Raw genomic sequence first — 43,265 nt, forward strand, 5'->3', positions numbered from 1 at the left:
CTGGCCGAGGGCGGCCAGGGCGCGGATGTGGCAGGCGTAGGCGCCGATGATCCCGGCGCGGCGGGGCGCGGCCCAGGCGTCCATGTCGCGGGCGGTACTGGCCGCCTTCCGGACGTCGCCGCGTGCCGCGGCCAGCAGGGCGCCGGTGAGGCGGCCCGGCCAGGTCAGCAGGTCGTAGCCGTGGGCCTCGCACAACCGCAGGCCCTCGTCGACCAGCCGCTGGGCCTCGTCCCACCGGCCGGTGTGGAAGGCGTCCTGGCCGAGCAGGAACAGCGCCTCGATCGCCGAACTGACCGCGCCGCCTTCACGGCCGTGCTGGATGACGCGCTGCAGGACGTCGTGACACGGGGAGAGTCGGTCGAGATAGGCCACCGCGATGCTGGTGCGGATGATGCGGGCCGAGCTGACCTCGTCGCTGACGCTCGCGACGGCCGCGTCGGCGCGGGCCAGCATGTCCGGGGTCAGGCGGGCCGGGTCCCCGAACGCGTGGGACAAGATCACCAGGAGTCCGGGTGGGCGCGGTCTGAGGCGGTCGATGGCCTCATGCAGCGGCGGCCACAGGTCGGCCCGGCCGCCGAAGAAGCACACCATGAGCAGCGTGTACAGCACTTCGATGACGACGATGTCGCTCGCGTCGCGCGCAGCGTCTTGGTCCTGGATAGCGGTGATCAGCAGCCGGTGGGCGGTGTCGATGTCGCCGTCACCGTGTAGGAGGTGGAAGGCGCGGGCGCCCGCAACCGACAGCAGGTCGCTGGGGCCGGGGTCGGCGAGGCGGGCCTGCTCCAGCAGGCGGGGCGCGTCGCGCAGGTCGCCGGTGACCAGGGAGCCCAGGTAGGCGGCTTCGGCCAGCCGTCCGCTGCGGCCCTTGCCAGGCGGGCTGAGCTGGGCGGCGCGCAGCAGTTGGGCGACGGCGCCGACGGAGTCGCCGCGGCGCAGGTTGGTGATGGCGACCTCCTTCAGCAGGGCGGCGACCTTCTCGTCGGGTTCCTCAGTGGCTTCGGCCAGGTGCCAGGCGTGCCGTTCGGGGCGGTCGGCGAGGCGGGCGGCGAGTTCGGCGTGGGCGCGGCGGCGTTGCTCGCTGGTCGACAGGTCCACGATCGCCGACTGGATGAGCGGGTGGCGGAAGGTCAGCCGTTCACCGGACTCGTCCGCGCGTACCAGGCCGGACCGCTCGGCCGCGTGCAGTGCCCCGCCGCCGCGGTCGGTGTCGATCGCCCGGACGAGCCGCAGGTCTCCCGTACCGTCCAACGCGGCGAGCAGTAGCAGTTCGACGAACGGCGCGGGCAGCGCGCGGACCCGGGAGGCGAAGACGCTCTGCAGCCGGTGCGTGAGCGGCAGCGCCGCGGGCAGCGCCCCGGCGACCGTGGTGCCCAGGTCGCCGAGGGAGACGGGCAGCTCCAGCAGGGCGAGCGGGTTGCCCCGGGCCGTGTCCAGCAGCCGCCGCCGCACGCGCGGGGTCATCACGGGATAGCGGCCGGTCAGCAGCTCGGTCGCTGCTTCCTCCGACAGGGGGTCCACGTACACGACTGCCAGGCTGCCCAGGTCGAAGAAGCTGGGTTCGCCGCTGCGGCAGGCCACGACCATGCCCACCGGCAGGCCGTTCAGGCGGCGGGCCACCATGCCGAGCACGAGCGCGCTGGCACGGTCCAGCCACGGCAGGTCGTCGACCACGAGCAGCAGCGGCTGCTTCTCGGCCGTCGCCTGCAGCAGCGCCAGGACCGCACTGGCGACCAGGAGCTGCGCGGGCGGCTGCCCCTCGCCCAGGCCCAGCGCCACGTTCAGCGCCCCGGCCAGCAGAGGGCTCAGCCGGGGCACCTCGCCAAGGCACGGGTGGAGGAGTTGGTGGAGCGCGGCGTAGGAGATGTCCGCCTCGAACTGCGAGCCGGTCGCCCGCAGCACCCGCATCCCCGAACCGGTCGCGAGAGCGGCGGCATGGTCCAGCAGGGACGTCTTTCCGACGCCCGGGTCACCCGCCAGCAGCAACGCCTCCCCCGCGCCCCCGGCGATCCGGCTGACGAACAGGTGCAGTCGATGGATCTCCGGTTCGCGGCCGACCAGGTTCGCCACCTGATCGTGGCGTGCGTCGAACCAGTCCATCCCCCGACCTTCCTTCGCCTTGCCGTATCTGTCCAGCCTGTCCGGCGCGGACGTCTACTGGCCGGAAGTGGCGGCCTGGGCGATGACGGCGGCCACGGCGGCGGGGTTGGACACGTAGACGGCGTGGCTTCCCGGGGTCTCGGTGACCGTCGAGCCGGTCCGCTCCGACATGGCGCGCTGCGCGGGCGGGGGGATCATGCGGTCGTCGGTGGCGACCAGGTACCACGACGGCTTGGTCCGCCAGGCCGGTTCGGACACCGCGCCGCCGAGCGCGTCGACGCCCCACGGTACCTGCGAGTCGGCCATGAACGCGGCCTGCGCCGCGGGCAGGTCGGCGGCGAATGACGCGGCGAACTTGCCGCGGTCCAGGAACAGGAACCCGTCTTTGGGCGGCAGGATCGGTGGGACCGGCGCGCCGGGCGGCGGGTCGGCGATCAACGAGCTGACCGACTCGCCCTTGTCGGGGGCGAACGCCGCGATGTAGGCGAGCGCGACGACGTTGGGGTGGTTGCCGGCCTCGGTGATGACGACGCCGCCGTAGGAGTGCCCGACCAGGACGGCCGGGCCGTCCAGGCCGTCGAGGACCTGGTGGGTCGCGGCCACGTCCCCGGCCAGCGACAGCGTCGGGTTCTGCACCACGGCGACCCGGTAGCCGTCGGCGGTCAGGTGGTCGTAGACCCCCTGCCAGCCGGAGCCGTCGACGAACCCTCCGTGCACCAGCACGATGTTCTTCACGTCCGAACCTGCGTTCACTGCACTGCCTCCTTCGCCCGAGAATCCAGGCTCGGGCTCGATTGGGAAGATGTCCGGAACGGTAGACGAGCACGAAGGGGGCTCGATTGCGTCAAATGACGTAGATCCGGCGGCTGCCGCAGCTACGTCAGATTACGGCCTGTCGTTAAGGAGCAGTCACCAGGTACACGCGAGCCCTGTACGAACAGGTCAGAGACGCCATCAAGAGCGTTGGAGGTGACAGGGAACGGGCGCTTCCCTGTCACAGTCGACCAGGGTCTGCTCTGTGCCGACTTCGGCCGGCCGATGACCGGGCGTGCGTGCTGGTCGTATGCCCCAGTTGCGTTCTGCCATCCACCACCGGCATGTCCTCCACCACATTTCAGGTCGTTGCGGTGGAGGGTTTCCCGGCCGGCGGCTGCGGGAGGTCGGGCACGTCAGGGAGTCTGGTCGGGGCGGCGTTGTGTACCTGCTGGAAGATCACTGAGGTGCGGAAGCCCGCGATCTCCCGGCGCTTGCTGAGCCGGTCGAGCAGGAAGGCGTGCAGGTGGTCGAGATCCTGGACTGCGACGTGGAGGAGGAAGTCATCGCCGCCGCCCAGCACGAAGACGCTGAGCACTTCGGGCATGGCGCTCGCGGAGCTTTTGAAGGTATCGATGATGGTGCGGCTGAGGGGGCGCACCTGTACCGAGACCATGGCCTGGACGCCGCGATTGAGCGCGGCCGGGTTGATCTCGGCGTGGTAACCGCGGATTACGCCACGACGGGTGAGCGCCCTGACGCGTTCCAGACAGGTCGAGGGCGCGACGCCGAGTCTGCGTGCCAGTTCGCGGTTGGACTGCCGCGCATCTGTCTGCAGAAGGCTGATGATCTCCGAATCAAGTTCGTCCATGTACGGGATTCTGCCGGTGATTCCGATCATTCGTACGGTCAAACCTTCATTATGCGGCTGGATGTCCGATGCTTGCGGGGCAGCATCGCTCATATGACACGGAGGTTCGATATGTCCATCCTCGACCACGAACAGGTCCTGATCCGCACGGGACCGCGCTCGGGCCTGCCGGTCATCGTCGCCGTGCATTCGTCCACGCTCGGCCAGGCGGTCGGCGGATGCCGGCTCTGGCGCTACGCCGACTGGCAGGACGGCCTCGCCGACGCGTTGCGCCTGTCGGCCGGCATGACCGCCAAATGCGCCGTGGCCGGGCTCGCGAACGGCGGCGGCAAGACCGTCGTCGCCGTGCCCCGGGGCGCCGAGCTGGACGCGGCCATGCGTCGCGCGGTGCTGGACGACGTGGCCGACGCCATCGCGTCACTGGACGGGGTGTATGCGACCGGTCCGGACGTCGGAACGACTCCACAGGACATGGCGGTCATCGGTGAGCGCACCCCTCATGTCTTCTGCAAGCCGGCACAGCATGGCGGCAGTGGCGACTCCTCGCCGGCTACCGCGCTCGGCACGCTGGCGGCACTGCGCGCGATAAGCCGACGCCTCCACGGCACGCGCACGCTCACAGGCGTGCGCGTGTCGCTGGTAGGGCTGGGCAGCGTCGGTATGCGGCTGGCGCGCCTGCTCGCCAATGACGGAGCCGACCTCCTGGTCAGCGACATCGACCCCGCGAAACGGGCGGGAAGCGAGGAACTCGGCGCCACCTGGGCTTCGCCCGAGCAAGCCCTCACCGCGGACGCCGACATCCTCGTCCCGGCCGCGCTCGGCGGCATCCTCACCGGGGACATCGTGCCGCGGCTGCGCTGCTCCGCCATCGTGGGGCCGGCCAACAACCAACTGGCCACCGCGGCCGTCGCCGACCTCCTGCACCGACGCGGCATCGTCTGGGTACCCGACTACGTCGTCAGCGCGGGCGGAATCATCAACGCGCTCACCATGGAACTGCACCACGAAACCCCCGACGAGGCACGCGAACGCGTCGAGGCCATCGAGCACACCGTCGCCGACCTCCTCGATACGGCGGAACACCGACAGATGACACCCGCCCAGGCCGCGACGGAACTGGCCCGGCTCCGCCTCGACACCCCTGCCTCCACCCCGCGTCCCGCATCCACGTGAGCGAGAACGGAAGATCCACCATGCCCTTGGCCACGAAGATCGCCAGGATGGCCGGCTCTTCGTACTTCAGGTGGGGTCGAGACCTCCGACGATGAAGAGAATGCGGAGCGGTGGTTGTCGTAGTTGTGAGGCGGCGGGCGAGTTCGATGAAGCCTTGGATGACCTTCCGGTGGTGAAGTAGGCCAGGAACGCGTCGCGCCACTTCCGCGGGGTCCGTCCGAGGCGGACGTACTCCGGGGTCGGACGGTGTACGACTCGTGGGACTCAGTGCGTCACTTTCCACTGGAAGCCGTCCGGGTCGGTGAAGTAGCCGGAATATCCGCACCCGGTTGTTTCTGCAGCGGTGACTGTGATCCGGCCGCCGGCTGCGGCCGCAGCCGTCAGGAGGGCATCGACTTCTTCACGGGACTCGGCTGTGTGGGTGAAGACCATCGATTGGAAGCCGTCGCCGTCCTTGGCAGTGCCCGCATCCCTCGCGAGGACCCCGCGTTCCATCAGGCAGAGCCTGGCCGCTGCGTTGGTCGGGTGGAAGTCGATGTACTTGTTGCCGTAGTCCCGGTCGACCGTCATGCCCAGGGCTTCGTAGAAAGCCTTGGATGCCTTCGGCGCGGAAACGCCGAGGATGACTGTGGTCTCGGTCGGCCGCGGGGTTTCCGCCGCGGGGCCGGTGTCCTTATTGGTGGCCGCCGCCAGCTTCCAGATGGCGCCGTCCGGTGCCCGGAACACTCCAGAGAACGAACCGAAGAGGGCCTTCTTCGCGGGCTTGAGAACCTCTGCTCCGCTGTGGACGGCGGCATCCATCAGGGTCTTGACCTCGGTGGGCTGGTTGACGGTGTAGGTCAGCATGTAGCCGCGGAATCCCGATGTCGCCGGTCTCGTGCCTGCGTCCGCGGCGAGCCTTTCGGTCGCGGACAGTTCGAGTTGCCCGGTCCCGTGCATGTCGAGGTTCACCGAGTCACCGTCGTCGGTGATGGTGGGTGAGAGCGCGGTGGCGTAAAACCTGCGCGCGGCGTGCACCTCGGGCGCTCCGAGGGTGATGACGTCGGGCTTGAGGACCATGTTTGACTCCGTGGGCATAGAGCATCCGGTGATGCTGCGCGTGCGGTCGATCTCGTGTGGGGATCGGGACGGCCGGAGGCTCAGCGCAGTTCCTGGATGCGGATCATGTTGCCGGCGGGGTCGCGGAAGGCGCAGTCGCGAACTCCGTAGGCCTGCTTGATCGGCTCCTGGATGACCTCGGCGCCGCTGGCCTCTACTCGCTGAAACGTGCTGTCGAGATCGGCAGTGGCCAGCAGAAGACCGGCGTAGGTGCCCTTGGCCATCATCTCCTCGATGGTGATGCGCTCGTCGTCGGTGATTCCGGGATCCGCGGCCGGCGGCTCCAGGACGATGGACGTACCGGGCTGGTTGGCGGGGCCGACCGTGATCCAGCGCATCCCGTCGTACCCGACGTCGTTGCGGACCTCGAAGCCGAGGGTGTCGCGGTAGAAAGCGAGGGACGCGTCCGGGTCGGTGTGCGGGAGAAAGGCGGAGTGAATCGTGATTTCCATGTCGGTCAGGCTAATTGCGGCTCTGACTGCCACGCTTCTCGATTCCTGATCGGTTTTGCCACCTGCTTCGCCACGCACGCAGGAGTCCCCTCAAGTGCGCCGGTCGCCGTACGTCGGTACGCACCCGGTGGCACGCCACGCCCAGGGCGTGCGCAGCCCGGGAAGAAATCGCCTACGGCGGCATCCTCGGCTAGACGCCGAGCCCAGGGCGGGCATCTGCACGCTGTTGTTGAGGGTGATGAGTGGACCGGATCCGGTCATGGTCGATCTTTCCAGGGGTCAGCGTTCGATCATTTGCATCTGCTCTTCGTTGTGGTGCTCTCCGGCGGCGGGGGGAAGGTTGTTCAGCTTGTCGATCTGGTCGGCGGTCAGCTCGATGCCGTCGGCGGCGATGTTCTCCTCCACTCGGGCGACCCGCTTGGTGCCGGGGATCGGGGCGATGTGCTCGCCCTTGGCCAGCAGCCAGGCCAGGGCCACCTGCGCCGGGCTGGCGCCCGCCTCGGCGGCGATGGCCTGGACCTCGTCGGCGAGGGTCAGGTTGCGCTGGAAGTTCTCGCCGGTGAAGCGCGGGTTGGTCGTGCGCCAGTCGGTGTCGTCGAACTGTTCGGGAGAGCGGATCTGGCCGGTGAGGAAGCCGTGGCCGAGCGGCGAGTAGGGCACGAAACCGATGCCCAGCTCGCGCAGCACCGGCAGTACCCGCTCCTCCACGTCCCGGGTCCACAGGGAGTACTCCGACTGCACGGCGGTGACCGGGTGCACGGCGTGGGCGCGGCGGATCGTCTCCGGGCCGGCCTCGGACAGGCCGATGTGGCGGATCTTGCCCTGCTCCACCAGTTCGGCCAGGGCGCCGACGGTGTCCTCGATCGGAGTGTTCGGGTCGACGCGGTGCTGGTAGTACAGGTCGATGCGGTCGGTGCCAAGGCGCTTGAGCGAGCCTTCGACGGCGGTGCGGGTGTTGGCCGGGCTGCTGTCGAGGTGTCCCGGGCCGCCGCCGGCGTGTGAGATCATGCCGAACTTGGTCGCCACTACGACCTGGTCGCGGCGGCCCTTCAGGGCCCGTCCGAGGAGTTCCTCGTTGGCGTACGGGCCGTAGATCTCGGCGGTGTCGAGGAAGGTGACGCCCAGCTCCAGCGCCCGGTGGATGGTGCGGACGGACTCGGCGTCGTCGGTGCCCGCGCCGGTGTAGCCGAAGGACATGCCCATCGTGCCCAGGCCGATGCGGGAGATGTCCAGATCTCTCAAGGTGGTGTGCCTCATGATTACCTTTCGGGGACGAGTTGGGATGCGGAGCCAGGATGTCGGTGACGCGGGTCAGGTCTGGTCTGGGGTCGCCTGCTGCGCCTCGGCGAGGTCCTGGGTGGCTGCCCAGCTGGCGAGCATCCTGAGTCCGTCGGCGGTGGGGCTGTTGGGAGCGGCGGTGTAGACGTTGAGGGTCAGGCCGGGCTCGGAGGGCAGCTCCATCGATTCGAAGTCCAGGTCGAGCTGGCCGACAACCGGGTGGCGTAGCCGTTTCTGACCACTGCGGTGGAACTGCACGTCGTGGGAGGCCCAGCGCTGCCGGAAGACCTCGCTCTGCGTCGAGAGCTCACCGACCAGCTCGATCAGCGCCCGGTCGTGCGGGTTTCGGCCCGCTTCGAGCCGGAGCATGGCGGCGGCGTCGTTGGCGATCCGGTCCCAGTCGACGAAGAACTCGCGCGCGGCCGGGTCGAGGTAGAGGAACCGGGTGGTGTTGGCCGGGCGGCGCGGGTTGGCCAGGACGGGGGCGTAGAGGGCGCGGGCCAGGCGGTTCATGGCGACGATGTCGTGGCGGCCGTTGCGCACCCAGGCCGGTGCGTCGGTGATGGCGTCGAGCACCTGCTGGATCGCGGGCCGCACGCTGGTCGGCGGCGTGCGGCGGTGGCGAGGGCCCGAGCCGGCGGCCCGGGCCAGGGAAAACAGGTGCTCACGCTCGGCCTCGTCCAACCGCAGGGCCCGGGCCAGGGCGTCCAGCACGCTGTCGGAGGCACCGGAGAGGTTCCCCCGCTCCATGCGGACGTAGTAGTCGATGGAGACGCCGGCGAGCATCGCGACCTCCTCCCGTCGCAATCCCTTGACGCGGCGGTTGCCGCCGTAGGCGGATAGTCCTGCCTGCTCGGGGGTGATGCGCGCGCGCCGCGAGCTGAGGAACTCGCGGACCTCGGCGCGGTGGTCGATCTGGCCCATAACCCCAGGGTAGGCAAGGCGGCGGGAGTGAGGGAGGTAACGCCACTACCCCGAACGAGGGTGACTCGGGGTAGGAGCTGCAGTGGAACGAAAACCCTCGTTTAGCCCTTCCGTGCGAGGTCGGCGGGGGTGTTCTGTTGGTAGGAGGGTGTTTCTGATCCTCTGTGATGATCTTTCCCAACGCCCCAATTGGGTCCACGCCCCGGGCCCGGCGTGGCAGTCTGGAGGAGTGCTTACAAGCCGCTCAGCTCGTCAAGGGCCGTCCGGGCATACGCCCACCGGCCACGACAACGACGTCCCGGTGGTCAAGGCGCCCGCCGGTGCCTTGGGTCGACGGGTGTTACTTCTCGGCCGTGCCGGGTTCCCCGCTGATGGACTCCTGATAGATGTCCGCGTAGGTGCGTGAGTCCTTGACCAGGTCGTCGCAGAAGGCAGCGACGTCGTTGCCGATGAGTTCCAGGACTCCCTTGCCGGCCGCGACGCCCTCCTCGAAGAAATCGATGATCCCTGAGAGCAGGGGCCCGTCAAGCAAGTCGATCGGTCCAACCTTGAAGATGTACCTCTGAATCTCCTTGTAGACGATCTGGTAGTCCGGCGGGAGCGCCTTGACCCGCGCCATGTGCGCCCGCCACTGCTTCTTGCCCTCGATGATGTCTTGGATGCCCACGTCAGCCTCCTAGCTGGCCCAATTTCCTTGCGACGTTCCTGTTCAACTGCTCGCGCCACCGGTCGCGATAGCTCCGAGCCCCTTCTCCGCCGGCCAGCGCCGCGCAGAAGCCCTCGATGTCGTCACCCAGCACCTCGTGAATGCTCCGCCCATCGGCCGCTGTCTCTTCGAGCAGCCCCAGAGCACCGTCGAGAATCGGCATCAGGTTTCGACCTGTGAAGTCCGAGTAGGGAGAAAGATGACCCTTGATCTCTTCCCACGCCGCCCGGTAGTCGGCCGGCAATGCCTCGGCCCGGGCTTCGAACGCCTTCCATTCCCTGGTGAGATCGCTGCCTGTCATGGTCTCCCAGAAGTTCATCTCCCGCCCTCCTTGAGCTTGTCGATCCGTGATGTGATGTACTCCCATTTCGCCCAGAACGTCGCGAGTTCTTCGCGTCCCGCGTCGTTGAGCGCATAGAACTTGCGCGGCGGGCCCAGCCCGGACGGTCGTTTCGTCGCCTGGACGAGCCCGTTCTTCTCCAGTCGCAGCAGGATGGTGTAAACCGTCCCCTCGACGACGTCGGCGAAGCCGAGTTCGTTCAGCCGGCGCGTGATGGCGTACCCGTAGGTCTCCTCGCTGCCGATGATTTCAAGCACGCAGCCCTCAAGCGTGCCCTTCAGCATCTCCGTCAGGTCGTCCATCGTGGGTCCTCTTCCGTCTCCCCTTGGTACTCTGTGCTACCGAGTACCACTACACGGTACCACGGAGTAGTGGACCACGGCACTGGCAGTACGCCAGAACCACCGCGTGGTGTAGGCGCCTCACTGAGAGGGTCGCTTCCAGCAATCCTGGAAATCCAACGAACCCGCCTCTGACCTACGGTTACGTTGGTTTGGGATACAGAGCGCTGCGGGCACCATCCCGATTCAGGGACTTGTCTTGAGGGTTCAGATCTTGCGGCGCCCCATCGTTTCTGGGGTTGTTGACCTCTTATTGCCGGCCAGGGCGAGGTCACGTCCGTGGACGTGACCCCAAGCGAACTAGCTGGTCAACCGTTTGCAGCCCGTTAACGGCGCGACCTCGCTCTGGCGTCAGGAGGTCTGCTGCACGGCCCGGTAGATGGTGCCACGGCCAACCCCCAGGGCCTTGGCGATCTCGGCCACGGTGCCCTCCTGTGCCGCGTAGCGCGACCGGGCCAGCGCGATCTGCTCGGCCGGCAGTTTGGCGGGCCTGCCGCCGAGGCGGCCTCGGGTACGCGCGGCCGCCCGGCCCACCGCCGCCCGTTCGGCGATCAGCTCCCGCTCGAACTCCGCGAGCGCCGCGAAGATATGGAAGACCAGGCGGCCGGTGCTGGTGCTGGTGCTGGTGTCGATCCCCTCGTGCAGGCCGGCGAAGGCCACCCCGCGCTCGGCCAGCGCGTTGACGGTCTCCACCAGATGCCGCAACGAGGACCCAGCCGGTCCAACCGTCATACCACCAGCGTGTCCCCGGCCCGCAGATACTCCAGGCACCGCGTCGGCTCGGGCCGCTCAGTCAGCTTCCCCGACGCGGTGTCGGCGAGGAGCTTCTCGCAGCCCGCCGCATTCAGTGCGATGGCCTGGTAGGTCTGAGGGGGCGTCTCACCTGGGGGTCGGCCGGGCGCCGGTGCTCTCGCGGACGACGAGTTCGGGTTCGATCATGCGGTGCGGGGTGGCGGTGCGGCCGTCGATACGTTCCAGCAGCAGCCGGAAGGCCAGGCGGCCGACCTCGGTGAAGTTCTGTCGCACGGTGCTCAGTGGCGGCCACAGGTAGGGGGCCTCGGGGACGTCGTCGAAGCCGACCACGCTGACGTCCTCGGGCACTCGGCGGCCGGCTTCGCGCAGTGCTCGCAGCACGCCGGTGGCCATATGGTCGTTGGCGGCGAAGATGGCCGTGACCTCGGGGTCGCGGGCCAGTTGCCTGCCCGCCTCGAAGCCGGAGCGTGCGCTCCAGTCGCCGCGCAGGGGGTCGGGGATCTGGCGGCCTTCGGCGGTCAGGACCGAGCGCCAGCCCTCGACGCGGGCGCTGGCGTCGATCCAGTCCTCGGGGCCTGACAGGTGCCAGACGGTGTTGTGGCCGAGGCTGAGCAGGTGTCTGGTCGCTCGCACGGCTCCGGCCGCCTGGTCGACGGCGGCGACGGGGACGGGGAGGCTCTCACGGGCGCCGACCACGACGGCGGGCAGGTCCGGTGGCAGGTGGTGCAGGCCGTCGGCGGCCGATTCGTGGGGGGCGACGATGACGACGCCGTCGACGGACTGGAAGCGCAGCCGGTTGACGGCCTCGGCGATGGAGCGGCGGTTGAGGGTGGTGACGTTGACGATGGTGACGAGGTAGTCGTGGGTGCGGGCGGCCTGTTCGATGCCGTGCAGGGTGGAGGCCGGGCCGTACAGGGTGGTGTCGAAGCTGACGACCCCCAGGGCGCCCGAGCGGCCGGTGACCAGCGAGCGGGCGGCGAAGTTGGGGCGGTAGCCGAGTTCGCGTACTGCGTCCAAGACGCGGGCGCGGGTGTCGGGGCGCACCTTCTCCGGGGTGTTGAGAACGCGGGAGACGGTCATGGCCGAGACGCCCGCGCGCGCGGCGACGTCTTCCATGACGGCGGCTCTGGGCCGCTCGGAGAACGTCTGTCCGGATACCTGCTGGGTCACCCTGTCCGCCTCGTCGAAGTTACTCCAAGCGTATCCGAGTGTTTGCGCTAACAGTTCGGGGGGTGGTCCGTGCGGGAGGCGTTTTCCGTGGGAGCGCTCCCTTTTGGTGCCGGTCGGGCCCGTATGGTGAGCTCCAGGCGGGCCACCGATCTGCCGACGCACGTGGCCCGGGCACGTGCCGACCGGGCGGGGACCTCGCCCAAGCGCGACGAAGCCGCCGCCCCCGCCGGCTGGATGGAGTGCCGACCTCGCCGCCTCGGCGGCGTACCTGTCGCGCGCTCGTCGTCTTGGCTGCGAACACGCCGCCGATGGCTGAGATCGGCACCACCTCACGACATCCGCAACGCGCTCAGGCAGCTCACATGCGCCTGCCCAGGACATCGGCCAGCAGGTTGAGCGCCTCGATCACGCGTTCGCGATCCGCGCCCAATCCCTCCAGCAACTCGGCCTCCCGGGCCAATTGCCGGGGGAAGATCGCATCGACGGCCGCTTCGCCCGCGGGCGTCAGCCGCACCAGCGCGGCACGCCGATCGGTCGGGCTGGGTTCTCTCACGACCAGACCGCGACTCTCCAGCCGGGTCAGCGTCTTGCTGATCGCTGCACGCGAGTGGCGCATCCGATCGGCCAGATGGCGCGCGATGGTCGGACTGGGGTCATGCCGCAGCCGCAGGCACACATCGAGTTCCGCGCCGGTGAGCGCGGCGTCGACATAGAGCGGGTCCAGCGCCTCGCCCAGCAGGGCGATGACGCGTTTAAGCGGGCCGACCACCTCCATCGGGGAGGTGTCGAGGTCGGGACGGGCCGCGGCCCACAGCTCACGGACGCGATCGGTACTCCGGCTCATGCCATCCTCATCCCGACGATTGTTAACTGGTTGATTACCAGGTTACCTTTGATGTCATGATAGACACCACGGCGCTTCGGCGTCCTGTCCTGCTGGCTATCTTGAGCCTGCTCACCGCAGTGGCGCCCCTGGCCATCGACATGTACGTGCCCGGCTTTCCCGACCTCGGCCGGGAGCTGGTCGCGGGCGAGTCGTCGGTGCAACTGTCGATGAGCGCCTTCCTGATCGGACTGGTCGCCGGCCAGTTGGTGATCGGGCCACTCAGCGACGGGCTGGGCCGGCGCCGGCTGCTGGTGGCGGGCACCGCCGCCTTCGCGCTGCTGTCGGCCTGTTGCGCGCTGATGCCGACAGCGCCGCTGCTGGTGGCCGGCCGTTTCCTACAGGGCTGCGCGGGGGCGGCCGGGCTGGTGCTGGCCCGCGCCGTGCTGACCGACCGCTTCGCCGGGCCGCGGCTGCCGTTCTACTTCTCCATCCTGGCAATGATCCTGGGAGCGGCGCCGGTCCTCGGTCCGTTGCTGGGCGGCATGATCGTGACCGCCTCTGGCTGGCGCGCGGTGTTCTGGGCGCTGACCGCCTTCGGGCTGGTGATGCTGGCGGCAACCTGGCTGGGTGTGCCGGAGTCCCTGCCGCCCGCCCGGCGATCACCCGGCGGCCTCGGGCCGGCATTCACCTCCATGGCGGCGCTGTTGCGCCAGCGCGCCTTCACCGGATACACCCTGACCCTCGGCTTGGCCGCCGGAGCGATGTTCGTCTACATCGGTGCCTCCAGCTACGTCTTCCAGAACGGCTTCGGGCTGAGCGCCGTCCAGTACGGGCTGGTGTTCGCTGTCAACGCCGCTGCCATGCTCGCCGCCAGCGCGAGTTTCGGCCTGACCGCCCGGCGGGTGGCGCTGCCCGCACTGCTGTCGGGCTACCTCGCCATCGGCACACTCGGCGCGCTCGCGCTGGCGATCCAGGCCACGCTGGCGCCCACCCTGGCCGGCACCTGGCTGTGCCTGGCCGTCATGCTGTTCGGCATCGGCGGTGTCTTTCCCGCCGTCACCACCATCACCCAGACCATCGGCCACGCCCGCGCCGGCGCCGCATCCGCGCTGTCCGGCGGCGCCGCCTACCTGTTCGGCGCCCTGGCCGCCCCGCTGAGCGGCACCACGCTGCGCGCGATGGCGTTGATCATGCCGGCCGCACTGGTGCTGGCCGTCTTGTCCCTACTGGCAGCGCGCCCCTGGCGGCCTCTGCCCGAAAGGAGTTTCGCATGAACACCATGCGCCTGATCATGGCGCTGGCCGCACTGAGCGGCCGCCCGATCCGCCTGTCCAGCGTGGCCGCCCCAGATGACGACCCCGACAGCATCCGGCTGCGCGTGAGGCCGGCCGACCAGATCAAGCCCGGCCGCGGCGCCCGCGCGTATCGAGGGATCGTGTACGCCGCTTCGGCACGCAAGCTGCGCATGGACATCCTGGTCCCGCAGGCGCCCGGCCCGCACCCGCTGGTCCTGTATCTGCCCGGAGGTGGTTTCGTCACCGCCCGGCGCGCGATGGCCGCCCGCCAGCGCCGCTACGTCGCCCAGGCAGGGTTCGTGGTGGCCAGTATCGACTACCGCACCGTCAGTGACGGCGCCACCTACCGCGATGGACTGGCCGACGTCGCCGCGGCGCTGAGCTTCCTGCGCCTCCACGCCGGCCGGTACGGGATCGCCCCCGCCCGGACCGCGCTGTGGGGCGAATCTGCGGGCGGCTACCTGGCCGCCATAGCCGCAACCGACCCCGGCAGTGGCGTCGCGGCGGTGACCGGCGCGGGAGTCGACGCGGTGGTCGACGTGTTCGGTGCCTCCCACCTGGCCACCGTGGCCGATGGCTTCGACCCTGCCACGGTGACCGCCCACACCATGTCGGGCGCAGCGCTGCCCGCCTACCTGCTCGGCCCGGGCCGGGCCCTGGCCGACCATCCCGCCGAAGTGATCAACGCCGACCCGGCCGGCCACATCACATCCGATACTCCGCCGTTTCTGCTGTTGCACGGCGACGACGACCGCATCGTGGCTCCTGCGCAAACCGCCCGCCTGCACCAGGCCCTGCGCCGCGCCGGCGTGGACAGCACCCGGTATGTGCTGCAGGGCGCCGGTCACGGCGCGCTGTCGGCCGCTGCCCGAATCTGGACCAGCACGCAGGTCATGGCGATCATCGTGAACTTCCTCCGCTCCCGGCTGGGGGCCACTCCAGAATCCGGCGACGAGATCAGGGGGTGATCGTCCAGCCCTGGCGCCCCTTCAACGCTCTTCCTTCGAAAAGTGATTCGCTATGACGCCTCGCGAAGCCCGGCCCGCCGGCCGGCGGAACCCGAGGCGGCAAAACCTGACCGAAGCGCCGCCGGCAGAAGCCACGAACGCGGTGTGCTCCCCTGAGCCGGCCGTCGGCCCCGGGCAGCGCACCGCGTTCGCCTGAGGCGCCGGCCGGAGGTCGAATCGGCTGAAGTGCCGGCGCGGGTTGTCGATCAGCGTGATGGTCAACCGCGCCTCGGCGGCGCCCGCGTGACGCAGGGCCGGGATCACCGCCGAGCAGTTCGACATCGACCGGACGTGCGCTCCGGAGTACCTGCCCCGGCCGCCCTGCGCACGATCTTCGCGGCCCTTGGGCTCAGCGGCCTTGGCCCGTAAGCTCAAAGCCGCCTCCAGCAGGTCACGAGAAGGAGCGACCCATTCCCACCCCACCCAGCTTCGCGGAGTTACTGCGCCGGCATCGGCGTGCGGCACGTCTCACTTTGGAACAGCTCGCCGAAGCATCGGGGGTCAGTGCCCGGACCCTGTCGGACATGGAGCGCGGGCGCAGCACCGGACCCCAGCATCGGACGGTCGCCGCTCTGGCGCAGGCGCTCTCGCTTGGGGAGGGCGAGCGTAAGCAGTTCATCGAGCTGGCGCGAGAGGGCCGGTTGCGGGATCACTGGGCGCGTCCGACCGGACTGTGTGAACTGCCTCGATCCGTTGACGATTTCACCGGTCGTGCCGCCGAGCTGGCCTGGGCGGACGACTTTTTGCACGCCGGCGATTCGCCGGGTGCCGCCGGCGTTGCACTCATCACCGGCGCGGCCGGTCTGGGCAAGACCACGTTCGCCGTCCGCGCCGCCCATATCCTGCGGCCGAGCTTTCCAGACGGAGTGTTCTTCGTCGACCTGTTCGGCATGTCCCCCCAGCCCCTCACCGCCGACGACGCCCTGACGCAACTACTGCGCGCGCTCGGCAGCGCCGAGCGGCACATGCCCCACGACCCCCTGGAGCGCGCCTCGTTATACCGGTCGCTGTTACGAGAGCGGCGCGTTCTGGTCGTGCTCGACAACGCCGGGTCGGAGGAGCAGATCCGCCCGATCCTCCCCGGTGGCGGCCCCAGCAGAGCGCTCGCGACGAGCCGGCGGCTGCTGGCCGGTCTGGAGGGCGTGCACCGGCTGAGCCTCGGCCCGTTGCCACCGGTGGAAGCGGCCGAGCTGCTGACCGGGATTTTGGCCAAGCGTGGTTCCTTGGACGGCGGAGCGGCGATCAGCGAGCTCGCTCAGTTCTGCGGCGGCCTGCCCTTGGCCTTGCGGATCGTTGGGAACCGGCTGGTCAGCCGGCCCAGCTGGCCGGCCGCCGAGTTCGCGGACCGGCTGGCGGACGAGGAGCGACGGCTCGACCAGCTCAAAGCCGGCGACCTCAAGATCGCGACCGCGTTCGGGATGTCCTACGACCAGCTCGCGGCACCCGCGCGGCGGATCTTTCGCCGACTGTCCCTCGTACCCGGCCGGGACTTCGACGCCGCCCTCGCCGCAGTGCTCGGCGGTATCTCGCCCTGGGACGCCTGGGACGCCCTCGACGAGCTCGTCGATCTCGGCCTGCTGCAGGACGGCACGTCGGGACGTTACCGCTTCCACGACCTGGTGCGGCTGTTCGCCCGCGAGCGTCTTCACGAGGAGGAAGCCGCGGCCGACCGTGACGCGCTCGCCGCGACGATGACGTCGTGGCTGCTGCGGATGGCCACCATGGCAGGGCAGCGGTTCGGCCCCCAGCCCGACCGTTTCGACCGGCCGAAGGCCGATCTGAAGGATTTCGCCACCGCCGAGGAGGCCGACCACTGGCTGCGCGTGAACTCCGGCAACTGGCTGGGCGCGCTACGGTCCGCGTCGGGCGGGGCCCGGCACGTGGAGGTGCTGGACTGCGCCGAGTCGATGCACTGGTTCTCCGACCGATGGATTCACTGGCCGCACTGGGGAGAGGTCTTCACGCTCGGCGCCGAGGCCGCCGCCGCCCTCGGTGACACGGCTCAGCACGCCACGCAACTCAACTACCTGGCCTGGGTGCATCTGGTGCCGCCCGAGGACCCGGAAGCCACGATGTGGTACGCGACCCAGGCGCTGGACCTCGCCACCCGCAGCGGCGCCACAGCACAGATCGCCTGGGCCCACCAGTACACCGCAGAGGCGCTACGACGGCTCGGCCGGCTGAGCGAGGCCTTCGACTCACTGGCCAAGGCGGCGGAGATGTTCAATGCCGCCGCCGACATCGACGCCTACTGCCAGAGTCTGAGCCTTCTCGGCGACTGCCTTCTCGGCGACGGACGCCACGAGGCGGCGCTGGAGCAGTACCTCGAGGTGCGTGCCCTGCTGGACGACGAAGGCTCGGGCATGACAGCGGACATCGTGTCGTTCACCCGGCCGCAGACGCTGGCCCGTATCGGCCACTGCCTGAGGCTGCTCGGCCACCGGGCCGAAGCGATCATCACACTGACCGAGGCAATCGCTCTCATGGAGCAGTTCCAGACGATCAGCTCACAGGCCCGCGCCCTGGAGACACTGGCGGTCGTCCTTGCCGAGGAAGGCCGGACCGAGGAGAGCCGCCGAGCCTACGCGCGTGCGGCCGAGCTGTTCGAGGCGAGCGGCGACGCCGAGGCCGGCGGCCGCTGCCACGACCTGGCGACGACTGCCCGCTGAGACGCCGAAGGCCGGTTTCCGCGGAACTTCTGCGTGCTGTTCTGCGTGGTCCGTGATCTTCCTCGCGACTTGAATGGGGCGTGTCGGACAGGCATCGGGCCTGTTCAGCAGCGCAGGAGTGACCATGACCACCATCAGGAACATCGTGCTCGTGCACGGCGGCTTCGTGGACGGGTCCGGCTGGCAGGGCGTCTATGACGAGCTCGCCAGGGACGGCTTCCAGGTCCGGATCGTGCAGAACCCGACGCTGTCGCTCGAGGGTGACGTCGCCGCGACCCGCCAGGTGCTGGATGTGCTCGACGGCCCTGCCGTCCTGGTCGGCCATTCCTACGGCGGGGTCGTCATCAGTGAGGCCGGTACCCACCCCAACGTGGCGGCGCTGGCGTACATCGCGGCGTTCGCCCCCGACAAGGGCGAATCGGTCGCCGCGCTCATCGCCGACCCGCCGCCCGGCGCGCCGGTTCCGCCCATCTTGCCCCCGCGCGACGGCTTCCTCTATCTCGACCGTGACAGGTTCCACGGCGCGTTCGCCGCCGACCTGCCCGCGCAGATGGCCGCGTTCATGGCCGACGCGCAGGTCCCCTGGGGGGTGGACGCCCTCGGCGGGGTGGTCACCGAGCCGGCCTGGCGGCACAAGCGCAGCTGGTACCTGGTGGCCACCGAGGACCGCATGATCCCGCCGCCGGCCCAGCGCACCATGGCCGAGCGTGCCGGAGCGTCCGTCGTCGAGGCCATCGGCAGCCACGCCGTCTACGTCTCCCAGCCCGCCGCGGTCGCCGACCTCATCCGCCAGGCCGCGGCCTGAGGACTGCGCGCATCACGTCGGTCCGGCCTGGCCGTGGCCAAGAACCAGTCGCCTCCCGGTCCTGGCCGCCCCACGATGGCGCTTGACCTCGGGGGCGGCGCCGCACTGAAGCGTGCTTGAGCGTCGCCCCCGGATCCGCCCGCGATCTCTCAACTAGAGCTCCATTGGAGACAGCCATGAACCGTCCCACCGCACTGCCGCGCCGTGTCATGCTCGCCGTCGCCGCCGGCGGCCTGGCCGCCGCGCTGCTCACTGTGCCGTCCGCGGCCGCGGCCTCCGCGCACGCTGACACCTCCTCCACGGCCAAGCCCACGATCGTCTTGGTGCACGGCGGCTTCGCCGACGCCTCCAACTGGAACGGCGTGATCCCCAGGCTCCAGGAGAAGGGCTATCCGGTCTTGGCGCCGGCCAACCCGCTGCGCGGCCTGCCCACCGACGCGCCGTACATCGCCAGCGTCCTGAAGTCGATCGAGGGGCCGATCGTGCTGGTCGCCCACTCCTACGGCGGAGCCGTGATCACCAACGCCGCCGTCGGCATCCCCAACGTCAAGGCGCTGGTCTACATCGCCGCGATGGCGCCCGACGAGGGCGAGACTCTCGCCGAGCTGTTCGCGAAGTTCCCCGGCAGTCAGATCCCCGACGCCGTCCGGGAGGTGCCCTTCACCGGCCCCGACGGCAGCACCGGCATCGATCTGTACCTCAAGCCGGACAAGTTCCGCAGCGCGTTCGCCGCCGACCTGCCCGTGTCCACCACTCGCCTCATGCAGGCCGGCCAGCGCCCGTTCGCCGCCTCCTCCTACACCGACAAGACCACCGGAGCCGCCTGGCGCACCATCCCCTCCTGGGCGCTGGTGGCCACCAAGGACAAGGCCATCCCGCCTGCCCTGGAGCGCTTCTTCTACAAGCGCGCCAAGTCCCAGGTCTACGAGACGGCCGCCTCGCACGTGCCGATGATCAGCCAGCCGGGCCTGGTGACCCGCATCATCCAGGACGCCGCTCGTGCGGTCAGCTGAACCGGAGACCGTCCGCGGGCGGGTGCGGGTAGATGAGCTGAAGACGGTCCTGATGCACGAGCACGTGTTCGTGACCACGCCGGAGATCCGGCTCGACTACCCGCACCTGTGGCAGGAGGACGAGCGGATCGCCGGCGCGGTGAGCAGGCGATCCGCGTTGAAACAGGCCGGCGTGCACGTGATCCACATCCACGCAGGGGTCACCGACCACCAGATCGACGTGATGCTCATCGACAACCCGCGCCGCTACTTCAGCCCAGGCGCAACCACCTGAGTGCTGACCCGGCAACCCCGGGGCAGCACTGTCCACGTCAGGAGCACCTTGTGAGCCTCGCCTCCGGCCCGCTGCTGCCCGGCACCCATACCGTGAGCATTCAGGGCGTTCTTCAGCGCTACCACGTCGCAGGCTCCGGCCCGCTCTGCCTTGTTCACTCCGGCGGGCCCGGGCTCGGCTGGGAGTACCTGCGGATGCCGGAACTGGAGCGGCATCTGACGCTGGTCTACCTGGAGCCGATCGGAACCGGCGGATCCGGGCACCTGTCCCGGCCGCAGGCCTACCGCATCGACACCTACGCCCAGTTCCTGCACGGCGTCGTGGAACATCTGGGCGCGCGAAGACCGTTCCTGCTCGGCCACTCCCATGGCGGATTCGTGGCGCAGCGCTACGCGCTGAGCCACCCCACCGTCCTGGCAGGCATGATCTTGTACGACACCTCGCCACGCACCGGGGAAGAGTTCTGGAACCAGGCGCTCAGCAACCTCGACCACCTCCCAGAGCGTCACCCCGACCAGCCTGAGGCGGCCGGCATCTCGGAGGCTTTCCGGCAGGCGTTGGCCGCCACCGACAACGAATCCTGCACGCAGGGTCTGCGTGCCGTCCTGCCCGCCTACTTCGCCGACTACTGGGCCCACGAATCCGAGCTGGCCCCCATCCGGGCTGTCTTGCGCGCGTGGGTCGACCCGATGCGCGCGGAGGAGGAACCCTTCGACAGCCGCGACCGGCTTCGCGACATCACCGCGCCCACCTTGGTCATCAGCGGAGGCCACGACTTCATCTGCGGACCCGTTTGGGGGCGGCTGCTGCACGAGGGCATCGCCCACTCTCGGTTCGTCCTGCTGGAAGACAGTGGTCACCTGGGGCATCTCGAAGAACCCGAGGTTTTCACCGCGGCGATCGTCGACTTCACGCTCGGTGTCGGCCAGGTGGAGTCGCAAACGCCCACATCCCATGGTGGCTGAGGGCGAGCAGATCAAGGTTCGCATCCTCAATCGCAGCCTCATCGACCACCCTATGCACCTGCACGGGCACCGGGTCCGCGTGTTGTCGCGCAACGACACCCACGCAACCGGCAGCACCTGGTGGACCGGCTCGCTCAACGTCGCTCCGGGCGAGATCTTCGAGGTCGACTTCACCGCGGACAACCCGGGCATCTGGATGGACCACTGCCACAACTTCAAACACGGCTCGGAAGGCATGATCATGCACCTTGCCTACGCCGGGATCACTTCCCCCTTCCAGGAAGCGCATATCCCGAAATGACCGCCACCGCGCTGGAGCACTCCCTCACCCGGCCCAAGGAGGTCTGGATGGGGAGGTCAGTGCGGAGGGGGCGGCGTGAGCTTCCTGACGAAACGGGCGGCGGCGCGGTGGCTCATACCGGTCTCGCCCCGGACCAGGAAGACGGCCTGGTCGATCTGGCCGGTGGCTTTCAGGTTCAGGACCTGTTCCACGAGTTCGGGGCCGACCCCACCACCGACCAGGGTGTTTCTGGGGTGCTGTGCCGCCCGCACCGTAAGGACGATCAGGGCGATGACCACCGCCACGACGACCGCCGTCAGAAGGAGGATGACGATCGGGTTCGACATGAGTCGAGCGTATCGTCACAAGGTCATCGTGTGCGTGCCGGAAACGACCGGATCGCGGCTGCTCTTCGGGTACGGCGTCCCCGCGGCGGTCGAGCCGTCTTGCGGCCGATCGGTGAGGGCCCCGCCGGCTCCCGCCGGGCTGTCAGGCCGCCCCGCGCAGCAGGAACATGGTGTAGGCGGCGATCGAGCCGCTGTCGGTGATCGAGCCGCGCAGGATCATCTGCTCCAGTTCCGTCCGTGAGACCCACTCCTGGCGCATGTCCTGCTCGGTGTGCTCGCGGTCGGGGGTGCCCGCGGTCAGGTCGGTGGCCAGGAAGATGTCGAAGTGCTGGCCCGTCGTGCCGTGGGCGTTGTCCAGGCGGCCCAGGTGGGTCATCGAGGCGGCTCGCAGGCCGGTCTCCTGGGCCAGTTCGGTGTGCGCCGTGACCAGGGGCGAGGGGCTGTCCTTGACCCCGCCCTGGGGGAAGTTCCAGGTGCGCCGCCCCACCGGGTAGCGGTACTCCTCCACGAGGTGGAAGCCGTCGTTCTCCATGGGCAGGACGAGGGCGAAGTCGACCTGGTCCACCACGCCGTAGATGCCGTGGGAGCCGTCGGGGCGCTCGATGCGGTCCTCACGCACGCTCATCCAGGGGTTGGTGTAGACGACCGTCGAGTCGAGAGTGCGGATCGTCGGTCCGGGTACGTCGGTCATGGCGCGCAGCTTACTGCTGTTACGGCTCCGTTCGAGGTGCGTCGGCCTGGTCGGCGTCGTGCGGATGGTGCGGGCCGAGGCCCGGTGGGGCGAACGGCAGGACGGAGGTCACCGCGGTGACCGGTAGCGGCCCGTAGATGTGCGGGAAGGCCTCGGGTGAGTCGGCGGGCACCTCCATGCGCACGTCCAGTCCGCTCGGGTCGACGCTGAGCAGTACCAGGGGAGTGGTGACGTCGCGGTAGAAACGCTCCACCACGCCGCGTAGCTGTTCGTGGCTCGCGCAGGCGTGGATGAAGCCCTCTTCGTCCAGGGTGCGGCCGAGGGTGGAGACGCGGTACTCCCCCGCCCGCAGGGCGGCGTCCCAGTCGGCGGCCAGGGCCAGATGCAGGATGGTCATCGCAGACATGGTGCCCTGCGAAGGGGCGTTCTTCAACTAAAGGCGGTGGGCGTCACTGCCGGGCGCGCCACTCCCGCCGCAGGATCGCGTAGTCGAGCTCGCTGGTCCATTCGCCCTTGACCATCTCGTTGTCGACCAGGTGTGCCTCGCGGCGCATGCCCAGTTTCTCCAGCACGCGGGCCGAGGCCTCGTTGCGGGCGTCCAGGCGTCCGATGATCCGGTTCAGGTCAAGGCCGTCGAATCCCAGTTCCAGCAGGGCCAGGCCCGTCTCGGTGGCGTACCCCTTGCCGTGGTGGGCGGGGTGGAAGACGTAGCCGATCTCCCCGCTGCGGTGGGCGAGGCTGTGCCAGATCAGCATGCCGTCGCCGATCAGCTCGCCGGTGGCGGCCAGTTCCACCGCCAGTGTCAGGATCTGTCCCTCCTCGAGCAGCTCCGTTTGGGTGATCTTGGTTTGCAGTGCCTCGCCGGTCTGCTCCCGGTTGCGCGGTTCCCAGTACAGGTAGCGGGTCACCTGTGGCAGTGACTGGATGGCGTGCAGGGCGTCGAGGTCGGCCGGGGTGTAGGGGCGCAGGATCAGGCGGTCGGTCCGGATGGGGTAGGTGGGTTTCAGCACCGGGCCAGGGTAGGCCAGGTGCCCCCTGGCGGGCGAGGCGTTATTTCCGGCCGGGTGTCAGTGGGGGCTGCCGGCCAGGTTGAGTACCACGACTCCGCCGATGATCAGGACGATGCCCGCGATCTTGGCCAGGCTGATCGTCTCGCCGAGGAACAGTACGCCGATCGCGGCGATGGCCGCGGTGCCGGCTCCGGCCCAGATCGCGTAGGCGGTGCCGACCTCCAGTTGCAGTTTCAGCGCCTGGGCCAGCAGGATGAAGGCGGTGGCGTAGCCGGCGACGACCAGGGCGGCCCAGCCTTTGTGGGCGAAGCCGTCGCTCAGTTTGAGCGCGGTGGTCGCCACGATCTCGGCGATGATCGCCCCAGCCAGGATCAACCACGCCATGACCACTCCCCCAAAATCTGTACGAACGTATCATTTCATCCGGTCGGCGGTGCCCGCGCCGCGTCCGGAGTCCACTTGCGAGCGGTGTCGAAAGCGTGTTCCACTGAGCCGTATGCGATGGGACGCGCCTTCCCTGCTCGCCGTGCCGCCCGATGCCAGGCCGCGGATCGAGCGCTCCGCGCTGGTCAGGGTGCACGGGGCGCTGACCTGCTACGAGGTGCAGGCGCGCACCGCGCTGGAGCGCACGCCCGAGGGATGGAGCCTCAGCCCGTACCGGGGGTGCGCCCAGGCCTGCCGCTACTGCTCGGTGCGCCGGGGGCATCGCTATCTGGGGCTGGACGCCGGCGGTGACTTCGATTCGCGGATCGTGGTGCGTACCAACATCGTGCGGCGGTTGCGCGCGGAGCTGGCCTCGCGCTGGGACGGCGAGCATGTCACGGTGGGAGTGGGCGGTGACTGCTACCAGGGTGCCGAGGACATCTACCGGTTGATGCCCGGCCTGGTCACCGCGTTGCGCGAGGCCGGGGCGCCGTTCACCGTGCACACCAAGAGCCGGCTGATCCTGCGCGACGCCGATCTGCTGGCCGCCACTCCGGGGGCGGGGGTGGTCGTCTCGATCGCCTTCGTCGACGACCGGATCCGCCGCAGTGTGGAGCCCGGCGCCCACAGCGCGCAAAAGCGCCTGGAGCTGGTGGCCGAGCTGAACGAGCGGGGGGTGGCGTGCGGGGTGGCGATGGCGCCGATCCTGCCGCTGCTGACCGACTCCCCCGACCAGCTCGCGGCCACCGTGCGCCGGGTCGCCGACGCCGGGGCCGTCAGCCTGGTCCCGCACGTGCTGCGCCTGCCTCCGGGTGCCCGTGAGTGGTATCTGGCCTGGCTGGGTGAGCACCATCCGGCGCTGGCACCCCGCTACGGCGAGCTGTACGCCAGAAGTGCCGATGCCGAGGCCGGCTACGTGCGCCGCGTCACCGACCAGGTCCTGCACCTGGCCGCCCGTTACGGCATGGGTCCGGTGCGGCCCGAGCAGCCCCTGCCGCTGGCGCTGCCCCGCCAGGCCCAGCTCACCTTGCTCTAGCCTTCCCGGTGCGGGATCAGAAGTGATCGAGCAGGTCGGGAAATCTGCTCAGTCGCAGTACCCGCTCGTCGCCGGGGTCCAGCTCGCTCTGCTCCAGCGCCCAGGTGTGGTCGTTGGGGATGAAGACGGCGTTCATGCCCGCCTGCCGGGCGGGGAGGATGTCGGACTTCGGGGAGTTGCCGATCATCCAGGTCGTCGCGGGTGCCAGCGCGTGCTCGCGGGTGAGCCACCGGTAGGTGGTGACGTCCTTTTCCGCCACGATGTGCACGTCGCGGAAGTGGTGGGCCAGCTGTGAGGCCTCCAGCTTGCGCCGCTGTTCGTCCAGGGCGCCCTTGGTGAGCAGCAGCAGCTCGTGCCGCTCGCCCAGGGCGGTGAGTGTCTCGGCGACGCCGGGGACGAGTTCCACGCGGCGCTGCAGGAGGGTCAGTGCCAGCTCGTCGATGTGGCGGCGTTCCTGCGCGGTCGCCGGCCGCTCGCGCAGTCGTTCGAAGCATTCGCCGAGGCTGCGCAGGAACATCGTGCTGCCGTAGCCGTGGGTGACGGCGTTGGCGGCCTGAATGTCGTCGAGGACGGCGCGGATCCGGGCCCGTTCCAGGGTCGGATGCGCCAGCCAGTCGAGAAAGTCCTCGACGACGCGCTCGAAAAGTACGTTGTTCTCCCAGAGCGTGTCGTCGGCGTCGAAGATGAGGACCTGCCGGTGGAGTCGCAAACCCGTTCCTTTGCTGGAGTTCTCATCGGCCGCCGGCGCCACCGTCGTATCCGGGGCACGCGGTGGCGTCGGCGGCGCCGGTGCGGGGTCGGTCCGCGAGGTCAGGCCAGGGCGCTGCCCTTCTTCCACTGCGTGTACGGCATCTGCCAGAAGCCCCAGCCGTTGTTCCACTCCATCTCGCGGTCGGTGCCCGTGATGGTGATCACGTCGCCGCGCTGGACCTGGTCGTAGTACCACTTGGCCTGGTCGGGGCGGGAGTTGATGCAGCCGTGGCTGACGTTTCGGCGTCCCTGGGCCCAGACGTTGTTCAGCGCGTGCACGTACTCGCCGCTGTTGGAGAAGCGGACCGCGTGGTTGATCATCAGGTCGTAGTAGCCGGGATCGCCCTTCTTGCGGCCGGGGGAGATCATGCGTTCGGGGTTGGCCTTGCCCATCGCCAGGTGGATGCCGCTGGTGGTGGTGTACTCGCGGGTGCTGGCGTTGCCCGCGCTGATCAGCATGGTCTGCACGACCTTGCCGTCACGCTTGACGATCATCTTGTGCTTGCGGGTGTCGACCGTGGCGATCTGGGCCGCGCCGATGTGGATGACCTTGGTCATGTCCTTGACGCCGTACATGTCCTTGCCGCCCTGGACGCCCTTGAGGCGGGCGGTGAAGGTCACCTTCTGGTGGGGCTGCCAGAATTTCGCGGTGCGGTAGATCACGGTCGTGTCGTTGATCCAGCGCCAGGCTCCCTGGGAGGGTTTCTCCGAGGTGACCTTCAGCGCCTTTTCCACCCCGGCCTTGTTGGCGATCTGCTGGTTGAAGGTGACGATGATCGGCGCCCCCACGCCGACCTTCTCCCCCTTGATCGCCGGGGTCACGTCCGCGACCTCGAGTTCACGCTCGGGCTTGAGCGTCCGGAAGGAACTGCTGGCGGTCGTGCCGTCCACCGCGCGCGCCGAGACGGTGTAGTCGCTGGCGGGAATCATGGGGGTGGTGGAGATCCACTTGGTGCGCTCGGCGTCGAAGTCGCCCTCCAGCACCTGGCCGCCGGTTTCGACGGTGACCTCCTCCAGCGCGCCGCTGGAGGCGCTGACGACGACCTTCCTGTTCGGGCGCACGGTCTTGCTGCCCTCGGCGGGGCTGATCCTTATCTCCGGCGCGGCCGGGGTACTGGGCGCCTCGGCGCCCGGCCCGGCTACGGGAGCCTTCGCGTCCGCCCCGGTAGAGCAGGCGGTGGCCAGCACCGCCGCGGTCGCCAGGGCCAGAGCGGCCAGTGGCGTCCTGTGGCGTTCCACGGTCAGCACAATTTCTCTCCCCCACTACAGCAAACTGCCCTTAAAAACACTAATAGGAGATGCATGGTGACTGTGCATGGTTGCGACCGGTTTGGTAACGTTTCGGTCTCTTCCTAAAGTAGGAAAAATCCCGACCGGGAGTCAGGTGTGGGCGGCCTGGCCACGGCGGGGCCCGGAGCCGGAAAGAGGGAGGCTTCGGCCGGCGCCGAAGCGTCCCGGGCCGATGATGGGCACATGACTCTCACTCCCCCGGTCCCGCTCGCCGCGCTGGCCGCCCTGCTCGCCGACGGCACGCGCGCCAGGTTCTGCCTGGCGCTGCTGGACGGGCGCGCCTGGAGCGCCGGAGAGCTGGCCGCCCACGCCGGCGTGGCGGCCTCGACCGCCAGCGAGCACCTGTCGCAGCTCATCGGCGGCGGGTTGCTGACCGAGGAGCGGCAGGGACGCCACCGGTACGTGCGCCTGGCCGGGCCGGGCGTGGCCCAGCTCATCGAGGACCTGGCCGCCCACGCCGGCGCCGATGCCGGTGCGCGGCCGGCCACGCTGCGCGCCGCGAGCGCCACCCGGGCGCTGGCGGCCGCCCGCACCTGCTACGACCACCTGGCCGGGCGGCTCGGAGTGATGATCACCGACGCGCTCGTCGCGCGCCGCCTGCTGCGCCAGGACGCCGGTTTCGCGCTCAGCGACGCCGGGCTGTCATGGTTCGCCACCGAGCTGGAGGTCTGCCTGCCGGTCGGCGGGCGCCGCCTGCTGGCCCGGCCCTGCCTGGACTGGACCGAGCGCCGCCACCACCTGGCCGGCACCGCCGGGGCCGTGCTCTGCGCGACCGCGCTGGAGCGCGGCTGGATCAGCCGGATCGGCTCGGGACGCGCCCTGGCCGTCACCGCCGCCGGGCAGGAGGCCCTGGCCCGCTTGCTGGGCGTCACCGGCCTGGCGGAAACCGCCCCCTAGGACCGGCGCAGGCGGTGGGTGAGGCTGGTGTGGCGGCGCCCGGCGCCGCGGGTGCGCACCGCCTGGGCCAGCGCGCGGCGGGAGCCGACGATGACGACGAGCTTCTTGGCCCGGGTGATCGCGGTGTAGATCAGGTTGCGCTGGAGCATCATCCACGCGCTGGTGGCCAGCGGGATCACCACCGCCGGGTACTCGCTGCCCTGGGAGCGGTGGATCGACACCGCGTAGGCGTGGGCCAGCTCGTCCAGTTCGTCGAAGGCGTACTCGACGTTCTCGTCCTCGTCGGTCAGCACGGTCAGCTTGTGCTCGTCGGGCTTGATGTCGACGACCAGGCCCACGGTGCCGTTGAACACCCCGGCGGCGCCCTTTTCGTAGTTGTTGCGCAGCTGGGTGACCTTGTCGCCGACCCGGAAGACCCGCCCGCCGTAGCGGCGCTCGGGCATGCCCTCGCGCGAGGGGGTCAGCGCCTCCTGCAGCACGTGGTTGAGGTTGCCCGCCCCGGCCGCGCCCCGGTGCATCGGGGCCAGCACCTGCACGTCGCGGCGTGGGTTGAGGCCGAACCTGCGCGGGATGCGGTTGGTGACCACGTCCACGGTCAGCGCCGCGATCTCCTCGGGTTCCTCGCACGGGAACAGGAAGAAGTCGCTCATGCCCTCCAGCGCCGGGTGCAGGCCGGTGTTGACCCGGTGGGCGTTGACGACGACGCCGGACTCCTGGGCCTGGCGGAAGATGTGGGTCAGCCGTACCCGGGGGATCTCCTTCTCGGCGGCCAGCAGATCGCGCAACACCTCGCCGGCGCCGACCGAGGGCAGCTGGTCGACGTCGCCCACGAAAAGCAGGTGCGTGCCCGGGGCGATGGCCTTGACCAGCTTGTTGGCCAGCAGCAGGTCCAGCATCGAGGCCTCGTCGACCACGACCAGGTCGGCGTCCAGGGGGTTGTCACGATCGAAGGTGGCATCCCCGCCGGGGCGTAGCTGCAGCAGCCGGTGCACGGTGGTGGCCTCGTGGCCGGTCAGCTCCGCCAGGCGCTTGGCCGCCCTGCCGGTGGGCGCGGCCAGGATCACCTTGGCCTTCTTGGCCCGGGCCAGGGTGACGATGGAGCGCACGGTGAAGCTCTTGCCGCAGCCCGGGCCTCCGGTCAGCACCGCGACCTTCTGCGTCAGCGCCAGCCGCACCGAGTGGGCCTGTTCTTCGGCGAGGTCGGCACCGGTCTGGGTGCGCAGCCATTTGAGCGCGACGTCCCAGTCGACGGAGCCGAAGACCCCCAGCCGGTCGTGCTCGCAGGTCAGCAGGGTGCGCAGGGCACCCGCCAGGGACAGCTCGGCGCGATGGAAGGGCACCAGGTAGACCGCGGGGACGGTGCCGTCGCCGACCGGGATCTCCTCGGCGACCACGCCTTCTTCGGCGATGAGCTCCTGCAGGCAGCGCGTGGTCAGCTCGGCGGCGACCTCCAGGATCTTCACCGCGTCGGCGACGAGGTTGGGCGCCGGAAGGTAGCAGTGACCGTCGTCGGCGGCCTGGGAAAGGGTGTAGCGCAGGCCCGCCTTGACGCGCTCGGGACTGTCATGAGGGATGCCCACGGCCTGGGCGATGGTGTCGGCGGTCTTGAAACCGATGCCCCACACGTCGTCGGCCAGCCGGTAGGGCTCGCTTTTGACGACGGTGATGGAGTTGTCGCCGTACTGCTTGAAGATCCGGACCGCGATCGAGGTGGACACGCCGACCCCCTGCAGGAAGATCATCACCTCTTTGATGATCTTCTGTTCCTCCCAGGCGACACCGATCATCTTGGTCCGCTTGGGGCCGAGGCCGGGGACCTCGACCAGCCGCTCGGGGGTGGTCTCGATGACCTCCAGGGTCTCGACGCCGAAGTGCTCGACGATCCGCTCGGCCATCCTCGGCCCGATGCCCTTGATCAGCCCGGAGCCCAGGTAGCGCCGGATGCCCTGCACGGTGGCGGGCAGCACGGTGGCGTAGGACCACACCTCGAACTGCTTGCCGTACTTGGGGTGGGAGGTCCAGCGCCCGGTCAGCCGCAGTGACTCGCCGGGCTGGGCTCCCAGCAGCGGCCCGACCACGGTCAGCAGGTCGCTGGAGCGATCGACGGCCACCCTGGCGATGGTGTAGCCGCTCTCCTCGTTGGCATAGGTGATGCGTTCGAGCACGGCCTCCAGCACGCTGCCGGGAGTGGGGGACGCCGGAGGGGTGTTCATGGCGGGTATTGTGCCGCAGCCGACCTTCGGCTCCAAGCCGGGCTCACCCGGCGACGGCTGCCCCGGGCAGCTGGTTTCGGATTCGCCCCCGCCCCCGCCCGCCCGTGTACCGGGACCGCCGGATGCGAGGTTTCGCTGGTTTCGCCGGGCCTGGTACACGGGCGGGCGAGGTGAATCGCGGACACGCCGGTGTCTCCTCCCCTCTTCGCGGGCCAGATGGGCACCGTGTGTGATGGAGTCTCTCCGATCCGTAACGGCTTTGCCGCCGAAGTCCGGGGCTCACGGCACCCGGCTGCGAAGGAGAGGCACATGCGAAGGACACTCACCGCCCTGATGATGGTGCTGGGCACGGTGGCGACAGCCGGCGCCGCGGCCCCGCCGGCCGCCGGGCGGCCCGGCATCGACGTCATCGGGCTGACCGGAGACCAGCGTCTGGTGGGCTTTGCGATCCGCTCCCCCGGCCGCACGCGTGACCTGGGCAGGATCCGCGGGCTCGACGGCGACACCCGGCTGGTGGGCATCGACTACCGCGTGCAGAACGGCAGGCTGTACGGCGTCGGAGACTGGGGCGGCGTCTACACGCTCAGCGGCCCGGCCAAGGCGGTCAAGGTCTCCCAGCTGACCGTGGCGCTGAGGGGCTACCACTTCGGCGTCGACTTCAGTCCCGCGGCCAACCGGCTGCGTGTGATCAGCGACACCGGGCAGAACCTGCGGCACAACCTTGACGACCCCACGGGCGGCCCGGCCGCCGGGCAGACCGTGGCCGACCGTACGCTGACCCTCCCGCCCGTCCCGCCTGCCGTGGTGGGAACGGTCGCGACCGGTGTGTCGGGTGCCGGATACACCAACAACGACCTCAGCCCGGACACCGCCACGACGCTCTTCGGCGTGAACACCACCACCGGCCAGGTGAGCCTGCAGTCGCCCGCGGGAGCGGGCACCCTGGTGCAGACCGGCAGCCTGCGGGTGGCCGCGAGCGGCGCGGCGGGTTTCGACGTCTACAGCTCGCTGCGCGACGGAGTCACCGTCTCCAACAGCGCCTTCGCCGCGCTGAAGGTCGCCGGCCGCTACGGGTTCTACGGCATCAACCTGCTCACCGGCGCCGTCAACTACAACTACGGCGCCTTTCCCGCCAACCGCCAGGTCCTCGACATCGCCATCCGGCTCGACCGTGGCTGAGGACGGCCAACAACCTGCCGCCGACCGGCCGAGGTCACTCGCGGTGACCTGTGCGGGCCGTCTCCTCGCGAGGGCCGGTCAGTCGAGGACGCGGGTGCGGTCGGTGTTCCAGGAGCCGGTGTGTTCGGCGCCCGGGAACTCCTCATAGCGCAGCGGCCGGCCGAACCGGAGCGCCGCACCGGCACCGTGCTGTCGTCGCCGCCGTGGAAGAGCGGTGTCGGCGGTCTGGCCGCCGGTGGATTGTCGATCGCCTTGAGCCGGTCGAAGTCCACACTCGCCCGCCAGTTGACGAACAGCTCCGCCACCGGTGCCTGGAGCACACCGTGCGGGCGCAGGGCCGCTGCCGGGCCGGGGTCCATGCTCCCCGGCGGCGCCGACGGTTTCCGCGATCTTGGGTCTTCCCAGCGCCGCATCGGGACGGTATGACGGGGAGGCGCCGTATGCCGGGGGTGGGACGGCCGGTGAACGTCACGACGGGGAGGCCGGCATGACCGTACAGGTGATCATCGAGGCGGTCGGCCGGGCGGAGCTTGCCGCCGAGCGGGTGCGCGAGGTGGCCGCGGCGCACCCCGACGTGCGCGAGCACCTGCGGGTCGCCGACGCCGCAGGGCTGATCGTGGGCCCGGCGGTGGCGCTCGGCCACGATCCAGATGAGAACGCCTCGTTTCGGGCAGCGGTGTTCGATCCGGTCTCCAACCGGGGGGTCGAGCTGCGCGGCACTCTGGACCGGCCCGAGGGGGCGCAGGTGCTGCCCAGCGCCTACCGGCCCAACCCGCGCCCCGAGGAGCTGCGGGCCGCGGCGGCGATCCTGCGGGCCGAGGAGCGCTTCCCCGCCGGAGACGACGTGCTGATCTACCAGCCCATGCCGCCCCTGGCCGATCTGGACAACCCCGACGGCACCACCACCCGCCGCCCCACCTTGGGCATCTACCACCCCTCGGGGGAGACCAGGCACCGCATCGTGGCCGTGGACATCGCCACCGGCGACGTCGACTGGTCCCCCGCCGGTGTCAGTGTCGCGATGCACCCCGGCGACTGTGAGTCGCACCTGCCGGTGGGGGTGGAGAGCCTGCGCGACCAGGGCGGCCCCGACCAGGTGCGGCTGCGCGTCGTCGACGGCGGCACCGAGCTGTGGAGCATGGTCGTGGTGCGGCCCCGGGCCTCCTCGCCGGCCAACCCCGGCGACGGCTCCGGGGTCGAGCTGAGGCAGGTGCGCTACCGGGGCAGGCTCGTGCTGCGCCAGGCGCACGTGCCGATCCTCAACGTCCAGTACGAGGAGGACGGCGTCACCTACCGCGACTGGCAGAACCAGGAGACCCGTTTCTCCGCCACCGGCACCGACCCGGTGGGCTGGGGGTGGCGGATCTGCTCGGAGCCTCCGCGCACCATCCTGGAGCGGGGCGACAACGACGCCGGCAACTTCCAGGGCGTGGCCTTCCACCACACGGGCGGTGAGCTGCGCATCGTCAGCGAGCTGGCGGCCGGCTGGTACCGCTACGCCTCGGAGTGGCGCCTGAGCGACGAGGGCACGATCAGGCCGCGCTTCGGCTTCGCCGGGGTGCGCAACCCGCGCACCTGCATGCGCCACCGCCACCACGTCTACTGGCGTTTCGACTTCGACGTGGAGGGCTCGGCCAACGACGTGATCGAGCAGTTCGACGACACCGGCTCGACCGTGCCCCGGCCGGTGACGATCGTGCGGGAGGTCGCCAGAAGAAGGCGTCCTCCCGCACTGTTCTGGCAGGTCACCGACAAGACCAGCGGCCGGGGGTGGCGGATACACCCCGGCGAGCACGACAACACCGCAGACCCCTACGGTGTCGCCGACCTGTGGTTCCTGCGCCACCACCCGGCCGAGCTCTACGACGGCAACCCCGGCTCCGACAACCGGGCGATGCTGAACCGCTTCGTCAACGGCGAGAGCGTCAGCGCCACCAACGTCGTCGTCTGGTACGCCGGGCACTTCCGGCACGACCAGAACGAACCCGACCTCCATCAGGGGCACGTCGTCGGCCCCGATCTGGTCCCGCTCCTTTGAGCCCTTCCCTCAGCGCACGTAGACGTTGGGCCTGGGCGGGGCCGACATGCCCGAGCCGATGAAGAAGCTCGGATGCGGCGGCTGGTTGTAGGCGGTGTTCTGCCAGGCGATCGCGGTCCGGTACTGGGTGTCGTGCATCAGGGTGTGGATCCGCCGGTCGGTGACGGCGGTGGTGGTGTAGATCCGCAGCGCGGTGTTGTCGGAGGTGGCCCAGATGACCTCCTCGCGCCAGTCGCCCAGCAGGTCACCCGAGAGTGCCGGGGTGGCCTTGGTGCCGTTGTTGGAGTGCACCCCGCCGGCGGTCAGCAGGCGGGTCTCACCGCTCGTGCCATACTTGTCGATCTTGGTGGCGTCCAGCAGCTCCCGTACCGGGTCGGCGTCCCACCAGGCCAGGAAGTTCGTCGAGGAGGGTTTGCGGCCCACGATCTGGCCGGAGGTGTTGAAGATACCGTCCCCGCCGGAGGCCGACCACGACTCGGCTCCGGCGCTGCCGGACCAGATGTCGGCCGACACGCCCCGGCCGTTGTCGCCGGCCGAGCCGGTCTGCCACAGGATCTGCCCGGTGCGGGCGTCGGCCATCCACGAGCTGGGCTTGGAGGCATCCTCGTCGACCTTGAACACCTCCAGGCCGCTCCTTGCCGGGTTGAGATCGCCGACGTGCAACGCGTCCCCGTGGCCGAGGCCGGTGTTCCACAGGACCGTGCCGTTGTCGTTGAGGGTCATCGCCCCGTAGACGATCTCATCCTTGCCGTCGGCGTCGACGTCGGCGACCGAGAGCTGGTGGTTGCCCTGCCCGGTGTAGGCCGATCCCGCGCTGTTGGAGTCGAACTTCCAGCGCTGGGTCAGCGAGCCGTTACGGAAGTCCCAGGCCACCACGACGGTACGGGTGTAGTAGCCGCGGGCCATGATCAGGCTCGGCCGGGTGCCGTCCAGGTAGGCGGTCCCGGCCAGGAACCGGTCGACCCGGTTGCCGTAGGAGTCACCCCAGGCCGAGACCGTGCCGCGGGGCGGGTCGTAGTTGACCGTGGACAGCGCCGCGCCGTTCTGCCCGTTGAACATGGTCAGGTACTCGGGGCCGGACAGGATGTATCCGGAGGAGTTGCGGTAGTCGGCGGAGGAGCTGCCGATCACGGTGCCGGTGCCGTCCACCGTGCCGTCGGCGGTCTTCATCGCGACCTCGGCCCGGCCGTCACCGTCGTAGTCGTAGACCTGGAACTGCGTGTAGTGCGCGCCCGCGCGGATGTTGCGCCCGAGGTTGATGCGCCACATCCGTCCGCCTCCCAGCCGGTAGGCGTCGATGTAGACGTTGCCGGTGTAGCCGGACTGGGAGTTGTCCTTGGCGTTGGTGGGCTCCCACTTGAGGATCACCTCGTGGCGGCCGTCGCCGTCGAGGTCGCCCACGCTGGCGTCGTTGGCGGCGTAGGTGTAGGCGACGCCGTCGGGTGTGGTCCCGCCGGAGGGGGGCTGGATCGCCACGTCGAGGTAGTCGCCGCCGGAAAAGCGCAGGGAGGATTCGGAGGCGGCCTGCTCGGTGCCGCCGGCCACCGCTCGCACGGTGTAGGAGGCGTCGGCCGCGGCGCCGGAGTCGAAGTAGTTGGTGGAGGCGGTGATGGGCGAGGTGTTCACCTTGGTCGAGCCCCGGTAGAGGTTGAAGGCCACGTCCGCCGGGTCGGTGCCCAGCAGGCGCCAGGCGACGAAGTTGCCGCTGCCGGAGCGGGCGCTGATCAGCCCGCGGTCGAGGTCCTCGACCTGCCGGGCGCCGGCGGACGGAGTGGGGGTCACCGTGGGAGTGGGCGTGGGAGTGGGCGTGGGAGTGGGCGTGGGAGTGGGCGTGGGAGTCGGGGTGACCGTCGGGGTCGGGGTCGGGCCGGTCGAGCCGGTGCAGGCGACGCCGTTGAGCGTGAACACCGCCGGCGCCGGGTTGGCGGAGTTGTTCCAGGAGGCGTTGAAACCAAAGGAGACGGTGGCGCCGGTGGCGATCGCGGCGTTGTAGCCGGCGTCGGTGGCGCTCACCTGGGTGCCGCTCTGGGTGACGGTGGAGTTCCAGGCCTGGGTCACCTGCTGCCCGGCGGCGAAACTCCAGTTCAGGGTCCAGCCGTTGACCGGGTCACCGAGGTTGGTGAGCGCCACGTTGCCGGTGAAGCCTCCCGACCACTGGGTGGACACCGAGTAGTCGACGCGGCAGCCGGCCGCCGCGGCCTGGGCGACCAGGACCGGAGCCAGGCTCGCGGCGAGCGCGAGCGCGGCCGCCGAGCAGATCACGCGCAGGCGGCGCGGGGGCGGTGGTGATGATCGGGACATGCTCTCCCCTTGTGGTTGAGCGGATACGGGTTTGGAAAGCGCTTTCAGAACCTTCATCACATACCGAAAATCCCCTCCCGGAGCCATCGGGGATGCCGTGGCCTCGGTGCTCAAAGAGGTTCCGGCGCCCGCCGCATCCCTTTCCACCTGCGGCTACCAGGCGCCGGCGAGACGCGGTCCGGCGCCCCTGTGCCCGGTGGCGACTGAAACTTTCACCTGTGCCCGCCCGTGGAGCCCGATACGCCTGCGGGAATTCACCGGAATTACAGCGTGGAGGCCCTGTCGTTCACGGCGGGGAGGAAACGCAGGAAAACGGTGCCGCCCGGTAGCGTCACGCTGCCGACGACGCGGCCTGAACCGTTGAATCCATCGACGGCGAGGAGCTGCAAGCTCGGCCTCTTCAGGGCCGAGAAGTTGACGATGTGTGCTCATAGGCTCTGCGTGGGGCGAGCGCACGGGCCGTACGGCTGTGCTCGTGGCCATCCGAAACGCACACCACGCGCGGCCTACCTCGCTGTCGAACACTGCGATTAGCGTGTGGCCTTTGGCGGATCCGCTACTTGACCGGGAGGTCCTGACATGACCAGTAAGTTCACCGACCTTGCGATCGACTGTGCCGATCCCAATGGTCTCGCCCGGTTCTGGTGCTCGGTCCTTGGCTACGAGGTGCAAGAAGAAGACGATGGAATTGTCACAATTGGCTCCCCTATGGTGCCTGAAGGCAAGAACCACCTTGGCCCAGTGCCACCGACGTTGACATTCGCGCGCGTGCCCGAGGGCAAGACCGTCAAGAACAGGCTCCACCTCGACGTCAACCCAACCGACAGGGAGCAAGACGAAGAGGTCCGTCGCCTGCTCGACCTAGGTGCTCGACACGCCGACGTCGGCCAAGGCGATGAGAGCTGGGTCGTACTCGCCGACCCGGAGGGGAACGAGTTCTGCGTCCTTGCGGGCCGCCGCCCCTGATCGGAGGCCGCACACCACGCCATGCACTGTACGGTCAAAGCAAACGATCTTGTAGATGCGGTGATCGACTGTGCCGGGGGGCGGGGAGGACGCCGAAGGCTGAGTGCCTGTGCCACAACTCGTGATTCGTGACGTTGCGTGATGTCGGCGTACACGTGAACGTGCCTCATAACGTCACGCACGTCTCGGCTGACTTGACAAGCACCGAACTCGGTGGACAGAGGGTGCCTGATGATCTCGCGGCGTGACCCCGCTTGACCTTGACACGGTGACAAGGTCTTCACTGTTGCCAAGGAGGTGGTCCCGATGACCATGCAGAAACTGGACACGGATACGATTCGAGCTTTCCAGGGGCTGGAGGACAGCCGCTCGCCAGTGCGGCTGCGGGCAGCGCTAGCGGTCGGCACGACCCCTGACCCGCGGTTCATCGACAAGCTCATCGAACGATGCGCGATCGAACCCGACTTCTACGTGCGCGACATGCTTACGTGGGCACTCACCCGCCACTCAGCATCAATGACGGTCCCAGAGCTTCTCAAGGAACTCCGCTCGGAGCGTGCGCAGGCACGAAGTCAGGCGTTGCACACGCTGTCCAAGATCGGGGATCGGCAAGCGTGGCCGGCGATCACACGGGCGCTTCTGTCCGACGCCGACGATGAGGTGGCGCGGAGCGCTTGGCGGGCAGCGGTCGTGCTCGTGCCCGAAGGTGAAGAGCCCGAGTTGGCCGCAGTGTTGTCGACACAGCTCGGGCGCGGCGAACGTGAGACGCAGCTGAGCCTCAGCCGGGCGCTGGTGGCGCTCGGTGAGGTGATTGTGCCCACGCTGAGCGTTGCGATGACGGATCTCGACCCGCGCGTGCGCGCGCACGCGATCGCCACGGAACGGCTGTTGGGCGACCCGGATGCCGGATTCGAGTTCGCGATCGAGGAGGCCAAGCGCGTGGTAGCCCTCGGCAGTACCAGCAAGGAGGGGTGATGGGCCGTGTTGATCGGTGATGTGGCACGACGGTCCGGGGTCAGCGCCCGCATGCTCAGGCATTACGACTCGCTCGGCCTGGTGCGGCCAACGGGTCGTAGCGGCGCAGGCTATCGGGAGTACTCCAGCGAGGACGTTCGGCGGATCTTTCATATCGAGAGCCTGCGGTCCTTGGGGTTGTCGCTGCGTGAAGTCGGGCGCGCGCTCGATGATCCCGGCTTCACGCCCTCGGAGCTCGTCGACGACCTCATCCGCCAGACGCGAGAACGCATTGCGGCTGAAACGGAGTTGCTCACGCGCCTGCGCCGGATCGACGCCGTAGGACCCGCCGGCTGGGAGGACGTCCTCCAGATCGTCGCACTCCTGCAGGCGTTGGGGTCAAAGAGCGCCGGGAAGCGCCAGCGCGCGGCCTTGTCCTCGGTCGACGAGGCGCCGATGCCGGTGGAAGCGCTGGTCGAGGCAGCGCTGAGCGAGACGGACCCGAACGTCGCCGGAGCCCTTCGATGGGCGTTGGCGCGGTCGGGCGATGACGGCTTGGCGCTGCTGGCGGAGGGCCTCGGCTCACCGGTGGCCGAGGTGCGGAAACGTGCCGTCCAGTCCATCGTCGAGATTCCGAACGGTGAGGCGACCGCACTGCTGCAGGACGCCCTCGCGAACCCCGACATCGTGGTCCGCAGGTATGCGGCTCTGGCGCTCGGGGCACGTGGAGTAGCCGACGCGGTCCCGACGCTCATCGATATGGTCGTCGAGGGGACGAATGACGTCGATGCAGCCGATGCGCTGAGCGCGCTGGCGAGTCGTCCCGCGTTGGCGGATCAGACCGCTACCAGGCTCGTTGATCGCCTCGCCCACGGCAGCGTTGAATCGTCTGCACGTCGACGGCTGGCACAGGCGCTCGCGGATATCCCGGGAATCACAGCATCACGTGCCCTCGCAGATCTGTCACATGACGAAGACCGTGCCGTTGCGCTTACCGCGACCTACATTCTCGGGATACGCAACGCACGATAACGGATCTCTCCTGGGGTGCTGTGTGCGTGGGGCCGGCGTGCACGGCCCGGAACGCCATCGGCCCCCCTCTGAACGACAATCAGCTCAGAGCGTTGCGGCCACCACTGACAGTCGAGACCGCCAGATTCGGACGGACGGCCGGAAGCCGACAGCCACTTCCCCCCGGGTCGAGCGGAGGACGCGGCCCACCCGGCGGACGCGACCGAAAGGCTTGCGTGACCAGTACCGGGCATCCAGACGGGGGGCCAGCCGAAGACTCCGTCGGCCTGCGCATCATGTACCGTCGCCTCTGACCTCTCACATCCGGTACGCCCCCTTCGTGCCCTGTTTCCGGCGAGGCCGATGCTCTCCCTTGACGCCGTCCAGTGGGTGGTGCTGCTGGCCGCCCTGTTCCTTGTGGGCTTCTCCAAGACCGGCGTCTCCGGAGCGGGGACGGTGGCGATCGCCCTGTTCGCGCTCGTGCTGCCGACCAGGCAGTCCACGGGCATGCTGCTGCCGCTACTGCTCGTCGGCGACGTGGTCGCGGTGTTCTCCTACCGCCGCCATGCCGACTGGCCCAGGCTGATCAGGCTCTTTCCGTGGGTCGCCCTGGGCGTGGTCGCCGGCGCGTTCGTGGTGCGCTGGGTCGACGACGCGCAGATGAGACGGCTGATCGGCGTGATCCTGGTGGTGATCGTCGTCGTGCACCTGTGGAACCGGCGCCGGGCGCAGGAGGACTCCCTCGCCCACCACCGCCCCGTGGCGGCCCTGGCGGGCGTCCTGGCCGGCTTCGCCACCATGACGGCCAACGCCGCGGGGCCCATCATGGCCGTCTATCTCCTGGCGGCGGGCCTGCCGATGCTGGGTTTCCTGGGGACCAGCGCGTGGTTCTTCCTGACGATCAACGCCTTCAAGGTGCCGTTCAGCGTCGCGCTCGGCCTGATCACCCCGGCCACCCTCCTGTTCGCCGCACTGGGCACCCCCGCGGTGCTGGCCGGGGCCGCGGCCGGGCGTGCCGTGATCGGCCGGATCGACCGGACACTCTTCGAACGCATCACGCTGGGGCTCACCCTGCTCGCCGCGGTGCGCCTGCTGCTCTGACGTCCCGGATGACGCTTGGATCAGTGCCCGGTGGGAGGCGGCCGGCGCCGATGGCCTGCTGCACTACACCCACCAGAGCACCATCACCAAGCCGCAGCTGGGCGACCAGGCCGACCAGACCTGGTGTTTGACCGTTTCGACCAATGCTGTCATCACGTGGACCACGGAGCACTACTCGCCGGCGGTACGAGGGCCGTCTGGGCGTTCACATGGGTGGGGCGGTCCCGTCGTGACCCGTCACAGCAGGGTTCCTCCTGAGGCGTCCAGCCAGTGCCCGGTCACCCAGCGGCTGTCGTCGGAGGCCAGGAAGGCCACTGCGTCGGCGACGTCCCCGGGGGTGCCCACGCGGCCCATGGGCGACAGCGACGACAGCCAGGCCAGCGCGTCCCCGACGAGCCTGCCCTGGTGCATGTCGGTGTCGATGACGCCGGGTGCCACGGTGTTGACGGTGATCGCGCGCGGTCCGAGTTGCTTGGCGAGCGTCGAGGTGAGCACATCGAGCGCGCCCTTGGACATGGCGTAGCCGATGGACTGGGGCATGGCCGAGCCGCGGGTCAGCATCGTGGAGATGTTGATGATCCGGCCGCCGTCGTGCAGCCGCGGCAGCGCGAGCTTGGTGACGAAGAACGGGGCGGTGGTGTTGACGGCGAAGATCCGCTCGAACTGCTGCCTGGTCACGTGCTCGATGCCGGGCTCGTCGTTGAGGATGCCCGCGTTGTTGACCAGGATGTCCAGTCCGTCGGCGCGCGCGTCGAAGGCGGCCCAGAGGTGTTCGGCGTCGCCGGGCGTGCCCAGTTCGGCCTGCAAGGTGAAGGCCTGCCCGCCTGCCGCCTCGATCGCGGCGACCGTTTCCTTGGCGGCTTGCTCGTTGCCGCCGTAGTGGACGGCGACGCGGGCGCCGTCGCGGGCCAGGCGCAGGGCGATGGCCCGGCCGATTCCCCTGCTCGCGCCGGTGACGAGGGCGGTCTTGCCGTGGAGAGTGTTCATGGCGCCTCCTGCTTTGTCAGATGGAGATGAGGTGAACGGGGGTCACCCGCCGGTGATGTGCGACGAGGTCGAACCAGCCGCCGAACGTTCCGCCGGACAGGTGTTCTGTGGGGTCTTGGGCGGGGCCGATCAGCCGGGTTCTGGCCGGGGCCTGCAGCCAGGCGCGTACCGGTTCAGGGCCGGGCGTGCGCAGGTCGAGCAGGAACGCGTCCAGGCCGGCGGCGCTCAACGGCGTCTCGGCGAAGTCCGCCGGCGGGCTGGGTACCGATTGGGGCAGCGCGCCGCAGGTGAAGGTCAGGCCGATGGACAGGTAGCCGGGCCCGAAGCGCGCACGCAGGTGGCCACCCAGATGGCCGGGAGAGTTGATCGTGTGGGCGATACCGCCCCAATAGACGATCTTGTGTCCTGAGCGTTCGTGCCACCAGATCACATCATCGGCCAGGCGCTCTTCCAGGTTCTCGCGGGTCGGCGGAGCCGGTCTGGCAGGCTCGGGCAGCCTGGCGAAACGGACGTGGTCGTGCGGGTGCCGCTCGTTGTGAGCGCGCATCCATGAGACGACACCGAGGATTTCTTCCGTCCGCCAGAACGGCCGCGCCCGTGCCAGCAGCGCCCGCGGATCGCCGCGTCCGGTCCGTACGTACGCATCCAGCCCGACACGTGCCGGGTCGTCACCTTCGAGAGCAAGGGAGCGGAATCCCTGTTCCTCGACCAGGGAACGCAGGATCCGGTGGGTGATGGCCGACAGTTCATGGGCCTGGCGTGTCGAAGCGCCCACAGCCACGATGGCGGCCCCGGCGGCCATGTCCCGCAGCGGCCCCAGGTCGTCGAGGGGGGCCTGGGGATCCAGCGTGGCCAGTGGGCGAGCGTTCCGCTTGATCCACTGAGCTACGGTCTCGTTCACTGCAGCCTTCTTTTTTGGGGTGGGGACGGGCGTTCAGGTGGTGTAGGGGCGGGCTGTCCCGCACGCTGCCGACGATCACTGCAAGCTGGAGGGGCTCTTCGGGCACGACAGTTTCTCCGCTGGTCACAAGGGATATGCGGCGTCCTTCGGACGCCCCGGCAGAACCAGGCTCGTTGTTAAACCAAGGTTTAAGTCAAGCCAGGTTGGCCGTATGCCGGATTCCGACGCGATCGTCACGGAGCCGACCAGATGACGCGCACGGCCTGCGCGAGCGAGTGCTCTGGCGGATGACCTACGAAACCGCCGCGCGCGAAGGAGATCCTCACCCTGAACGTGGAAGACCTGGACAGCGAGTGCCGCGCACGCGGGGGAATCCTCGGTGCGCCTCAACCTCGGGTGCCACCGGGTCGGGGCGCCTCCTCCCCCTACGAGGCTCACGCACCACATGCCGGGTCGGTCCCGGGCTCCGGTGCGGCATGGGGGGCGCGCGGGATGGGGCAGGGCTATCGGCCAGAACCGGGCGGGGATGCCGACCGGTCGGGCGTGATGCGGAAGACCGGGTACTGCGCGGCGATCTGCTCGAACTCCTCCAGCGGTGCCTGCGGGTCCACCGGGATGTGGGTGCGGCCTCCCGGCGAGCGGGCCAGGTAGCGGCGCAGGATGGGTGCACGGGCTCCGGGATCGACTTCGTCCAGGCGCACCGCCTCGCTGCGGCCGTGCCGCAGCACCGCCCGCCCTTCGGCCGCGCGGACGTTGTGCACCCAGTTGGTGTTCTGGCCGAGCATCGCCACCAGGTAGCGCTCGCCCTGGTGGTCCGCGACGACCAGGGGGAAGGAGATGACGCGGCCGGTACGCCGGCCCGGCACCTGCAGGGTCACCATCCGGTCCGGCTGCAGCACCCCGGCCGCGAACACGGTGGCCCAGACCCGGTTGATCGCCCGCGCGAGGCGGTTGGGCCGACCGCCGCGATACAGCCAGTGGTCCAAGCGGTGCAGGCGCGTGGGTTCGGCCCTCTCGTCGTGTCTCATGTCTGGTGCCCCCTTGTGGATCTGGTCTTGCCGGGATGACCGCGATGCGTGCCTCCCAGCGGAAACGGTCGCCTAATCAGCTACCGAACTGCCCTGTACATCGTTCATGAACGTTGTACATGTACGTTGCTTAGGAGATCCTGTGCCGCGTATAGTTGTCAAGTGGCTCCCGAGAAACTGACCCGCCAGGCCGTCATTGAGCAGGCGTTGAAGCTCGCCGACACCGACGGGCTTCAGGCGGTAACCATCCGTCGGCTCGCCGCCGAGCTCGGCGTCACGCCGACGGCGCTGTACTGGCATGTCAAGAACAAGGACGAGCTGCTCTCCGCGCTCGCCGACCACCTGCTCGCGGCGCTCGTCGCCGACGTGGACCCGAACCGTCCTTGGAGCCAGCGCCTGCGCGCGATGATCACTGCGCTGGTGGAGCAGACTCGCGCGCACCCATACCTGTCCACCCTGCTGCCGATGATCGACAAGAGTGCGGCCGAGGAATACCGTCGGGCCACTGACACCGCGATCGGGCTGCTCACCGAGGCCGGGTTCACGCTCCAGGAAGCCGACCAGGTGGCCACCTACCTCCTCCTGGGGGCCGCGGCGATGGTGTCCTGTCAGCCCGGCGGCGTGGGAAGCAACGAGGAGGAGGCCACGGAGCTCAGGCGGCAACATCGCCTCGACCTGGAACGCCTGCCTCCCGGTCGTTACCCCCACCTGGCCGCCTTCGCCGCCACCCTCTCCACTCCCCCTGACCTTGACGCCTACTACTCCTTCGGCATCGACCTCCTACTGTCCGCGGTGAAGGCCACGGCCCCGAACGGATGAGGAGTTTCCGGCCTTCGCCCCCCTCCAGGCCGCCCGGTGACCGCACCCGCTCACGAGATCGGCCACATTGGCCTCGACCCGGTACCCGGCCTGAGGGTCTGCCGCGAGTTCGGATCTTCAGCGTGATCTGGCGAGGAGCCCCGGGCGTTCATGCCCGGGAGGAATCGCTTCCCGGTCCTGGGGTTGTGAACGTCTGGTCGTTAGTCCGGGCGTTTCTGGTTTTCGATGTACTC

Annotated in this window: 45 protein-coding genes; 19 read left to right on the forward strand and 26 right to left on the reverse strand. The window is 69.4% G+C overall.

Annotated elements, in window-relative coordinates:
- The 3 genes from ABZU75_RS24310 to ABZU75_RS24320 form a co-directional block, all read right to left on the reverse strand.
- Positions 1-2,097 (reverse strand): AAA family ATPase (locus ABZU75_RS24310; protein ID WP_355558317.1); only part of this gene is annotated, 2,097 nt, incomplete at its 3' end.
- A 54-nt stretch (positions 2,098-2,151) separates the two neighbouring features.
- Positions 2,152-2,850, reverse strand: a complete 699-nt coding sequence (locus ABZU75_RS24315; protein ID WP_355558319.1) for an alpha/beta hydrolase — start codon at positions 2,848-2,850, stop codon at positions 2,152-2,154.
- 361 nt (positions 2,851-3,211) lie between these two features.
- On the reverse strand, positions 3,212-3,721 hold the full coding sequence (locus ABZU75_RS24320; protein WP_355558322.1) for an Lrp/AsnC family transcriptional regulator: 510 nt from the start codon (positions 3,719-3,721) through the stop codon (positions 3,212-3,214).
- Between the two features lie 111 nt (positions 3,722-3,832).
- On the opposite strand from ABZU75_RS24320, the gene ABZU75_RS24325 reads away from it, so the two are divergent.
- On the forward strand, positions 3,833-4,894 hold the full coding sequence (locus ABZU75_RS24325) for a Glu/Leu/Phe/Val dehydrogenase dimerization domain-containing protein (RefSeq protein WP_355558325.1): 1,062 nt from the start codon (positions 3,833-3,835) through the stop codon (positions 4,892-4,894).
- A 264-nt stretch (positions 4,895-5,158) separates the two neighbouring features.
- Here ABZU75_RS24325 and ABZU75_RS24330 read toward each other — a convergent pair whose 3' ends face one another.
- The 11 genes from ABZU75_RS24330 to ABZU75_RS24380 form a co-directional block, all read right to left on the reverse strand.
- On the reverse strand, positions 5,159-5,953 hold the full coding sequence (locus tag ABZU75_RS24330; protein WP_355558327.1) for a VOC family protein: 795 nt from the start codon (positions 5,951-5,953) through the stop codon (positions 5,159-5,161).
- Positions 5,954-6,033: 80 nt separating this feature from the next.
- A complete protein-coding gene (locus tag ABZU75_RS24335; RefSeq protein WP_355558330.1) occupies positions 6,034-6,444 on the reverse strand; it encodes a VOC family protein in 411 nt (136 codons plus the stop codon).
- Positions 6,445-6,723: 279 nt separating this feature from the next.
- Positions 6,724-7,701 (reverse strand): aldo/keto reductase, encoded by a 978-nt coding sequence (locus ABZU75_RS24340; RefSeq protein WP_355558334.1) that lies wholly within the window; start codon positions 7,699-7,701, stop codon positions 6,724-6,726.
- Between the two features lie 54 nt (positions 7,702-7,755).
- The gene (locus ABZU75_RS24345; protein ID WP_355558432.1) at positions 7,756-8,637 is read right to left on the reverse strand and encodes a helix-turn-helix transcriptional regulator; all 882 of its coding nucleotides are present in this window, start codon (positions 8,635-8,637) and stop codon (positions 7,756-7,758) included.
- 349 nt (positions 8,638-8,986) lie between these two features.
- Positions 8,987-9,313 carry a DUF1048 domain-containing protein gene (locus ABZU75_RS24350; RefSeq protein ID WP_355558337.1) on the reverse strand — a complete coding sequence of 109 codons (327 nt, stop codon included), beginning with the start codon at positions 9,311-9,313 and terminating at the stop codon, positions 8,987-8,989.
- Between the two features lies 1 nt (position 9,314).
- Positions 9,315-9,671, reverse strand: coding sequence for a DUF1048 domain-containing protein (locus tag ABZU75_RS24355; protein ID WP_355558339.1), 357 nt, complete (start codon positions 9,669-9,671; stop codon positions 9,315-9,317).
- Positions 9,668-9,994 (reverse strand): PadR family transcriptional regulator, encoded by a 327-nt coding sequence (locus tag ABZU75_RS24360; protein ID WP_155350237.1) that lies wholly within the window; start codon positions 9,992-9,994, stop codon positions 9,668-9,670. The genes ABZU75_RS24355 and ABZU75_RS24360 overlap by 4 nt, the downstream gene beginning before the upstream one ends.
- Positions 9,995-10,384: 390 nt before the next feature.
- Positions 10,385-10,765 carry a recombinase family protein gene (locus ABZU75_RS24365; RefSeq protein ID WP_355558344.1) on the reverse strand — a complete coding sequence of 127 codons (381 nt, stop codon included), beginning with the start codon at positions 10,763-10,765 and terminating at the stop codon, positions 10,385-10,387.
- Positions 10,762-10,887, reverse strand: a complete 126-nt coding sequence (locus ABZU75_RS24370) for a recombinase family protein (RefSeq protein WP_355558435.1) — start codon at positions 10,885-10,887, stop codon at positions 10,762-10,764. The genes ABZU75_RS24365 and ABZU75_RS24370 overlap by 4 nt, the downstream gene beginning before the upstream one ends.
- A 25-nt stretch (positions 10,888-10,912) precedes the next feature.
- On the reverse strand, positions 10,913-11,956 hold the full coding sequence (locus ABZU75_RS24375) for a LacI family DNA-binding transcriptional regulator (RefSeq protein ID WP_355558348.1): 1,044 nt from the start codon (positions 11,954-11,956) through the stop codon (positions 10,913-10,915).
- A 358-nt stretch (positions 11,957-12,314) separates the two neighbouring features.
- Entirely contained in the window at positions 12,315-12,800 is a 486-nt protein-coding gene (locus ABZU75_RS24380) for a MarR family transcriptional regulator (protein ID WP_355558352.1), read from the reverse strand.
- A gap of 56 nt (positions 12,801-12,856) precedes the next feature.
- Here ABZU75_RS24380 and ABZU75_RS24385 point away from each other — a divergent pair, with 56 nt between their 5' ends.
- The 8 genes from ABZU75_RS24385 to ABZU75_RS24420 all read left to right on the forward strand — a co-directional run bounded on the left by ABZU75_RS24385 (position 12,857) and on the right by ABZU75_RS24420 (position 21,111).
- The gene (locus ABZU75_RS24385; RefSeq protein WP_355558355.1) at positions 12,857-14,056 is read left to right on the forward strand and encodes a Bcr/CflA family efflux MFS transporter; all 1,200 of its coding nucleotides are present in this window, start codon (positions 12,857-12,859) and stop codon (positions 14,054-14,056) included.
- Positions 14,053-15,045 carry an alpha/beta hydrolase gene (locus ABZU75_RS24390; protein WP_355558358.1) on the forward strand — a complete coding sequence of 331 codons (993 nt, stop codon included), beginning with the start codon at positions 14,053-14,055 and terminating at the stop codon, positions 15,043-15,045. The genes ABZU75_RS24385 and ABZU75_RS24390 overlap by 4 nt, the downstream gene beginning before the upstream one ends.
- A 479-nt stretch (positions 15,046-15,524) precedes the next feature.
- Entirely contained in the window at positions 15,525-17,753 is a 2,229-nt protein-coding gene (locus ABZU75_RS24395) for a helix-turn-helix domain-containing protein (RefSeq protein WP_355558438.1), read from the forward strand.
- A 124-nt stretch (positions 17,754-17,877) separates the two neighbouring features.
- Entirely contained in the window at positions 17,878-18,558 is a 681-nt protein-coding gene (locus tag ABZU75_RS24400) for an alpha/beta hydrolase (protein ID WP_355558361.1), read from the forward strand.
- A 176-nt stretch (positions 18,559-18,734) separates the two neighbouring features.
- Entirely contained in the window at positions 18,735-19,571 is an 837-nt protein-coding gene (locus tag ABZU75_RS24405) for an alpha/beta hydrolase (RefSeq protein ID WP_355558364.1), read from the forward strand.
- A complete protein-coding gene (locus ABZU75_RS24410) occupies positions 19,558-19,845 on the forward strand; it encodes a hypothetical protein (protein ID WP_355558367.1) in 288 nt (95 codons plus the stop codon). The genes ABZU75_RS24405 and ABZU75_RS24410 overlap by 14 nt, the downstream gene beginning before the upstream one ends.
- 50 nt (positions 19,846-19,895) lie before the next feature.
- Positions 19,896-20,810 (forward strand): alpha/beta hydrolase, encoded by a 915-nt coding sequence (locus ABZU75_RS24415; RefSeq protein ID WP_355558370.1) that lies wholly within the window; start codon positions 19,896-19,898, stop codon positions 20,808-20,810.
- The gene (locus tag ABZU75_RS24420; RefSeq protein ID WP_355558373.1) at positions 20,800-21,111 is read left to right on the forward strand and encodes a multicopper oxidase domain-containing protein; all 312 of its coding nucleotides are present in this window, start codon (positions 20,800-20,802) and stop codon (positions 21,109-21,111) included. Before ABZU75_RS24415 ends, ABZU75_RS24420 begins: the two co-directional genes overlap by 11 nt.
- A gap of 56 nt (positions 21,112-21,167) precedes the next feature.
- Here the strand turns inward: ABZU75_RS24420 and ABZU75_RS24425 are convergent, their stop codons facing one another.
- The 5 genes from ABZU75_RS24425 to ABZU75_RS24445 all read right to left on the reverse strand — a co-directional run bounded on the left by ABZU75_RS24425 (position 21,168) and on the right by ABZU75_RS24445 (position 23,522).
- Entirely contained in the window at positions 21,168-21,437 is a 270-nt protein-coding gene (locus ABZU75_RS24425) for a hypothetical protein (protein WP_355558376.1), read from the reverse strand.
- A gap of 142 nt (positions 21,438-21,579) precedes the next feature.
- The gene (locus tag ABZU75_RS24430) at positions 21,580-22,128 is read right to left on the reverse strand and encodes an NUDIX hydrolase (RefSeq protein ID WP_355558378.1); all 549 of its coding nucleotides are present in this window, start codon (positions 22,126-22,128) and stop codon (positions 21,580-21,582) included.
- A gap of 19 nt (positions 22,129-22,147) precedes the next feature.
- A complete protein-coding gene (locus ABZU75_RS24435) occupies positions 22,148-22,525 on the reverse strand; it encodes a DUF952 domain-containing protein (RefSeq protein WP_350954115.1) in 378 nt (125 codons plus the stop codon).
- Between the two features lie 52 nt (positions 22,526-22,577).
- Positions 22,578-23,138: a GNAT family N-acetyltransferase gene (locus ABZU75_RS24440; protein ID WP_355558381.1), complete on the reverse strand. Its 561-nt coding sequence runs from the start codon at positions 23,136-23,138 to the stop codon at positions 22,578-22,580.
- A 57-nt stretch (positions 23,139-23,195) separates the two neighbouring features.
- Complete coding sequence (locus ABZU75_RS24445) at positions 23,196-23,522, reverse strand: SMR family transporter (protein WP_355558384.1); 327 nt, start codon at positions 23,520-23,522, stop codon at positions 23,196-23,198.
- A 112-nt stretch (positions 23,523-23,634) separates the two neighbouring features.
- Between ABZU75_RS24445 and ABZU75_RS24450 the strand changes: the two genes are divergently transcribed.
- Positions 23,635-24,597 carry a radical SAM protein gene (locus tag ABZU75_RS24450; protein WP_355558387.1) on the forward strand — a complete coding sequence of 321 codons (963 nt, stop codon included), beginning with the start codon at positions 23,635-23,637 and terminating at the stop codon, positions 24,595-24,597.
- 16 nt (positions 24,598-24,613) lie between these two features.
- On the opposite strand, the gene ABZU75_RS24455 is transcribed toward ABZU75_RS24450, so the two are convergent.
- On the reverse strand, positions 24,614-25,306 hold the full coding sequence (locus tag ABZU75_RS24455; protein WP_355558390.1) for an HAD family hydrolase: 693 nt from the start codon (positions 25,304-25,306) through the stop codon (positions 24,614-24,616).
- 101 nt (positions 25,307-25,407) lie between these two features.
- Positions 25,408-26,595, reverse strand: coding sequence for an Ig-like domain-containing protein (locus ABZU75_RS24460; RefSeq protein WP_355558393.1), 1,188 nt, complete (start codon positions 26,593-26,595; stop codon positions 25,408-25,410).
- A 225-nt stretch (positions 26,596-26,820) separates the two neighbouring features.
- Here ABZU75_RS24460 and ABZU75_RS24465 point away from each other — a divergent pair, with 225 nt between their 5' ends.
- The gene (locus tag ABZU75_RS24465) at positions 26,821-27,534 is read left to right on the forward strand and encodes a helix-turn-helix domain-containing protein (RefSeq protein ID WP_355558396.1); all 714 of its coding nucleotides are present in this window, start codon (positions 26,821-26,823) and stop codon (positions 27,532-27,534) included.
- Here the strand turns inward: ABZU75_RS24465 and ABZU75_RS24470 are convergent.
- Positions 27,531-29,747, reverse strand: coding sequence for an ATP-dependent RecD-like DNA helicase (locus ABZU75_RS24470; RefSeq protein WP_355558399.1), 2,217 nt, complete (start codon positions 29,745-29,747; stop codon positions 27,531-27,533). The two genes, ABZU75_RS24465 and ABZU75_RS24470, sit on opposite strands and share 4 nt — an antisense overlap.
- A gap of 309 nt (positions 29,748-30,056) precedes the next feature.
- On the opposite strand from ABZU75_RS24470, the gene ABZU75_RS24475 reads away from it, so the two are divergent.
- The 3 genes from ABZU75_RS24475 to ABZU75_RS24485 all read left to right on the forward strand — a co-directional run bounded on the left by ABZU75_RS24475 (position 30,057) and on the right by ABZU75_RS24485 (position 32,964).
- A complete protein-coding gene (locus ABZU75_RS24475; RefSeq protein ID WP_355558402.1) occupies positions 30,057-30,926 on the forward strand; it encodes a DUF4394 domain-containing protein in 870 nt (289 codons plus the stop codon).
- 120 nt (positions 30,927-31,046) lie between these two features.
- Positions 31,047-31,352 carry a hypothetical protein gene (locus ABZU75_RS24480; RefSeq protein WP_355558404.1) on the forward strand — a complete coding sequence of 102 codons (306 nt, stop codon included), beginning with the start codon at positions 31,047-31,049 and terminating at the stop codon, positions 31,350-31,352.
- A gap of 61 nt (positions 31,353-31,413) precedes the next feature.
- Positions 31,414-32,964 (forward strand): hypothetical protein, encoded by a 1,551-nt coding sequence (locus tag ABZU75_RS24485; protein WP_355558407.1) that lies wholly within the window; start codon positions 31,414-31,416, stop codon positions 32,962-32,964.
- A 9-nt stretch (positions 32,965-32,973) separates the two neighbouring features.
- Here ABZU75_RS24485 and ABZU75_RS24490 read toward each other — a convergent pair whose 3' ends face one another.
- Positions 32,974-35,265, reverse strand: a complete 2,292-nt coding sequence (locus ABZU75_RS24490) for a cellulose binding domain-containing protein (RefSeq protein WP_355558410.1) — start codon at positions 35,263-35,265, stop codon at positions 32,974-32,976.
- Positions 35,266-35,844: 579 nt separating this feature from the next.
- Between ABZU75_RS24490 and ABZU75_RS24495 the strand changes: the two genes are divergently transcribed.
- From ABZU75_RS24495 to ABZU75_RS24510, 4 genes are all read left to right on the forward strand, one after another.
- A complete protein-coding gene (locus ABZU75_RS24495; protein WP_355558413.1) occupies positions 35,845-36,231 on the forward strand; it encodes a VOC family protein in 387 nt (128 codons plus the stop codon).
- A 312-nt stretch (positions 36,232-36,543) separates the two neighbouring features.
- Positions 36,544-37,206, forward strand: a complete 663-nt coding sequence (locus ABZU75_RS24500) for a HEAT repeat domain-containing protein (RefSeq protein ID WP_355558441.1) — start codon at positions 36,544-36,546, stop codon at positions 37,204-37,206.
- Positions 37,207-37,212: 6 nt separating this feature from the next.
- Positions 37,213-38,217, forward strand: coding sequence for a HEAT repeat domain-containing protein (locus ABZU75_RS24505; protein ID WP_355558416.1), 1,005 nt, complete (start codon positions 37,213-37,215; stop codon positions 38,215-38,217).
- A 342-nt stretch (positions 38,218-38,559) separates the two neighbouring features.
- The gene (locus ABZU75_RS24510) at positions 38,560-39,297 is read left to right on the forward strand and encodes a sulfite exporter TauE/SafE family protein (protein WP_355558419.1); all 738 of its coding nucleotides are present in this window, start codon (positions 38,560-38,562) and stop codon (positions 39,295-39,297) included.
- Positions 39,298-39,534: 237 nt separating this feature from the next.
- Here ABZU75_RS24510 and ABZU75_RS24515 read toward each other — a convergent pair whose 3' ends face one another.
- The 3 genes from ABZU75_RS24515 to ABZU75_RS24525 form a co-directional block, all read right to left on the reverse strand.
- Positions 39,535-40,284 carry an SDR family oxidoreductase gene (locus ABZU75_RS24515; RefSeq protein ID WP_355558421.1) on the reverse strand — a complete coding sequence of 250 codons (750 nt, stop codon included), beginning with the start codon at positions 40,282-40,284 and terminating at the stop codon, positions 39,535-39,537.
- Between the two features lie 16 nt (positions 40,285-40,300).
- Positions 40,301-41,185: an erythromycin esterase family protein gene (locus ABZU75_RS24520; RefSeq protein WP_355558424.1), complete on the reverse strand. Its 885-nt coding sequence runs from the start codon at positions 41,183-41,185 to the stop codon at positions 40,301-40,303.
- A gap of 503 nt (positions 41,186-41,688) precedes the next feature.
- Positions 41,689-42,213: a nitroreductase/quinone reductase family protein gene (locus ABZU75_RS24525; protein WP_355558427.1), complete on the reverse strand. Its 525-nt coding sequence runs from the start codon at positions 42,211-42,213 to the stop codon at positions 41,689-41,691.
- A 162-nt stretch (positions 42,214-42,375) separates the two neighbouring features.
- On the opposite strand from ABZU75_RS24525, the gene ABZU75_RS24530 reads away from it, so the two are divergent.
- Positions 42,376-43,032: a TetR family transcriptional regulator gene (locus ABZU75_RS24530; RefSeq protein WP_355558429.1), complete on the forward strand. Its 657-nt coding sequence runs from the start codon at positions 42,376-42,378 to the stop codon at positions 43,030-43,032.
- The last annotated feature ends 233 nt before the right edge of the window (positions 43,033-43,265 follow it).

The sequence above is a fragment of the Streptosporangium sp. NPDC005286 genome (assembly GCF_040607515.1).
Lineage (GTDB): Bacteria > Actinomycetota > Actinomycetes > Streptosporangiales > Streptosporangiaceae > Streptosporangium.

Bases quoted from the DNA above. Each gene is read 5' to 3' on its own strand.
- ABZU75_RS24320 (WP_355558322.1), bottom strand. From the start codon at position 3,721: ATGGACGAACTTGATTCGGAGATCATCAGCCTTCTGCAGACAGATGCG.
- ABZU75_RS24365 (WP_355558344.1), bottom strand. From the start codon at position 10,765: ATGACGGTTGGACCGGCTGGGTCCTCGTTGCGGCATCTGGTGGAGACC.
- ABZU75_RS24425 (WP_355558376.1), bottom strand. From the start codon at position 21,437: ATGTCGAACCCGATCGTCATCCTCCTTCTGACGGCGGTCGTCGTGGCG.
- ABZU75_RS24495 (WP_355558413.1), top strand. From the start codon at position 35,845: ATGACCAGTAAGTTCACCGACCTTGCGATCGACTGTGCCGATCCCAAT.
- ABZU75_RS24500 (WP_355558441.1), top strand. From the start codon at position 36,544: ATGCAGAAACTGGACACGGATACGATTCGAGCTTTCCAGGGGCTGGAG.
- ABZU75_RS24405 (WP_355558364.1), top strand. From the start codon at position 18,735: ATGAACCGTCCCACCGCACTGCCGCGCCGTGTCATGCTCGCCGTCGCC.
- ABZU75_RS24485 (WP_355558407.1), top strand. From the start codon at position 31,414: ATGACCGTACAGGTGATCATCGAGGCGGTCGGCCGGGCGGAGCTTGCC.
- ABZU75_RS24510 (WP_355558419.1), top strand. From the start codon at position 38,560: ATGCTCTCCCTTGACGCCGTCCAGTGGGTGGTGCTGCTGGCCGCCCTG.
- ABZU75_RS24475 (WP_355558402.1), top strand. From the start codon at position 30,057: ATGCGAAGGACACTCACCGCCCTGATGATGGTGCTGGGCACGGTGGCG.
- ABZU75_RS24435 (WP_350954115.1), bottom strand. From the start codon at position 22,525: ATGACCATCCTGCATCTGGCCCTGGCCGCCGACTGGGACGCCGCCCTG.
- ABZU75_RS24515 (WP_355558421.1), bottom strand. From the start codon at position 40,284: ATGAACACTCTCCACGGCAAGACCGCCCTCGTCACCGGCGCGAGCAGG.
- ABZU75_RS24430 (WP_355558378.1), bottom strand. From the start codon at position 22,128: ATGACCGACGTACCCGGACCGACGATCCGCACTCTCGACTCGACGGTC.
- ABZU75_RS24385 (WP_355558355.1), top strand. From the start codon at position 12,857: ATGATAGACACCACGGCGCTTCGGCGTCCTGTCCTGCTGGCTATCTTG.
- ABZU75_RS24390 (WP_355558358.1), top strand. From the start codon at position 14,053: ATGAACACCATGCGCCTGATCATGGCGCTGGCCGCACTGAGCGGCCGC.
- ABZU75_RS24400 (WP_355558361.1), top strand. From the start codon at position 17,878: ATGACCACCATCAGGAACATCGTGCTCGTGCACGGCGGCTTCGTGGAC.
- ABZU75_RS24465 (WP_355558396.1), top strand. From the start codon at position 26,821: ATGACTCTCACTCCCCCGGTCCCGCTCGCCGCGCTGGCCGCCCTGCTC.
- ABZU75_RS24355 (WP_355558339.1), bottom strand. From the start codon at position 9,671: ATGAACTTCTGGGAGACCATGACAGGCAGCGATCTCACCAGGGAATGG.
- ABZU75_RS24470 (WP_355558399.1), bottom strand. From the start codon at position 29,747: ATGAACACCCCTCCGGCGTCCCCCACTCCCGGCAGCGTGCTGGAGGCC.
- ABZU75_RS24445 (WP_355558384.1), bottom strand. From the start codon at position 23,522: ATGGCGTGGTTGATCCTGGCTGGGGCGATCATCGCCGAGATCGTGGCG.
- ABZU75_RS24450 (WP_355558387.1), top strand. From the start codon at position 23,635: ATGCGATGGGACGCGCCTTCCCTGCTCGCCGTGCCGCCCGATGCCAGG.
- ABZU75_RS24380 (WP_355558352.1), bottom strand. From the start codon at position 12,800: ATGAGCCGGAGTACCGATCGCGTCCGTGAGCTGTGGGCCGCGGCCCGT.
- ABZU75_RS24525 (WP_355558427.1), bottom strand. From the start codon at position 42,213: ATGAGACACGACGAGAGGGCCGAACCCACGCGCCTGCACCGCTTGGAC.
- ABZU75_RS24420 (WP_355558373.1), top strand. From the start codon at position 20,800: ATGGTGGCTGAGGGCGAGCAGATCAAGGTTCGCATCCTCAATCGCAGC.
- ABZU75_RS24360 (WP_155350237.1), bottom strand. From the start codon at position 9,994: ATGGACGACCTGACGGAGATGCTGAAGGGCACGCTTGAGGGCTGCGTG.
- ABZU75_RS24340 (WP_355558334.1), bottom strand. From the start codon at position 7,701: ATGAGGCACACCACCTTGAGAGATCTGGACATCTCCCGCATCGGCCTG.
- ABZU75_RS24325 (WP_355558325.1), top strand. From the start codon at position 3,833: ATGTCCATCCTCGACCACGAACAGGTCCTGATCCGCACGGGACCGCGC.
- ABZU75_RS24335 (WP_355558330.1), bottom strand. From the start codon at position 6,444: ATGGAAATCACGATTCACTCCGCCTTTCTCCCGCACACCGACCCGGAC.
- ABZU75_RS24490 (WP_355558410.1), bottom strand. From the start codon at position 35,265: ATGTCCCGATCATCACCACCGCCCCCGCGCCGCCTGCGCGTGATCTGC.
- ABZU75_RS24330 (WP_355558327.1), bottom strand. From the start codon at position 5,953: ATGGTCCTCAAGCCCGACGTCATCACCCTCGGAGCGCCCGAGGTGCAC.